Here is a 53,381-nt window from a genome sequence, read left to right as displayed (position 1 = left end):
AGGGACAGATTGTTGAGCAGAATTCACCAGCCGAGTTTTTCGACAATCCGCAGCATGAGCGCACGAAACTGTTCCTAGATCAGATTTTGCATTAGGCTGCGTGGATGAATATGAGCCAATATTCTGCAGCAGCAATATAAATCTTCTGATGAAACTCTTCGCGAGTTGAGTGTATCAAGTAGTACTGTGCAAAAAACTACGACGAGAGCAATAGTGTATCGGTTTTTTCAAAACGTCTTCAAATTATATTTCAATTTTTCACTTCATCTAAGATATATTCCCTTTGGAGGGGGAATTAAGTGAAGAAACTACATAGATAGTTGACTTCAAAGGTACTCCTTTTCCCAAAAGCGTCATTCTGTATGCTATTTTCTTATACGTCCGTTATGCCGCTTCCTATCATGATCTTCAGTAAGTAATGACTAGACGCGGCGTAGAGATTGATCGTGTCGGACAAACACTTGAGTTTATGCTCTCTGAGCACCGCAATCCGGGTGCTGCTTGGCGCTTCCTTAAGAAGGGATCGCTAATAAAGGCATTCGGGGCAATATAATCATTGATGAAAGTGAACTCAATTTTACGAGTGCTCAAACTATGAACAATAGCCTGAAGATCACCGGTACGGGCAAGCCGCTTGAAATCCTGCAGGTCAAATACCTCAACAATATGCTTCAACAGGACCATCTTTTCATCAGGAAGATCAGCAAACCCATATTGGGCTTCAAGGCGTTTCATTCAGCTTTCTCGACAGTTGCAGGCATTGAAGTTGCGCATATGATGCGTACGAAACAGTTTGCGAACAACAACCGGTCGCTATTCGAGGCCTTTGCAGAGCTCGCGGCATAATTGCGTCAACAGATCAGTCCTCCCCCCTTGCCTGTTGAAAAATTAGTGACACAGCCCTACGAGCCCTCTCCCCCCGATCAGCATCACCAAAAACCTGTGGTTCGGAGAATGGCCGACTGTCCTCGTCAATACAAAAATGACCGTCGCTCTGCTCGAACGACTTGCTGATCATGTGAGGTCATTGAAACGAGAAGTAATTCGTGATTAATTCCTGTCCTTCCATCTGAAATCGACACAATTAATAACAAAAATTAAATTACTTCTCTTAATTATTTTTAAAAACATTTCTGTCTTATAAATTACTATATACTATAAATTTAAATGTATTTTCAATTTGTATGTTATAGTATGTTAGCTAAATTAGAAATATATTTTAATTAATAAAGGTAAAATATGATTTCTGAAGCAGATAAAATTATAAGTGTATCTGATATATTTTCTCATGTCAGAATTATAAATGGCATAGGAATTAGTTTATGCTTATCCAGAATACTAATATTTTTATCAAAATTTATTCAACATCCCAACAAAAATATTATATCTTATATACATATGGGTTGGATAGTTGCTGTTTTGTTGTGGATAATAAATTTCTGGTGGGGGTATATTTTAGAGGGTTCAGTTCAAAATTATAATGTATATAATTATTTACTAGACATAATTTATGTGTTTAGCCTTTTTTTCATATGCGTTACGCTAACTCCAGATGATGTCGCAGAATATTATAATTATGAAAATTATTTCTTTTCACGTAAATATTGGCTTATGTCATTACTAATATTTATAAGTTTTGTTGAGATGGTGAGAGATGTTTTTTATGATTTATCTGTAAATGAAAAAAGTGACAATGCATATAATATATTATTTTTTGTTATGGAAGTATTTGTAATAATACTTGCAATGCGAATTAAGAGGAAAATATTTCAGTATTTTCTGGTATTATTTATTATAATCCTGATCTGTACTGAGTTCATCACTCAGTAGAATGGGTAAAATAGAATCTATTTTGAATAGGTTCAAATTTCTTCATATGGGCCTTGCAGTCCATATGCAGGCAATGTGACGAACTCATATCCCGGCAAAGCGACTTTTTGTTCACAAGACGTAATATTGATGAGCCATGTCCGATGTTCTACTGTAAGACCTAGAACCTCGGATGGTCTTGAGGACTGGCATTGCCGCCAGCTTTTGCCTGCAAGCGAAGCCAGCAGCTTCACCGTGTTGAATAAAGGACGTTTGCCACCAGCCGCCGTCGGTTCGCCTTCACCTGCTATCAGTCCAAATGGGCTAGTGAGTGCTGAAAGTGTGAGGCAATCAAGTTCTGCATTCAGCACTGAAATTGCATAACCCATTGCATAGCTTTCTGCGAATTTTCCATTATGCCGCGGATCACGATTGGCCATGGCAATGCGCTTGCCATTCGGGTTTTCCATCGTCTTGCTGCCATAAGGATTCTGGCGCATGGGAATGGTGGATGGACCTATGCGATAGGGCCTGTCTCCATAGATCGCCCGCACCGAACGGGTAATGAAAGGCAGAGCCTCCAATGTCTGCATGACACTCAGGTCATCAGCGGCATGAACAATCGGATTGGTGCAATGGGTGATAAAATCAACAAACTCACCAGGAACGCGCTTGCGATTAAGCTCGGTGAAATAGCTCAACATGCCGCCTCCCAGCCGAATATTAGGGAAAGCTGCCCGTGCGGCTGTATAGACATCTTCGAGCGGTGGGCAGGGTGGCCATTTGCTGCCCGGTGGTGTTGATTGCCGATCTATGGCTGGAGAAATAATGATCGCATCAGGGTTAAAACCAGCCGCTTTCATGTCAGAAGCAATTGCCAACGTTTCATCGATGAGTGCTGTCTGGCACGGTAAAGCTATTTCAAGTGAAACGCGCCCACTATGCTTGGCAGCCAAGGCCGCAAAATCCGCAAATGCTAGACCTTTATGACCTGCCAGCGGGTCATAATGAAATAACAGATTCTGCGGCCTAACCTCCTGCAACAAATCAATTGCAGCCAGGCTTGCTTTGGCTTCTTCCGGGGTGACAATGATGCCGATATCAGGCATTTTACCGCTTGCATCACCAAGTGTAATGCACACCGGATCTGTCTTCCGGCTGGCTTTTGGTACCACTATGCGCGTGTCGGAAATGGTGAGCATAATGCGCTGATGGTGAGGCTGATTTGCTTCGATCTGGTAAGGCCACGGCAAAGCCAGTGGGCGTACATAGGTCTTGTAAGACGCATCGGACCAGTTGCGCTGGTCTTCCATTTCAAAAGTATCGCCTTCCATGCGGCATTCGGCTGAAACGCCAGGCATGACCTTATGGGTGATCGCACGCATATCCTTAAAAGGCTGCCATGGTTCAATCAGATCGGGCAGGCGAGTTTTGTTAAGCGTACCATCGACATGTTCGACGCTCACAGGTGAGCCTGCTACGCCGACGATTGGATGCAGAATGCAGAAACCACAACGGTTTGTTTCAAAGCCTGTTGCTGTATTGGCGACGGCATCGAAAGTAAGTTTTCCGTTCTTGTCCGCCTCGATATTCACATCAATCACAAGTCTCGATGCGTTTGGACCTTCACATATTGACTGATAGGTGAGAGCAAAGCCAGTGTCGTCTTGCTTGATGTTGAGGTCATGAATTTCTGGACTATAGGTCCCCCAGTCACGATCCCGAACCAGATAGGAAATTGCACGTAAAACCTCCACGCCCCCATAGGTGATGGTGCGAAGATTACCATTGCTAAGATCGGCTTCGAGCAAACCTGCCTTGAGGCGCAGAGGAGGTGTTTCAGCCTCACATGTTCCAAAAAGCTGGAAAGGATCAATTTTATTCATTTGAGCAACGTCGCAATATCAATGGAGTTGCCGCTTGCAGCACTGTCATAGGCCGCTTCGACAAGTGCAAAGGTCTTGAGATTGTCCAGGCCCGATGTCGATGTCTCTTCACCAGTTAAAAGCTTATCTATCCAATGTTGCTGAATAGCAAAAACGCTTTCCTGAATATTGTGCCAAGGGCGTGAGGCCCATGAGAGCAGTCTTGGCGAAACATCTGAAACCGTTGTGCTGTTTGGCGTAATCACCTCAAGACGATAACCTTGATAAAGCCGGATTGAGCCTTCCGTACCATCAAGCTCAATCAAAGTTTCAGGGAATGGATCGGTTTCGAGCTTGGTGGCATAGCTTACGTCAACAATCGAGGTCGCACCATTTTCGTGATCCATGAGAATGGTGGCCACATCCTCACCTTTGATCTTTGGGTTGACGCGCTTTGTGCGCGCAACAAGCCCTGTCACATCGCCAAGAATAAAGCGTGCTATATCAAGCGTATGGATGCCAAGGTCTTCGATGATGAAGCGCTCACCTTCTGCCAGATAAGGTTGGCCGGAAAACACGTCGAAGCCCGAGCGAAAGGAAAACCGCCCCCAGAATGGCGAGCCGATGACGCCGCTGTCGAGCGCCTTGCGCACGGCTTGAATAGGTGTCTGCCAGCGAAAGTTTTCATGCACCATAAGTGGAATGCCTGCGTCATCACAGACCTTCACCATAGCCTTTGCATCATCAAGCGTTTTGGCAAAAGGCTTCTGGCAGATTGCTGGCACCTTGTGGGCGGCTGCAAGTTCCACCAGAGCACGGTGGCTTGAAACTGTGGTGGCGATATCGACAAAGTCGATGCCACCATCCGCAAACAGCGCTTGCGCATCCGTGTAGCGGCGTTCTATGCCAAACTGGTCGCCGACAATCTTCAACCGCTCAGGATCACGGTCGCAAATTGCCACGATTTTGGCACCCGAAACGTCATTCCATGCATGCATCTGGTTTATTGCGAAAAAACCGCAACCGACCAGAGCGCCATTCAATTCTGCCATTTACTGAGCCTTTATCCTGCTTTTGCCATTTGCATGAGTGTTACACGCTGTTGAAGGCGGCGCTGTGCCTGATCAACCACCACGGCAATAATGATGACAAGTCCCTTGATGACCATCTGCCAGAAGGACGATACGCCCATCATGACCAGACCATCGGATAGAATACCGATGACAAATGCACCGATAATTGTACCACCAATGGTACCACGTCCGCCCGACATCGAGGTGCCGCCGAGAACTGCTGCTGCAATGGCGTTCAATTCGAACGAATTACCTGTTGCCGGATGCGACGACATCAGTTCGGACGAGATGATAAGCCCTGCAATCGCAGCACAGAAACCTGAAAACATGTAAACAAACATTTTTACACGATCGACACGAATACCTGACATGCGTGCCGCACGTTCATTGCCGCCGACTGCGAAAATCTGCCGACCAAGCGGGGTGTATCGCGCGATATAGGCTGCAGCCAATGCGACAACGATCAAAATCCAGATTGATACCGGAAGGCCGAGAATATTGCCGGAGCCAAGAAATGCAAAGCCGGTTGTGCCAAGGTCTTCACGACCTACAAGGTTCGGGAAAGTCTGGCCATCTGAAGATAAAAGCGCCAGACCACGCGCGACATAAAGCGTTCCAAGTGTCGCAATAAAGGGCGCAACATTCAGTTTGGTTATTAACAGCCCGTTTATGAAACCGACTGCGACCCCAACAGCCAGAGTAATCAGCGATATTTCGATAATATTGAAGTAGATTGTATAGCCAATGCCAAGATCGATACCATAGATCAACAGACCACCGGCAACCATGCCGCAAAGCCCGACAATGGATCCGACGGAAAGGTCGATGCCGCCTGTGATGATGACGAAGGTCATGCCCATTGCAAGGAATGCGTTAAGCGCGACATGTTTTGACATCAGGATCAGGTTGGCAGCTGAAAGAAAGTTCGGTGCTGCGAACGAAAAAAAGATGAACACCGCAAAAAGTGCAATGAAGGTTCTGAGTTTCATAAGGGTCAGCAAAGCTGATCCGCTTGAAAAGCCTGGGTCAGAGGCTGCCGTGCTTTTGGCTGTCATGACGCGAGTTCCCTTGTTTGTTGGTCATGGTCGTGGTCAGGGTCGTGGACATGTCCGTGGCCCTTGGCCGAAGCGGCAACAATGTCGGCTTCTGTCGCTTTATCGCGGTCAAAAATGGCAACCAGTTTGCCATTGCTAAGCACTGCGATGCGATCGGAGAGTGCCATGACTTCTTCAAGATCAGAGGTTGAAAAGAGAATGGAAAGACCTTCTGCGGCTAGCCTGCGCATGGTGCGGAAGACATCGGCTTTCGCGCCCACATCAATACCGCGCGATGGCTCGTCCATCAGAAGGACTTTGGGACTGGTCATCAGCGCTTTGCCGATGACAACCTTCTGCTGGTTGCCACCTGACATTGATGTAACTTCAAATTCAGGGTTTGGCGCCTTGATTGCAAGGTCTTTGATCGCCTGTTGAATAGCCTGCTTTTCACGTCTTGGTGAAATGTGAAAGAAGTGAGCCAGACGATCAAGGCTTGCCAGTGTCAGATTGCTGGCAATTGACAAAATCTGTACCAGACCTTCGCGCTGGCGATCTTCCGGTATGAGGGCAAGGCCGCGTCGGATACGGCGGGTTGTATCGCGTTCCTTCACTTGCTTGCCATCGATATAGATTTGGCCGGTGGCATGCCCATGCTGGCCCATGATACATTCAAAAAACTCGGAACGTCCTGCGCCCATCAGCCCATAAATGCCCAGAACTTCGCCTGCGCGAACACTTAGCGATACATTATCAACAGCAAGTCCGCCGGTTGCACGGGGCAGTGTGATGTTTTCAGCACGAAACCGCTCATCACCGATCTTATGTGTTACAGCTTTTGCGAAATCCTTAGCGTCAGAGCCGATCATCGAACGCACAATCCATTGCGTATCGATATTTTTGATTTCTTCCTGACCCGTGATCTGTCCGTCACGCAGAACCGTAATATAATCGCCAATGCGCATCAGTTCTTCAAGACGATGCGAAATATAGACGATTGCAACGCCCTGGCTTTTCAGGTCTGCAATGACCTTGAACAGAATATCGACTTCAGCAGCTGAAAGCGCGGAAGTCGGCTCGTCCATGATCACAATACGCGCATCAAGCGAAACAGCTTTGGCGATTTCGACAAGCTGTTGTTGACCGATCGGCAAATCGGCGACGAGCGTATTTGCATTGATGCCAGCGTCCAGTCGATCGAGATATTCGTTCGCCTTTGTGACCTGTGCTTTGTGATCAATACCAAACAGGCCACGTGTAATCTCGCGGGTGGCAAAAATATTCTCTGCCACCGTCATGTTTGAAAACAGGTTTAATTCCTGAAAGATCATTGCAATGCCGCGTTTTTGCGCATCGGCGGGGCTGTCAAATGACACTTCTTCGCCGTCTAGAATGATTTTCCCAAGAGTTGGCCGCTCAACACCAGCGATAATTTTCATCAGCGTAGACTTGCCCGCGCCGTTTTCGCCGACAAGCACATTGACTGAACCCCGGCGCAATTCAAGATTGGCACGCTTCACCGCGACAATGCCTGAATAGACCTTGGAAATATCTTCAAGCTTGAGGACAATATCCTCTTTCTCGTTCAATTCCGCCTCCATGAGCTATTTCTCCATCGAGATGGAAATGGGCGTCACAAGAGGAAGCTGACCTTTTGATGGTAGCGGGAAAGCACCTTCGGCTTTCACCTTCATCCCAACAAGATTTTCGCGCGGAAGCTTTGACAGAACATCCTCATTGATGCGGGTGTTGAAAGCCTTGCCAAATTGAGCCCAGTCGATCTGGTTGCGAAACTCGTTAAAGTTTACGAAGGGGAGGCTGTCGCGTATTGCACTGCCACGAACGGTCGGTCCGATTTGCACACGCGCATCAGCTTTGCCATCATTATTGCTGTCGACATCAACATAGGCTGCACGTGATTTTGTTTCAGCGCCGACCACTGTGCCTTCGAGTTTGGCCGCAAAAGTCCAGGGTGCATTGCCCTGCTTTTCGCGATGACCGTATTTTTCTCCGGCGGCGTCCGTATTCGCATTTGCTGCCTGCATCACTTCATCGAGTGTTACAGTTTTCTCAGCAAAAAATGGCTTAACTTTTGAATCCCAGATATCGGCAACCGAACGATCGGGATCGAAATTATCGCCGCGTGCTTCTGCGGCTTCTTCTGCTGTCGGTGTTTTAATGATTTTGCAGCCCGAAAGCGCGACACCGCAGGCCAGCACGATAATGGAAGCTGACTTCAGCACTGACATGATTTTATCCTCGGTATTAGGAACATATCGGGAGCGCTAGCATTTGTTGGCGCTCCCGATATCACAAGCCTTGGGAGTTAGTCCTTCAAAGCGAAGGTTTCGAGCTTGTCAGCATTGTCCGGGTTGATAAGAACGCAGTCCATCAGCTGCTTTTCTTCAGCAGGTCCCTTACCGGTCTTGATATATTCGTCAGCCTGAACGACAGCCATCTGTGCCTGAGCATAGGCTGGCTGAAGAACAGTTGCCTTGATGCCGCCAGCCTTGATCGAATCACGAACATCATTGGAGCCATCGAAGCCAACAACAATAACGTCCTTGCGACCAGCCGCTTCAAGAGCAGCCCATGCGCCCATGGCCATGGTGTCGTTGCCGGAAATCACGCCCTTGATGTCGGGGTTTGCCTGCAAGATACTCTGCATTTTGGAGAAAGCTTCAGTCTGGCTCCAGTTGGCTGATTGCTGGGCAACCATTTTCATATCTGGATATTCGTCGATGACGTCGTGATAGCCCTTGGAACGGGTGCCGGCATTGAGATCGGATTCGCGGCCCAGCAGCTCGACATAATTGCCTTCTTCACCCATCAGCTTGACGAATTCTTCCGCGCCGAGCTGTGCACCCTGATAATTGTTGGATACGATCTGCGAAACTGCAATGCCCGAGGCATTGATTTCACGGTCGATCAGGAATGATGGGACATTGGCGTCTTTAGCTTTTTGAACCGCTGCGATCGATGCTTCCGAACCGGCATTGTCGAGAATAATAGCCTTGGCGCCACGACCAATCGCTGTATCGACAAGCTGTGATTGCTTGGTTGGATCATCGTCGTGTTGAAGGATCAGCGTTTCGTAGCCAAGTTCTTTGGCTTTGGCTTCGGCACCAACCGCTTCAGCCTTGTAGAATGGATTATCATGCGATGGCGTGATGATAGCGATCAGATCAGCGGCCCATGCCGGCATGACTGTGCCGCCTGCCAATGTTGCGGAGACGGCTGCTATCGCAAAACTGCGCGCAATTGTCCTGCGTGTAAACTTCATATCTTCCTCCCAAATCAAGCCCCATTTCCCAAGAGGCGGTAAAAGGAGGGCGCCTCACGCCCTCCCAAAAAAACGTCACGTAATGCGACGGATGCTTTCTGCGATTTCTTCCGGTTCAAAAACGTTTTTCCAGTCGTCGCGCATCAGCGCAGGAATGCCGAATTCGATTGCCTTGTTGCAGGCATCGGAGAATACGCCTTCGACTTCGCCAAAAATGACAGCGCCGAGAACATTCATGTGGCCGAGCAGGAAGTCGCGTGCTGCTTCTTCAGGAACGCCGCGACGGACGGTTTCGTCCATGGCCTGCTTCATGACAACGAGAAGCGACGCTGCAACGGTTTCAGACAGGCCCGGCTCGAGAATTGCGAGCTGCTCAACGGTAACGCGGTGCGAGCGCATTACAGGTGCCCAGATGACCTTGGCAATTTCTTCACCCAGTGCATAGGCTTCTTCCGGTCCCTGCATCAAAGCAGAAACGATGTGCTGCTTTGCTGCAATGCCACCGAAGAAATCGCGCTTTGCTGCCGGATCGGTTTCATCGTTGAAGATTGGCGGATGGCAAGGATGGGTTACGAAATAGGTGAGGTCTGCACGTTCTGGCAGATGACCTGCAAATGGTGCTGCTGCATCAAGCGCAACAACCATTGTGCCTGGCTTCAGCTTGTCGACAATGCCTGCTGCAACCTTGCCGATAATGGTATCTGGAACAGCCAGAATGACGACTTCTGCGCCTTCCAGTCCTGCATCGACATCAACAGTATCGATGCCGAGTTCGTTCTTCAGGCGTGCTTTACCGACTTCGCTGACTTCGATGTGACGTACATCGAAACGCGACCCCTTGAGGTTCTTGGCGAGACGATATCCCATCTTGCCGCCAGCTCCGAACAAAGCAATAGCTGTCATGATTGTATTTCCTTCCCAGGCTTTTGGTAGCTTAACTGGTATAACCAGTCAATGAGTATTCCAGATTCAGGCAGTCAAGCCATCACGAATCTGGCTGAAATATCCGTCAGAACCGACCTGACCGCCTTTGAGGGCAATCTGCAGGCCGTTGGTGGCGGCGTGAGCGCCGTGTGCCGTACAAAGCGGCGACCCCGGTGTTTGTGGCAGCGGCAATAGCGTTGTGAGTGCATCAACATGCAATTCACGCAATGCGTGGCTGGAAGTATCTCCGCCTGCAATGACAGCGCGGCTAAGCTTTTCGCGCTCGACAAGATTGCGCAGGATGAAGCCGAGGCTGCGCGCCAGTTTATGGCGGCTGCCAGCAATCTTATCGATTTCTTTGCCCCGGTCAGCCGAAGGCCCTAGCGCGGTGTTGAGGATAACGCTGTTGCCCTGCTGGAGTGCCTGCTGCGCTTCCGCAATAGCAGTTTCAAGAGCCTGATGAGCGTTCTCTCCAAGCAGATCGAGCGGATTGAGATCGATACCTGTGAAACCAGAAGCCGTTGCATGGCGAATCTGGCGTTCGGTGGTTGGTGACACACTGCCCGAAACAACTGCGATACGATCGGCTTTGCCCGGCAGCGGAAATTCTTTTTTTCCGACAATCAGGCCGGCCTTGTTCCATGCTGCCAAAAGCGCATATTCAATGCCTGAGGAGCCTGCAACGAACCAGCCCGCATCAGGGCGCAAGCGCCAAAGCTGCTCACCTGCCTGCAATTGGCTTTCATGACTATCGACATCGAGGAGCAATATGCCGTCAGTATTTTTGACAATGGCATTTATGCGTTCATTCGCATTGCTGGCTGAAAGGGTTGCGAGGTCTGTAAGCACAGTTTTGAGCGTTGTCTGCTGTGCCAGATGTACGCGCAGATCCGCTTCATGCATCGGTGTTACCGGATGACGGCTCATAACCGGATGACGGTCTATGCGATAGACTTCATTCTGATAAGCCGCAAAAAGATTGCCGAAAGCGGTATAACGCTTCAATTGCGGTGCACCGACAATCACTGGCACATAGGCCTGATCGAAGGTCGCTTTGCCGATTTCTATGGCCTTGCCAATATTGCCGACATGTGGTGCAGAATCAAATGTCGAGCAGACCTTGTAATGGGCAATTGCAGCATTCAGGCTTTTCAGCCAGTTGAATGCAGGTGTCAGATTGTCCTGCATCCATTCCGGCGTTTCGCTGCGACTGGTGCCGGCAAGACCTATGGCTTTGCAACGCGAAAAGCGCGATAGAAGCGCTTCATCGGGCACATTCATGAACAGAACTGTATCAACGCCATTGGAAGCCATGGCTTCCATCACATCGGTGGAACCAGTCAGGTCATCACCATAATAGGACAGCAGCAGGTTTTCAGGGTTATGAGCCATTATTCACCCCCTTTCCCGAATTTGGCAATCGAGGCTGCAAGTTCGGGATGGTCCGTCGCGTAAGTCTCGAGCGGAATGCCAGCAACTGCCGCTTCCCATGCCTGCTGTACGGCACGCACACCGGCGGCTGGCCCACCCGGATGGCTGACAATGCCGCCTCCGCACAGATAAAGCAGATCTGTCGTGCGGCCTGTGCGCTCATAGGTTTCCGGTGCCTGTCCGCCCCACTGCCCGGAGCCGGCAACAGGAAGCGGACAATCGGATGGATCAAACAGTGGTGTGCTGACAGCCTTGAACGAATTGACGAAGCTTTCGTCCGGTTCCCAGTATTTGACGCGGATACCGTTGATCTGGAATTGATCGACGCCAAGTAAGCGCCAGAATTGTTGATAAACGCGAAAATCCATGCCTGCGCCCGGATTCCGGGTCAGAATATCCCAGCCATTGCGATGTGCATGGAGTACAAGGCCGGAGCGTTTGCGCAGAAAGCTCATGCCGCCAAATCCGACCGAATTAATGTTGACTACGGCGCAATTGCCGCCAGCCTCAAGCACCATGTCATGATTGCGCATCATCTCATCTGGATCGGCATGCGAAATGCCAAAAGCATACATGACTTTTTTGCCGGTCTTCTGCTCATGATTAAGAATAAGCGGCATGATTGCTGCAATGCGTTCTTTGAGCGGTGAATAGGCCGGGCTCATCAGCTTTTCGTCGTCCTTGATAAAATCAACGCCCGACTCAATCAGTTCGCCTACAAGCTCCGCTGTTTCATAGGGACGCAAACCAAGCGCTGGTTTGACGATGGTACCAATGATCGGACGTTTTTCCACACCTGTCAGACGGCGGCTTCCAGCGATGCCAAATTGCGGACCGGGATGCGCATGTTTGAAGGCTTCTGGCAGCTTCATGTCAACGACACGGATGCCACTCATGCCTTTGATCGAATAAACACCGCCAACGGCAATGGTCATAAGTGCTGCAAGGTCGGTACCAACAGCGTCCAGTGGAAAGGCTATATCGACATCGGCACGCTTGATCGGTCCATGTCCGGCTTCAAGTTCCGGCCAGGCGGGAACTGAGGCATCTTCAAGCGGGCGAATCTCCAGAACGCGAGCTGCAACGCGGGCTTTGAGTTCTTCTGTCTCTCCGGGAAGGGCGACAAAAGTGCCGGTCGACTGATCGCTGGCGATCTTGGCGGCCATCTGTTCGATGCTGCCGGTTGTCTCAATGCGATAGGTCAGACGGATATTCATCGAATTTTGTCGCTCGCTGCTCGTGTTCCACCCATACCAGAGACGCTTACGCAATATATTCCGCACATTTGCCAGAAAGTATCTCCTCACTTTCCAGGATGCGATTGAAGCGCTTGGCTCTGAATGCAAACTGGTATAATGAGTATTCCAATATCTGCAAGTGGAAAATTGTTAGCCCATTCACGAGAAAGTGGGTAACGACTTTCATCCGGGCACTTGAAGATGCATAAGAGGGAGAGAGCTCATGAACAGTGAGATGCAATGAACAAGCCAGTTGAACCAATCGTTCGCCGAAAATTGTCCGACGAGGTTTTTGACCGACTCGAAAATATGATTACGTCCGGCGAGTTGACACCGGGCGATGAAATGCCGTCCGAACGCGTGCTGATGGAACGCTTTGGTGTTGGTCGTCCTGCGATCCGCGAGGCGATGCAGTCGCTTGCCAAGATGGGTCTGGTCAGCATTTCGCATGGTGAACGTGCCAAAGTTCTCAAACTGACTGCACGTTCAATTTTCCGGCAGGTCGATCCGACAGCCAAGATCATGCTTGCGCAATCAATGGATACGCTGGAGCATCTTAAAAGTGCACGTATTTTTTTCGAGCGAGGCATTGCGCGTGAGGCGGCCTATAAAGCCAATGATCAGGATATCGCCGATCTTCGGGCGATTGTTGGCCGCCAGCGTGAAGCATTGGGTGATGCGGATGCATTCATTTCGGCTGATATGGAATTTCATAGTCGTATTGCAAAGATTTCCGGCAATCCGATCTTTGTTGGTGTGAGTGAGGCTATGCTCGCATGGCTGCGCGAGTATCATACTCATATGCTGATCTGGACGGGTAAGGAAAATTATACGCTGGTTGAGCATGAAGAAATCATAGATATGCTCGCTGCCAAAAATTCAGACGGCGCAGAAGCTGCGATGCTTCATCATCTGGAGCGCTCGCGTGCACTATATACAAAGTAGAATATTTGAAAAAAATGAAATGAATTCCTGTGATACAACCTATTGCTGAGTAATGAATGTTGCATTCGCTGCCATACTTAATCTCTTTATCAAAAACTGAATTTTGAGTGATCATAAAATATTTGGCATGCATGCAATTAGATTGTCCATAGGCACCCAGATGTGCTCTACAAACTTCTGCTCATCTAGGTTGGGACTCATTTGATCCATTCAGCGACGATAGATGCGTTGATCGAGAGGGTATGGTGTCCGCCTTGCAGCGGTAGAGGGGATGGCGGCCTTGATGTTCCTTGCTGTTAGCCAGTTGCGCAAGCTATCAGCGTCATAGGCTTTGTCGGCGAGCATCCGCCTTGGCGGCGCGACGGTTCCAAGGAGCGGTATGGCAATGCTGATGTCTGCGATGTTTCCCGGTGTTAGGGTAATGGCAACTGGTCTACTGCGATCTTCTCGAACAGGCGTTGCCAGATCCTGCTTTGGGACCAGCGATTGTAGCGATTATAGATCGTGGTGGGTGGGGTGGCCCATAGGCGGCTAGAACATCACGCCAACGGCATCCCGTTTTAGCACATGCAGAATGCCCGAGATTACGGGCGGTCATCGACCCTTGGCTTACTCGGCTTGCCTCGCGGCAAATGCGGTTCGATCGCCGCCTATGCATCATCCGAAAGCCCGAAAAGATAGCGTGACATATCTCCTCCTGCATAAACCCATAGAAACACAACATTTATATAGAAATATCAAAGAGCTGTATAAGTTCTCAACATAGCTTGCGGACTCATAATTACGTAGCCTAAATCTAAGATCCGTAGTCAACGACAAGCTTTGCATAGCTTACATTTTTTTCAGCTGGCCATTGAGCGTATCAAACGCCAATTGGAAAACATTATTCTGTACGTTTGGAATGAGTTTGAGATCATCAACTGCACTCGCGCACCAATCTGCAGTCCAAACTGCAAATGTTGTCCGACTATCAGTAACAGGATAAAGACGGGCGCCAGCATGATAATTGAGCCACGGCATTGGGCTTTTCAATATACGATATCGAAAAGAGTGGTCTGTGTCAGACAATTGCGTTAACTGCTCCCATAATTGCCCTTCACCGAATATAAAATCCCGAATTCCTGACACTTTATCAGCGGGTACACCATCAAGCATTTTCATATCGCGAATATCTGGATGCCAGCGATCCATACCCACAAAGTCACGCATTTTTGCCCAGACAAGCTCTAATGGAGCATCAATTGGTGATGAAGTAAAAACTTTAGCGGGGCGCATACCCTGCCACATATCCTCAAGCTCTGCTGAACTGGGCTCCAGATTAATTTTACGTGCCAGTGCTATCAGACCTTGAGAAAAAACAAGCTCGGAGATGATTTCAGTATATTTGCCACTATCTTCCGGTGCCTCATCAAACTCTGCCCACCACTGCACAAAAGTTCCACCTGTTTTACTCACCGGGATTAAATCCATTCCGGCCCGATAGTTTTTAACCGGGAAAGCAGGCTTTTCAAAATTATATGTAAAGCTGTAACGACTGTCATCGAGTGATAACAAGCGTTCGCGTACATGCGTTCCGTCAGCGAGCTTAAAACTACGTACACAACCAACAACATCAGATGGCTTTCCATCTTCTATCTCGCTCTGGAGGATGGCAGGATTCCAGACAGGTAAAGCATTGAAGTCACGCACTTCTGCCCATACGCGCTGAACAGGAGCATTGATGATCGTGCTGGCATAAGCCTTGGCCATATCAGTTCCTCTTTTAAAAATCAGAGTGTCAGGGCCTTGAACCGGCGCGTTTGTTCAACAAGAGCCGTCTCGGTAGGCAGACGCTCCATAGAGCTGGCACCGTAAAAACCGTTAATTTCAGGCGTGTTGTTTAAAACATATTGCGCATCGTCAGGCGATGAGATCGGTCCGCCATGGCAAAGCACCAGCACATCTTTACGCACCTTACGGGCAGCTTCTGACCATTGCGAAATTTCGCGTACACAATCATCGAGTGAGCGTGCTGTTTCTGCACCAATTGAGCCACCGGTGGTAAGCCCCATATGGGCGACAATGATGTCTGCTCCGGCACGGGTCATTTCAACCGCCTCATCCGCCGAGAATACATATGGCGTCGTCAGCATGTCTTTTTCATGCGCGGCGCGGATCATATCAATTTCCAGTGCGAAACTCATACCGGTTTCTTCAAGATTTTGCCGGAAGACACCGTCAATCAAACCAACAGTTGGAAAATTCTGGACGCCCGAAAATCCCAAAGCTTTCAACTTATCCAGATGGTGGTCGAGGATCAGGAAAGGGTCTGTTCCGTTTACCCCTGCCAGTACCGGCGTGCGATGGGTAACAGGCAGGACTTCGCGTGCCATATCAAGGACAATTTCATTCGCATTGCCATATGCCAAAACACCCGCCAGAGAACCGCGCCCTGCCATTCTGTAACGACCGGAATTATAAATGACGATAAGGTCGATGCCACCCTCTTCTTCTGACTTGGCAGAAAGACCTGTGCCTGCCCCACCCCCTATAATCGGTTGACGTCGCGCAGCCATGCTATGGAAACGATCCAAAAGTCCGCTACGGTCGGGAACATTTCTTTGTGTCATTCTGCAATCTCCAGATAATTCGCGGCCAATGCCTCGGCAAAGGCAGGCGCGTTTATGTCATGTTCAATTTCAATAAGGCGACGTTGGGTGGTTGGTTTAAAACTTGTGCCAATGGCTTGAAACAATGCTGCATCCGCTTCAGGGTCATGAAATGGCATGCCCGGCACATCGATCGCAGAAACACCTTTCAGCGGAAGCAGCAAGCGCACCGGCCCATCACATAAATTAAGCCTGTTAGCGATCCAGTGACCAATTTCGGCATTTTCTGCCGCTGTGGTACGCATCAGTGTTACTTGAGAATTATGGACATAAAGATTACGCCCTTCAAACCGGGATGGCACCGTCTCGCGGGCACCAAAATTGACCATGTCGACAGCCCCGACAGAGCCAACCCAAGGACGACGCGTACGCGCTGTCGCGCCATAACGATCTTCGTTACACGGGAAAACACCACCAAAAAGATAATCAGGCACTTCGGTAGCGGTCACATCCAGCAAACCGGTCAACAAACCTGAATCAAGCAGTTTTTCCATGGATTGCCCACCGGTACCGGTCGCATGAAAGATAAAAGGTTCGACTTTTCCTTCCAACAGACGACGCAGCTGATCAACACATGTGGTAGTGACACCAAACATGGACATGCCAACACCGGGAAGTTCTTCCAGCTTCGCAAAGCCGTCGAACTTCATCATGCCAGCAACGGCATGCGCACCATTGGCAATAACCCTGCGACTGATATTATTGAGACCGGCAATATCTGTCACAGAATACATCATCGTGATATCGGTCGGCCCGACATAAGGCGCGACATTGCCCGAAGCCACCGTCGAGATCATCACTTTCGGAATGCCCACAGGCAGCGAGCGCATCGCAGTTGTCACCAGAGCAGTGTTACCGGAACCGCCCAATCCCAGAACTGCGCCGAGATCCGACACGGATGTAATCCAGCGTGTCAAAGCTTCAGCCATTGCATTAACTGCAAGACCGCGATCGTTTAAGTCCAGAACAGCATCCACTCCATCAGGATGGAATTGAGCTATTTCCCGGGCAGTGATATCGGCACCAGAAACAGTTTTTTGCGTGCTCACATCTACAATACGCACCGGAATACCAGCCGCCTGGATCAGATCACGCGCATAGAATAATTCCCCGGATTTTGTGTCCATGGTCCCGATAATATAGGCCGTCTGCATGTCCCCCCCTTTCTTATTTTATGCATTGGCAGTTTCATCCAATGATACTGAGCTCACGCCCAGATAACGCTGTTGTGCCTCACTATCATTTGCAAGCGTTGCGGCAGGCATTGTTGCGGTAATACGACCCGTGACCATGATGGCAACGCGCTCTGCAACACTGGTCGCCACATGGATATTTTGCTCAACCAGCAATATCGCCATTCCTTCGGCGGCAATGGCGCGTAATGTATCAATCAGATGATCGACAATGACCGGCGCAAGCCCCTCAGAAGGCTCATCCATGATCAGTAGTGACGGGTTCATTAACAACGCTCTCGCAATGGCAACCATTTGCTGCTCGCCACCGGACAGTTGCCCACCGCGATTATTGCGCCGCTCAGCCAAACGCGGAAAAGTTTCATAGACACGATCAATATTCCAATTGGCATTCTTACTTTGCGAAACGAGCTGCAAATGCTCATGTACTGTGAGTGAGGGAAACAATCTGCGCCCCTGCGGAACAAGTGCTGCACCGGCTTTAGCAACACGGTTAGGACTAAGTCCGCGAAGCTCACACCCGTTCAATTTGATCTGACCGGCATCAGTGCCGAGCATTCCCATGATGGAATAGCAAAGCGTTGACTTTCCCATACCATTTCGCCCGACAAGTGCTAAAGGCTCCGGTCCACATTGCAGCGAAACACCTTGCAAAATATGCGCTTGCCCAAACCGCACATGAAGATCATTTACTTCCAGTACAGCCATCAATGGGCACTCCCGAGATAGATTTCCCTGACAACCGGATTATTGGTAATCTGGTCAGGTACATCCTGTGCAACGATCTCCCCATCTTTCATGATCGTGACAAAATCAGAATTGCGCAAAGCAACGTCCATATCATGTTCGATCAGGATGAGGGTCAGATTGTGCGGCAGGTCGGCAAGAAGTTTGTTCAGCTCAGGGCGCTCGACGGGCGACAGTCCGGCTGCCGGCTCATCCAGCATCAACAGACGCGGATTGGATGCCAGTGCCATGCCAATTTCAACTTGTCTTCTTTGACCATAAGAAATTTCGGAGACTGTTCGGTCCAGGAGATGCTTGATCCGCATTTTGTCTGCCATTTCAGACGCGCGCATCATCGCTGGATCGTTTTTACGAGGCCGCAAAAAAGACATTCGCCCCGGCATGACACCACGAACGGCCATGAATAGATTATCCAGAACGGTTAAGCCGTCAAACAACAGCGACGTCTGATAGGTGCGCCCGATCCCACGCCTTATCCGCTGATGTGGTGGTGCTTTTGTAATGTCTTCTCCAAACAACAAAATACGACCCGAAGTTGGAGGAAAATCACCCAGAATAGTGTTGAATAATGTCGTTTTCCCTGCGCCGTTCGGCCCAAGGATCGCGCGACGCTCGCCCGGCTTTATAACCATAGTGACGTCTGAAACAGCCTTCAGTTTACCAAAGGATCGCCCTACACTTTCAAGCTCAAGTGCTGGCTGCGATAGCGTATCGCCGGAAGAGTGATTCATATGAGCCATCATGCGCTTATGTCCGTTGCAAATCATTGCTGATCCAGCCCGGCACTGAGACCGGGCTGGATGTTTCAAGCCCTTTAGCTCTTTGGTGAGCAATCAGGATTGTCACGTGATGGTGCACCAAGCGCCAGGAATTCTTCTTCATTCATGCCAAGGGTTTGCGTCACCGCTGGCGTGCTGGAAAAAGCTTCTGTGCGAAGCGTACCGTTGTCATCAACAATCTTTGTCAGGAAAATATCGGAGATCGCCTGCCGGTTCTTATCCAATTTTACTTTCGCACCCGTAGGTGTTGTGAATTCAACTTTAGCCAAAGCTTCCTGGAACGCTTCTTGGTTATTGGAAAGATCACCGGCAACAGCCTCCAGGGCAAGTAATACAGCACGCGTATTGGTGTAATAATTCACCGCATGAATGGATGGTGAATCGAAGCCGTCAGGGAACCTTTCACGATATTTTTTAACAAAGTTCTGCCATTCCGGGCTTGCATTAATGTCGGCAATCGGACCTGCTGCCAGCATACCGTCCATAACACGCTGATGAGGGCCACGAGCGCTGAGAAGTGTCTGATCGGCGGTGATTGAACCGCCGTAAATTGGCAACTCTCCGCCCATCTGTGCATATTGTGTTAAAAATGCCAGCGCATCCGTACCGCCCTGTATCAGCAGGATAGCTTCTGCATTTTCTGGAATCCGGGCGATAATAGAAGAAAAATCAGTCGTATTGAGCGGTGACCATAGTTTGGTTACTTCCCCTCCTGCTGCACAATATTCATGCATGAAACCAAATGCCTGCGCATAAGGGAAAGAATAATCAGCAGCGACCAGAGCCACATGTTTTACGCCCAGATCATCATGCACATGCTTGCCAAGACCTGCCATCCATTGCGTGCCTTCGGTGTTGAAACGGAAGAAATTCGGTGATGGATTGCGCAAAGTTGTATCTGACGATGCAGATGAACCATTGACAAATGTGCGGCCCTCCAATGTGCGCGAGTAATCACGCAAAGCCACCCCTTCGGCCCCTGAAAGCGGACCAATAACAATATCGACATTATCTTGTTCGATGAGTTTGCGGGCACGCGCCAGCGCTACATCTGCATTGGCATTTGACGATTCACGTATCCACTCGATTTTTTTACCGCCGACTTCATAACCGATTTCTTCAAGCGCCATTTCCATTGTGCGATAAGCGTCTTGTCCACCGGTCGCGAAAGGACCTTCAAGTGTGGTAATCGATCCGATACGGATGACATCATCAGCAGCAAACACAACTGTGACCATCGCAAAGCTTGCCGTTAAAGCAGCAACACCAAACTTCAGTCTATGTGCTATTGTTTTCGTGATAGTTTTCATTCCAAGTCCTCCCTTGACTATTACTCTATCGACTTCTCCCAAAGCCGCGTTTGAAATTAGTTTTGACGTCGTCGGAAACTCAACCGATCCATCAATAGTTTTCCCATCCCCAGAACTCCATTGGGGGACAAAACGACAACTGCTAGAAAAACGAACCCAATCAATGTGTTAAAGCGATCTCGGTCGTATAATGATGGGGCGAATGTATCGAGCAACGAAAATAGTAAAGCGCCGATAAAAGCACCCGCAGGGTGAATGAGACCGCCAATGACGCACATAACCAAAACATTGACTGTCGCGCCCATGCCTATCGAGCTTGCAGTGATGCCCATATTGTAAAATGTAACGAGCACTCCTCCGCACCCGGCAATAAAACCGGCGAAACCAAATGCTGCAATACGATGGGCTGTTGCATTATAACCAAGTGCAGAGACACGTCTGCGTGCATCTCTCAACCCTTGAAGAACCAGTCCAAATGGTGACTTTCGCAGATAAACCACCAGGAAATACAGGCTGAGTGCAACAATCAAAGCTGTGTAATAAAATACCTTTGGTGAGCGGATGGACTCGTCAAAGATCTCTGGCCCGACAATATTGCGAATGCCTTCATAGCCGTTGAAAATCTCTGTATTTGATTGTGCAAACAGTCCAAAGCCGACAGCCAGAGCCAATGTAATCATCAAAAGATAAATATCGTTTGTTTTGACTGCGATCAGTCCAACGAGCAAGCCTGCCACAGTGGCTGCGACCAAGGCCAGAATGATAGCTGCACTCCATGGCAATGGATTATTGCCAAGAGGTATCGCCGTTGGGGCATAAATGGCAAGAACATATCCCGCCACCCCTGCCAACATGGTTTGGGCAAGGGATACGAAACCGCCATAAGACGCCAGAAAGGTCAGCGATAATGCAATGACACCATAGGCCAGTGACCGCCCGAATATATTGTTGATCCAAAAGGGCGAAACCAGAAGCGGCAAAACAACAAGTATGGCGACGATTGCAAGATTGCTGAGAATTTTCAAAGATGAAAGGCTACGCATTACTGAGCCCTTCCAAGCAGACCCTGCGGCCGCACAGCTAGAATAACAACCATGATTGCGAAAGTAAGAATAACCGAATAGGTCGGAAATAATGCCTGACCCCATTGTTCAGCCAGACCAATAAGAATAGCACCCAGCGCCGTGCCGCCAACAGAACCCAGACCACCGACGATTACGACAACAAGCGAGGTGAGCAGAAACTTGACATCCATTCCCAATGAGACAGGTTGCGCCGTGGCAGCAATCACGCCACCCAAACCTGCAAGGGCTGCGCCCAAAGCAAAAACCATAATTGAAATCTGCTTAACATTTGCGCCTGATGCCGCCAGCATTTGACGATCATCAACGCCGGCACGGATCATAATGCCCAATTTCGTCTTATTGAGAACGAGCCACAGTGTCAGGCCAACAAATAAGGACAAACCAAGCTGAAACAACCGAAATATTGGATAGCGTCCGACACCCGGAACTGACACAGGGCCAAATAGTGCCTCGGGGGCGAAGAACTGAAATGGATTGCCTCCAAATTGAGCCAGTATTTGATCAGCAATAATAATTGAAATTCCGATTGTAACCAATGCCTGCCTTAACTCTTGCCCCTGCATCCAGCCCAAAAAAGCAACTTGAATAATAACACCGACAAGAGCGGCAGCAGCCATGCCTGTCGCAATAGCGGCATACCATGCGATAGAATAAGTCGCGTCGTTTGCGTAAAGTGGATCGAAAACTGCAAATCCAACATAAGCGCCAATAAGGTAAAGCGATCCATGCGCCATGTTTACCGTGCGCATAAGCCCGAATATTAATGAAAAACCACTTGCAACTATAAAATATAGAGCAGCCAAAGTTAATCCATTAAGCGTCACTGTTAAAATAAAACTTAATGACAATACTCCTCCTCTCTGTTCTTGTAAAAAAGAACAGTATTTACATTGCTTTTATGGTTTATCTCCCATTTTCATTGTTGCGCGTCATCGCTTCATCTTCCAGCGCTAATTTCTCTAAAACTGGGTAATTTTGGGTAATTTTACTTTTTGTTCTATCGTGCAAAACTGCACCGCCATATGCTTTGGAGGTTCTCCAAAAATCGAAACTGTGATGAAATACAACGGAATAAGCAGGCGCCTATGAAACCGCATCATGTAAAATTGCTGACCTCTGTCTCATCTGCACTTATTGCGCCTTATGATGTTATCATTTGTCCTGGATTAGCCGGATTGCCGCGACAAGCCTTGGAGGTTGCAGCACTTTTACCAATTTCCGCTATGAATGAACCAACCTTGGCTTTCCTCAAAAGCGATGCGCAATTGACGCATAACGGATTTCAGGAAAAACAGGATGTTTCAGCAGTGACATTAGCGTTGATGATGGCCGATCCGTTTTTAAGGCCGCAGGCCATTTTTGATTTACTGCGGCGTAAAAGAATTAAACGCGTTACCAATTACCCAACCATTCAATTACATGACGGAGATAGTGCACGCGCTTTCAAGAGCGCATCAATCGGATTAAACCGCGAAATCGAGATGATGACTGCTTTTTGTCAGGCGGGATTTGCTGGCACCGCATTTGTCACAAGTCTGGACGCCGCAAGGCTTATGCTTCAAGCCGGTGCCGATACTCTCGTCTTACACCCTGGTTTATTTTTACTTGATTGGCGAAGCCGCGCAACTGCCGCAAAACGGATCAATCAAACATTGCTCCATTTACGCGCTGATGAAAATGCTAAAGCAAAAATTCTGGTTATGAAACCCGATGGTTACGGCGCAGAACTGGATACGATTTGCCAAATGGCAGATGGAACTGTCACGTTTGAGCTGTAATCAGCGAAGAAGCCCTAAAGAGCGCATACGATTGTATAGCGTTTTTCGTGAAATGCCGAGAAAGTCTGCTGTTTCTCCTCGCCTGAAACGGTTGCGGCGCAATGCATCCAGCAACCATTCAGCCTCCGTCATCGGGTTAAGCACCACACTATCTTCATCAGCAATATTATCTTCGGCCTTTTGAACATTGGACGACCAGCTTAATTCGGAAGCACCTATTAGTCCGCCTTTCGCCCGCATCGTTGCCTGTACAATAACTTTGCGCAGCTCCCTTATATTGCCAGGCCAGTCATGGGCATAAAGTTTGCGGATAGCATCCGGAAGCAATTCTAACTTTGGCCCCATTGGTGCACCGGTTGGAGAAACAGGTGCAAGCTGCGATAAATAGTGACGCGAATAAGCTAAAACATCTTCAGGGCGGTCTCGCAATGGAGGAATTTGAATAATGGCGGCCTGAAAAAGGTGCAAAACTGCCAAATCAAACTCCCGTGCCGGCTGACTGACGAGTATCAATCGCGCACCGGAAACTTGATCATTTTTTCCTGACGGTCTTCGTTCTTCATCCCAGTTCTGGATGATTTTCAATGCTTCAGCGCTGAGCTCTTCGGCATTATCTATTACAACAGTTTCATTATCGCGAAGAAGAACACTTTCATGTCCATAATGCGAGGTCGTTGTTTGTGTTTTGCGCGAATGACTATCATTCGCAGCAGAGCCAAGTGTTCCACCAAGTACTTTTTCCGGTGCGCGGTTAACTTCAGCAGCAAGCAGCTGAATGAAAGAGCCACCTCTTCGACCCAGTACGTGCAAGCTACGCGCAACCGTCATGCGCCCTGTACCCACCTCACCGACAATTAAAATAGGCAGTGGCAGCATTGAAAGCCGGTCAATCTGGCTGATAACCGTCTGCATGGCTGCCGACTGCCCCACTATACCGGTCAAACGACGGATCTCCACATCCGCACGCGTTTGCACTTGATCTACCTGGCGCAAACGTCCAACCGTTTTAAACGCTGAAGTCATTTGATAAATCGCACTTTCAACGGGCACCCGATCGAAGGTGGATCCGCCAACATAGCCATCCGCTTTTGCTTCTTGCCAAACGCGATACATATCATCTGGCGTTACAATTGGCCCGCCTTCGACAAGGCAAATCAGATCGGGATTGGATTGCCTCAATCGGCGGAAAATGCGTCGCGCTCGATCAGATGCTTCATCTAAGGTAAATTCTTGCGCAACATTGCGCATACCTCCGGCATTCCAACCGAAGTTCAAACATAAAATGTCAATATCTGCAGCTTCAAGCTTGGCAACTTCAGAAATGGTTTTTGCATAGCCAAATGCAGCCAATCCGGCATTGCGGGCATGGTGAAGCATTTCAACTTCACGATCAAACCCCATTCCACTTTCTTCTAATGCTTGCCGAAAACGACCACTGTAATGAATTGAGCTTGGAAAATTTGCGATCCCTGCATAGCCGGCAGAGGCAAGATTATCGGCTAACCGCTTCAAATCCAGGCGGGGATCGAAGGACGATGCGCCAAAAAATACGGGGATAGAGACACGTCCGAGGAATTCTCTTTGCGCAAACTCGTCAGTGAACTGATTTGCGTCGGCCAAGGGGAGCATAGATGCTAAGGAAGGTGCTCCCATAACCCGATAGCGACCGGCATTAAGTGCAAGGATGAAATCGGCGCCACCGCGTGCAGCTGGAATAGCAGCCATACCAACGCCAATCGCCACACCCACAATCGGCTCTCCGCCGATTAATTGACTGCGAACCAGTCTCGCGAAGTCCGTCAAGTCAATCTACTCCACTTATTCAAGCCAAACCTCTACATCGCAAATTCTGTCAAATACAAAAATACTAACTTGATGGAATATTTAGCGCATTAAGTTTCATAAGAAGATACTATACAAACTTCATTAAACCGATACTTACCAATATCCAAAGGGTATTTTTGAGTATCCTGCAGCCCACATCACTTAGCCACATAGATATTTTGACATTATCTGTTGATTTACAGCCATAAGTGCACCAGAAAAGTAGTCTACTTCTTCATAAGCAGTCGCGTTGCGAAAATGCGAAAGCTCATGTTCTCATGCGGACCAGAAAACAAATCTCTCTCCACAAAAAATGCGACGCCAGCGGTCAAGTGTTGACTTGCCAATTCCAAGGTCATCGGCAGCCAACGAAATGCTGCGACCACACGTCGTTAACATCCTCACAGCTTCGCATTTGAACTCTTCTGTAAATTCGCGCTGCTTCAATTCAAGCTCTCCTGTCCGCTTTATCGAACAGAAAGCTTCAACTTTTGAAGGAGAAATCCATTTTGACTTAGTTAGAGGTAATAGACACCGATACGCTTGCCATCAATAATTTCGACGGTAATTTCCATGTCGTAAATCTCACTTAAAATGTCAGGATGAATAAGGTTTTCAGGTGCACCCTGATATGCGACTTTTCCATCCACCATTGCGACGATATGGTCCGAATAACAGGATGCGAAATTGATGTCGTGCAGCACCAGCACGACTGTCTTGCCAAGATCATCTGCCGCACGGCGCAACAGCTTCATCATTGCCGCCGCATGCTTCATGTCGAGATTGTTAAGTGGTTCATCAAGAAGCACATAATCAGTATCCTGACATAGCACCATCGCAACAAATGCCCTTTGTCGCTGCCCACCTGAAAGTTCATCAAGAAAACGTTCGCTGAGTGTTTCCAAACCGAGATATTGGATTGACTGTTCGACATGTTTGAGATCATCACTGTTCGGACGACCCTTTGAATAGGGATAACGTCCAAAAGTCACGAGATCGCGCACTGTCAGGCGTGAGTTGATAGCATTTTCCTGACGCAGGATTGATAGCCGTTTTGCCAATACATCGCCCGGTGTCGTGCTGATATCAAGGCCATCGACGGTAACGCGGCCTTTGTCCATAGGCAAAAGGCGGCTTATCATTGAAAGCAGAGTCGATTTTCCAGCACCATTTGGGCCGATAATCGAGGTAATGCCGCCCGCAGGCAGGCACAAGCTCACATCATCGACGACAACACTATCATTATAGGTTTTGCTGATCTTGGTGATTTCGATCAACGTGAATGCCCCCTGAGAAGAAGAAGAATGAAGACAAGGCCGCCCACGAATTCAATAATGACACTGAGCGCCGTATTGAAAGCAAAGACACGCTCCAGAACGGTTTGTCCGCCAACAATGCAGATGATCGCAAGCAGCACAGCCACAGGCAACACAATGCGATGCTTCGCCGAACCAGTAACAATATAGGCAAGATTGGCAACGAGAAGACCAAAGAAGGTAATCGGTCCAACGAGTGCCGTTGAAACGGCTACCAGCACCGTGACCAGAAACAGGATACGCCGTACAATACGATTATGATCGACCCCCAGATTAATAGCCTGTTCGCGCCCAAGTGTCAGCACGTCGAAAACATGCATCATCCGCAGGCCATAAAGCGTTACAAGCACCACAATAATGGCGGAGATCAGCAGGATATCAGAATTGATCGTATTGAAACTGGCAAAAAACCTGTCCTGCAACACGGCAAAGAGATTTGGATCAAGCATTCGCTGCATAAAACTGGAAATACTGCGAAAGAAAATACCGCAGACGATGCCGACTAACATGACAAGATGCAAACTGCGCAATGCACCCGAAAAAAGCCAGTGGTATAGTGATCCCGCAAAAAGCACCATAACGGAGGCCTCGGCCAGAAATCGCACATTTGGCCCCAGCCATGCGACATGAAGGCTGCCGAAGATGAATACCGCAATCGTCTGGATCAGAATGTAGATCGCATCGAAACCCATGATTGAAGGCGTGAGGATACGATTATTGGTGACAGTCTGGAAGAGCACAGTCGATACAGCAATCGAATAGGCAACCAGTACCATCGCGGCAAGTTTTGTACCACGAAAAGGCAGAATGAAAGCCCAGCTTCCCTTTGCACCAAGTGTCATGAAGGCGATAGCCGACACGAGCGCAATCAGAGCTAATCCTACAATAATAACAGCGTTGTATTTACGCAAGGCGTGTCCCCTTGCGCAGAAGGAGATAAAGGAAAATCCCACTGCCAACCACACCCATCATGGTGCCAATAGGAATTTCATAGGGAAAGCGGATCACTCGCCCGGCTATATCGCAGGCCAGCACCAGCCCTGCCCCTGATATCGCAACCCACGGCACTGCCCGACGCATATTATCGCCCAGAAACTGGCTCACTATATTCGGTACAATCAGGCCGAGAAAAGGAATTGCCCCCACTGTTACAATAACAGATGCGCTCACCATGGAAACGATAACAAGACCAAGCATCATCACACGGTTGTAATTGAGGCCAAGATTGGTGGTGAAATCTTCACCCAAACCCGCAACCGTAAAACGGTCTGCTGCGATATAGGCGGTAATTGTGAGAGCAAAAGCCAGCCATAGCAATTCGTATCGCCCCCGCAATACGCCAGAAAAATCGCCGGTGGTCCAAGCGTTCAATGATTGAAGGAGGTCAAATCTATAGGCAATGAAAGTTGTAATGGCACTGACAACACCGCCAAGCATGATACCGACCAGCGGCACGACCAGAACCGAACGCAAGGGGATCCGGCGCAGGATCAAAAGAAAAAGCGTTGTTCCCGCAAGCGCGGTTAGCGATGCTATCAGCATTTTGCCGAAAACCGAGGTTTCCGGGGCGAATAAAATGACAAGCAAAATGCCAAGCCCCGCAGATTCCACCGTCCCCGCAGTCGACGGTTCGACAAAGCGATTGCGCGTCAGCATCTGCATGATCATGCCGGCAACACCCATCGACATGCCGGCCAGAATGATAGCGATAGTGCGCGGTATACGGCTGACGACCAGCAGTTCCCACGCATTATCTGCTTCATCAGGATTAAAAAGCATGGAAGGCGACACATCGCCCACACCGATAAACAGGCTGGTGACAGCCAGCACGGCAACAATGACAACAGCCAGGGCCATAGCTGCAGTTGGGGCGATTATTGGTCGCTTCACGCTTTTTCCTGTTGGTCTGCCTTGTCGCACAAACGGACTGCCTTCATAGAAAGGCAGTCCACTGCAACTGGGTGAAAGATTTACTTTGCTTTGTCAAAAGCTTCTGAAAGCTGATCTATGGTTTCATGCAACGCATTGAGTCCGCCGCCGATCAGATACCAGTTCTGCGGCTTCAAATAAACCACCTGATCCTTCTTCCACGCTGTCGTCTGGCGCACAAGTTCATTGTCGAGAACCTGCTGCGCAGAACTGCCTTCACGTCCGATCGCAGCATCACGGTCAATCACAAATAACCAGTCGGGATTGGTCTTGAGAATAAACTCAGCACTGACAGGCTGACCATGGTTTCCAATGGAAAGATTTGCGTCCGCGGGCTTCACACCAAACGCATCATGCAGCACGCCAAAACGAGACCCTGGGCCATAAGCGCTGATCTTGCCACCGGTGGTAAGAATAAGCAGGCCATTGCCTTTATCAGAAGCCTTTTCTTTTAAAGCGGCGACATCAGCATTGAGCTTGTCAATTTCCGTCTTTGCGTCTTTTTCCTTACCAAATATCTGACCGAGCTTTTCGATATTGTCATTGCTCCCCTCAATCAGATTTTTTCCCGCAATGGTCAGATCGATTGTCGGTGCAATTTTTTCCAGCTCGCCATATTTGGCCGCAGAACGTCCGCCAACAATGATAAGATCCGGTTGAGCAGCGTTGATGGCTTCATAATCAGGCTCAAACAACGTACCCACTTTTGCATAATCATCAGACTGGTATTTTTTAAGATAATCCGGGTAGTATGCGAGTTTCGGTACACCAGATACCTTGACACCAAAACGATCAAGATTATCCAGCATCGCCAGATCAAGGACGATAACCTTTTGCGGCGATGCAGGAAGTACGGTTTCGCCCTGAGCGTGTTTAATGGTGATATCAGCGGCAACAGCTGCCGAAGACAGAGTAGCCGCCATGATCGCAACGCCACAAAAACGGGCTAGGCATTGGCCGACGTTCAACATGGTTTCGATCCTTTTCCTGATATTAGAAGTTAAATGGGCAATAAATCAAAACGAGCATTTTGCTAAAAATGCCCGTTTTGTTTGCAGATCAGAATTTCGATGTCAGCGAGACGAAATAACTTCTGCCATTTTCGGCATAATTAGACTCAGTTCTTGGCTGCTTATCGAAAATATTGTTGACACCGGCACGCAAGGTAAAATTGTCCGTCGGGTCATATTTGAAGGAAAAGTTCGTAATATTGTAGGCTGACACATTTTGTGCAACCAGGGTTTCAGGATTTGCGGTGTAATCAACCTGCTTACCGTAGAAATCCATAGATGCGATAAGATTCAGGTTCTCCCGCACCCGCCAGCTCAACTCGGTATGTACCGAATATTCAGGATCAGCGGAAAGCGGCATGCCTGTTTCAAGATTCTTGGATTCAAACAGATAGGTAAATGTGTTGTTCCAGGTCCAATCTGGGTGTGGATAGATCGTAAGACCACCTTCAAGTCCCTGAGTGCGTGCCTTGTCGATATTGACTTGCTGAACATATTTCGTGCCATCAGGCAAAATCAGCGAGGCAACGCGAGCAGATGTGATCTTGTCGTCAATCTCATTATAGAAATAGGTCAGTCCAGCTTCCCATAGATCATCAGTATATTGTGCCCCCACTTCAAAGCTGTTGCTTGTTTCGGGTTTCAGGTCAGGATTACCAACCATTTCGCAAGGACCACCCACAGCCCCACAACCACGACCACGGGACACCTGAACCCAGTTAGGGTTCAATTGACGAAGATTAGGAGCCTTGAACGCCTGTGCCCAGCCAGCCCGCAGCGTCAGCTTTTCCGTAAGATCATAGTTCAGATAAACACGCGGGCTCGCATGCGTACCAAACTCCTGATGCTGATCAAGACGCAGACCTGCCGTCAATTTCAGATCTTCGCGCAGCTTGATCTGGTCTTCAAGGAAAACAGCAGCCGTCCACATGCTGGTTTCAGGCGAACCTGTTGTGCCGGTGAGCGTGTTATCCTTGCCCAGATTCTCCGGGTCCTTCATATTTTCGTAGCGATATTCGGCACCCACTGTCAGATCCTGCTCGAACCAGAAGTCGAGCGGCATGGAAAGCTTGCCATCCAATATATAGGTATTCACTGAAATCGCGGTGTCACCGGTGATAGCAGTTCCGGTACGATCCGTTGTATCATGCTTGTTTACAGCATGCTCAATCTGACCGGTAATGGTTGATGTACCAAAATCCCATTCGCCAATATGTCTGAACGAGCCGGTCGTCCGACGTATCTCAGTATTGGTATCAATCTGACCTTCAGAAAGATAAGGCTTGTATTTTTCAAGACCAGTCCCGCCCTCAATCTCAAATGTCTGATTGGTTGTAGGGGTCCAGGTAAACTTGGTGTTTATTTCATAGTCATCAATACCGCGTGCGACCTCGATCCCATTCTGATCGTTAGGGTCTGCCGGCTTTTGACGGCCAAGGCTGCCATAAGCCGTGAATGTAAGCTCGTTGGGAACAATTGGGCCACTGATATAGCCGCTGAGTTTTTTCTGCAGGCCTGTACCATTATTGTCAGGCTGGTTCCACTCCGCCGTGAGAGATCCTGTCCAGTGCTGATCTGCTTTCTTTGTAATAATATTCACGACGCCGCCCATGGCATCAGAACCATATAATGTAGACATCGGACCACGAACGACCTCAATGCGTTCGATCGCATCAATCGGAATCCAGTTATAATCACCGTTGTAATGACGCATTGTGGTCAATCCGGCATTCACACGCTTGCCGTCAATCAAAATAAGCGTATAGCCACTTCCCATACCGCGCATGCTTATGCCGCGCGTACCATCGCTGCCAAAACCGATATTCACGCCGGGCACGGTCCGCAAAGCCTCGGTGATATCTGCACTGCCCCTTTGCTGAAGCTTATCCTGATCAACAACAGAAATACTTGCAGGTGCGTCTTTCAGTTCAGTCGCGACAGAGGACGCACTGACCACGATCTGCTTGAGGATAATGCTGCCATCCGCTGCCGTAGCGTCTTCATTCACGCCAGCCTGATTGACTGCTTGCGCAAAAGATGCGCTTCCACCCATAAAGACAGCCGTAGTCAGGAAAGTTCCTGCCAGAAATGCCCGGGCAAAAAATGCCTTCTTATATGAATGGCTGACATAAGGGTCACGTGCCAACGGTACCAGAAACAAGCTGCTCATTTTCAACACCATCCAAAGTTGAGTTTTGAGCTCTTCTTATGTATGGCAATAATATGAAATCAACTCTCATGTTTTATAAGCTTTCTAAGTTTCAAAAAACGCAACTCAATGGGCAGAATAGAGCGTGATTAAAAAACATCCCACGCAAACAGATATTCATGAAAAAGATAGCTCAGAACCTGAAACTCAGCGTCTTGGGCAATTGCGTCTACTGATAGCATTGGATGCCTTGCTTGTGGAAGGAAGTGTTGGCGGCGCTGCCATTCAGATGGGATTGAGCACGGCTGCGATGAGCAGGCTGCTTGGCCAGATCCGTAAAAAATTCGACGATCCCATTCTGGTACGTTCTGGACGTGGAATGGTCGCGACGCCAAAGGCAGAGTCCCTTCGCGGTCGCTTGCGCCGCCTTGCCAATGAAGCCGATTCCCTGATGAAAGTGGATGAGGATGACGCGGAAGAAACGCCATCTGATAAGCATGAAGGGTGGGTTCACAGCTCAACTGTTTCACCAGCGCCGCTTGCCATTCGTAAAATCGTCGATCTGGCAAATCATCCGACACCAGAGCAACTGGCAGTCCAGCTGGCCGATATCTGGAGTGACAATAGCCCTGCACGCAGACTTGCAAAATATATTGCCATTATCGGGCGCAAGGTAGGGCATACGCGTCCTTTGGACCTGCGTGAAACAGAAGATGCATTTACGACAATTTTTGCCGGCAAGGCCGATCCAATGCAAATCAGTGCTTTGTTGCGGCTTATCCATTATCGTGGTGAGACGGCCCCGGAACTCGCAGGCATGGTGCTTGCCGCACGGCATTTTTATGCAAGCGATTGCCCAATTGGCGACCACGCGCTTGACTGGCCAGCCTATCTTTCTCCGAATTCCACGCAGTCTCCGTGGTTTATGCTGGCTGCACGTCTGGTTGCCTGTGCAGGCTATCCTGTAGTGTTACATGGCCGTTGCGGAGATGGCGAGCTGGCGGGAAAGCTGGAAATGGCGGCTAAAGCGTTAAATATACCAATCGCGCTTTCCCATGATATGGCAAAGGAAGCTCTCAGGAATCACGGCATATGTTTTATGCCCGTTGCCAGTTTCGCGCCTCAAGTGAATGCATTACTTTCACTTTATCATCTTTTCGAGTCGCGTTCTTCCATCAATAGCCTTGTTCATCTCCTTAATCCGTTAAGTCTCAAGGCATCTTTTCTTGGTGTCTCACAACCCGCCTACCGAGAACTTCATCGTGATACAGGCGCTATTCTCGGCATGAAATCGCTGTCGATCGTCTCAACAAGCCGTGATGTTGCGGAACTGCTACCGCAATATAAGCACACTATATATCGTTACATAAACGGACAGCCGAGTGATCTCGTTTTGCCAACTCTCTCAAAGGAAAATGGCGAAAAACATTCGAGTTTAAGTTCTTTTGAATATTGGTATGGAGTGTGGACAGGTTCAGCGATAGACAAGCGCGCTGAAAACACTGTCATTGCAACCGCAGCAATGGCCATGATGACAGCCACCTCTGCAAAGAATGACAGCTACGCTACTTTTCATCACAAAGCTGAAGAACTCTGGCACCAACGTCACAAAATGAAATCATGACTGAAATCTGACACAAGTCTGCACTCATAATGCAGACACTGCCCCTTAAATACCGGGCTGGCACTCATAAAACGAAGATTGCTCATATTAAACATTATCTTCTCACAAACAGACATTGCCCTACTTAAATAAATTGCCTAGCTGTATGACAGACTGTAGCCAAATGGGAGAATGTGGTGGTAAGCGATTGGTTGGTCAATACAAGTCCGATAAACCGGAAAAGTGCTGCAGAAATCGTCTTTGAAGACATTCGTTCAGCAATTGCCAATGAGCAACTGACCGTCGGAACACGCCTGCCCTCAGAAGCCCAACTCGCTGAAAAATATAGTGTCAGCCGTCCCATCATACGTGAAGCACTGCGCTCCCTGCAAACACTTGGCCTCACCCACACACGCACCGGCAGCGGCACTTATGTCCTGAAAACCACGCCCGGTACAGAACTGAGCTATGGTGTCTATTCGGCACGCGATCTCATTGAGGCCCGCCCTTTTATAGAAGTTCCTGCAGCCGGATGGGCTGCAATCCGCCACACGGAAGCACAGATGGCAAAGCTCTTTGATCTTTGCAACCGGATGGAAAAGCAAACAGATACCCATAAATGGGTGCTACTCGATACACAGTTTCATAGTATGATTGCTCTGGCTTCAGGCAATGCCATGTTTGCCAAAATTGTAGCCGACGCCCGCAACGCCCTCTCCCGCCAATCAGAGCTTGTAAATCTGATGGCTGACCGTCGTGAGGCATCCAATATAGAACATCGACAAATCGCTGACGCCATAAAAAGCCATTCCGAAGAACAGGCCCGTCTTGCAATGCAGAACCATCTCGGACAAGTGAAGCTGGCCATTACCACAATAATAACCAAAGAAAGCTAGAAGATTTCTGGCTTGATTGCCTGTTGTAAAGCTCGCCCCTGATGTGCTCTTTGAAAGCGCAAGCTGCCCGATTGCTGTGGCGCCCAAACTGATTTCATCACCCTATTATACAAATTTATCCGGTAACGGATCACCCATGGTGAATGTCAATACACTTGCACGGTCAGGACTCTAAACTTGACTCATCATTTCTGATATGCGTTAAAGCCACATTTTAATCTGTCAGGCAGCCTTACAGAAAATACCACGGGAACAAATTGAGATGGGTTTGGAAAACGGCTCTCCCACGGGTGGCGAAGTTTCTTTTCTCGACAATATTTTCAATTGAAAACAAGATGCATTGCCAGATCGTGCGCGAACTTCATGTATCTGATTGTTTCAAAAATACCGTTCTTCGTTGTGGGTACTGTGTAAGGGCTACAGGCTTTATTCAATATTGAGCTCTCAGGGAGGAGCGATGACAACAGTATTTAACAAGGCAACACCAGCCGAGCGCGAAGTCTTTACTGAAGAAGATCGAGGCTATCATAAAGCACTGAAGCCGCGTCAGATCCAGATGATTGCCATTGGGGGAGCAATCGGCACAGGTCTGTTTCTTGGTGCTGGCGGGCGTCTGGTGCAAGCTGGCCCGTCACTTGTGTTCATTTATGCCGTGTGTGGCTTTTTCGCATTTCTGGTGCTGCGGGCGCTTGGCGAACTGATTATGCATCGTCCGAGTTCCGGCTCGTTTGTTTCTTATGCTCGCGAATTTTACGGCGAGAAAATGGCATTTGCAGCAGGCTGGATGTACTGGCTCAACTGGGCCATGACATCGATTGCAGACGTTACTGCGGTGGCCCTCTACATGAATTTCTTCAAGCATTATGTGCCCTGGCTCGAAGGGATCGATCAGTGGGTGTTTGCGATGATCGCTCTTATCCTCGTGCTGTCGATGAATCTCCTTTCAGTCAAGGTCTTCGGCGAACTGGAATTCTGGTTCAGCCTCGTTAAAGTTCTCTCACTGGTAATCTTTCTGGCTGTCGGAATTTATTTTGTTATATCCGGCACTCCCATTGACGGCCATCAGCCGGGTTTCCATCTCATCAGCGAAAGCGGTGGCTTCCTTCCGAACGGTATATTGCCTGCATTAGTGATCATTCAGGGCGTTGTCTTCGCCTATGCGTCAATCGAATTGATCGGTACAACGGCTGGTGAAACCGAAGATCCCCGCAAGATTATGCCGGGTGCGATTAAAACAGTCGTGTTCCGTCTGTTGGTCTTTTATGTCGGCTCGGTTCTGCTGCTAACCCTTCTTCTGCCCCATACGCTTTATTCGGCTGGAGAAAGCCCCTTCGTCACTTTCTTTAGCAAAATTGGCGTGCAAGGTGCGGATATCATCATGAATCTCGTTGTGCTGACTGCGGTATTGTCATCATTGAATGCTGGTCTTTATTCAACTGGACGCATTTTGCACTCAATGGCTGTTTCGGGTTCTGCACCTGCGGCACTTGCCAAAATGAACAAAAACGGCGTTCCCTATGGTGGCATTGCTGTAACCGCAGTCGTCACCGCAATCGGTGTCGCACTCAATGCGGTCGTGCCTGCCGCAGCCTTTGAAATTGCGCTCAACCTTGCATCGCTGGGCATTATCACCGCCTGGGGAGTGATCATCCTCTGTCAGCTTAAGCTCTGGCATCTTGCACAAAGGGGCGAGATTGCCCGTCCAGATTTCCGCATGTTTGGCGCACCATATACCGGTATTCTGACGTTGTTGTTCCTTGTTGGTGTTCTGGTGCTGATGGCAGCAGATTATCCGGTCGGCTCTTATACGATCGGTTCACTGATTATCATTATACCCGCACTGGTTGTTGGCTGGTATGTTCTGCGTGAGAGAATCTATCGTCTGGCGGCAGAACGTGCAGCTGAGACACAAAAAACAGTTGATTGAGGGGCAGTGTGAATAATTCGCAATTCAAACCATTGGTGGCAGTCATTGCCACCGGTGGAACTATTGCAAGCAAACGTGGCGAAGACGGTGCAAGTACGCCGACGCTCAATAGCGACGATCTGCTTGTCACTCTTGGCGCTGTCGGGGCACAGCTGCGTCCCATCGATCTGATGGCAAAAGATTCTTCCAGTCTGACATTAATCGATATGCAGACCATTTCTGAAGCAGTTGCAGCACAGATTGCAGACCCGGAAATCTGTGGCGTTGTCGTGCTGCATGGCACAGATGCCATGGAAGAAACGGCCCTGCTCGTTCATTTGCAGAACCATCTTTCCAAGCCAGTGATTTTCACCGGTGCGCAATTCACCGCCGATCATCCCGATGCGGACGGTCCATCCAACCTGACAAAAGCAATCAATCTCGCAACAGATAAAGCCAATGCGCAAAAAGGTGTACTAGTTGCATTTGGCGGCAGGATTGTGCCTGCGTGGGGGGCCTTCAAATTCAGTAGTGATCATGCTGATGCATTCAGATCTGTGCGTGATCTTGATGCACCGGATACAATCCACCTACCCGCGTCAGTCAATGCAATTAAGGTTGATATTATCGCCATCTATCCCGGTTGCGACGATGTGCATATTCAGGCGAGCATTGAGGCTGGAAATCAGGGAATTGTGCTTGCGGCTCTGGGTTCCGGCAATGCCAATATAATTATTGTTGAAGCTGTCAAACAATGCACAAAACATAATATTCCGGTGGTGGTTTCGAGCCGCGTTCCAACGGGTATTTTGCTACCCGGTTATGGCGGTGGTGGCGGCGGATATGATCTTTGTGCAGCCGGTGCAATTCATTCACAAACCCTACGTCCCGGTCAGGCCCGTATTCTCTTGGCATGTCTGATTGCTAATAAAAGTTCAAAAGAAACAATGATAAAAGCTTTTGATGATTTAAATGTCTGATCTGCTTTTTCTGGGGTCTGTCAAAATTTTTCATTTTCCGCTTGAAACTGAACAAACGGTTCTTAACTAAACCTCTGTGGACCGGGCCCCTCTGGCGGCTTCTTGGAAGCCGTGATGTCGGACCACTTCGAGTAAGCTCGAGGTCAGCCCGGACAAATCCTTGCCGACCTTGTTAATTGAAACAGAGGTCGGAAATGGAAATTTTCACTACAGTTTTTATGGGAACGCCAGTCTGGATGTGGCTGGTGTTTATAGGTATTGTTCTGACACTTTTGGTGCTGGATCTTGGTGTCTTCAATAAAGAAGATCATGAGATTGGGATTGCTGAAAGCTTGAAAATGTCGGCATTTTATATAATGCTGGGATTGGCCTTTTCGGGCTTTGTCTGGTGGCAATTGTCCAGCGAAGCAATGGCCCAATATCTGACCGCTTTTGTGGTCGAAAAGACTTTGGCGCTGGATAATATCTTTGTCATTGCATTGATTTTCAGCTTCTTTGCAATCCCCAGGAAATATCAACATCGTGTACTGTTTTGGGGAATTCTTGGCGTTATCGTCTTACGCGGTATTATGATTGGCCTGGGCGCTACCATTGTCGCGAATTATCACTGGGTTCTTTACCTCTTTGCAATTTTCTTAATTGTAACAGGTATCAAAATGCTGTTCTCAGGTGATGAGGAAGAGCCTGATTTAAGTGGTAATCCATTCTTACGCTTTGCTCGCAAATATATGCGTGTCACAGATGAGTTGCATGGGAATTCGTTCTTTGTGCGTATCAAGGATGGCAAAACAGGTAAGATGGTTCGTTTTGCAACACCACTTTTCCTGGCATTGGTGATGATCGAATTTGCCGATCTGATCTTTGCAGTAGATTCGGTGCCTGCGGTCTTTACGATCACAACCGATCCTTTCATCGTTTATACCTCTAACATTTTTGCGATCCTTGGCCTCAGAGCTTTATTCTTTGCCTTGTCTGCGGTTCTGCATCGTTTTGCCTATCTTAAATATGCATTATCCATTCTGCTCATCTTTATTGGATCGAAGATGTTCATTGCTGATCTTATGGACTGGGAAAAGTTTCCACCAGTTTGGTCATTGGCTATAACATTTGCAATTCTTGGTGCAGGTATTGTTTTTTCATTGCTCAAGACAAAAAATGATGCGAAAATAATAAGCAAATTACATTTGTAAAAGCTTGTTCAATCAATCAATATCAAGGCGTCAGATGAAAATTCTGACGTCTTTTATATGATCTTCTGCCATCCAAATGCATTATTGAAGATTTCCAGATAATTGCCGATTTTTGCAATGGAGAGCACTGTTCATAAGCGCTTTCACCGCAAATTTATCCTCAGCAGCCTTTTCTATCAAAATTCGCATATAGCCACTGACAGATCGTATTTCACCATATCTTTGTAAAAGATAAGCGATAACAATAGCCGTATTTTCCTGTCCGAGAATTTTCAATGCAAATTGATGAAGCTTGCTATCAATCCCGATAAAGGTGCGAACCTTGTCTGTCGTATTAATCAAATGTTGCCAATGTGCGATCGGTTGGGATGCATAGGAGGCAATTTCTGGACAAGCTCTTAGAACAAAATCAAGAGAGAGCGTGTTTTCATATTGTTTGGTAGATTGTTCTGAATTTAGTGTCGGATGATTGCTTGTTTCCGGTTTTGTAACGTTATTATCAATATTAGAATCTGGTTTTGATTCATAATAGTGCCGCTCATTTTGAGATTCATTGCCGCTCACTTTTTTGATTTTTTCTTTATTTTTCAAAGCATTGTCAATTGTTGTGTAGATGTGCTCAAGCTTTTCTATCAAAGCTTTTATTTCGTCTGTTCCAGCACGGCGTGGAATTGTGTCGATGACAGTTCTGAAAACTGTACTGATATGCTCCCATGGTCCTTCCAAGCGCTGGTCGAGAACATATTCAAGAGTTTTCGTAATATCCCTACGGAGCAATGTGAGTTGTTCTCGCAATTCTCGGAGCATAGCTTTGTCGTTTTTTATCTGTTCGGCAGCTTTCTCAATTTCATCTTTGCGTGCGAGAAGCGGCGCAAGAGAGAAACCAAAAGCAATTCTTACATCGCCGGATTTTGTGCGACGGACATAACGTTTTCCATTTGGGCTGTCTTGTCGTGCAATGAATCCTGCATCGACCAGCGCAGCCAGGTGTCTGCGTAGTGTTGCATCTGCCATACCATGGGCACGCAATGAAAGTTGTTTGTTGGAAGGAAATACAACAAGTCCGTTCGTCTCGCACAGTGTATTTTCAGGATAAAAGGACAATAAAGCAGATAAGACAGAGAGCGTACGATCATTAAGATCAAAAACTCTCTTTCCCTCGCAAAGCCAGCGATGAAGCTGCCACTTGTCTACAGACAGTCCTGCTGGTATTTCCCGCGCCTTTTTTTGTGCTGACAGCAAGGCATGAGTCATCCGTTGACGGCCAAAAGGCGTCAATCCGATTTGAGGCTCCATTTTCTTCCACCTTCCACAAGGCAAAAGAAATCTAACCGCCAAAATGACGCTAATAACACTTGACAGTGATTCGTAGATTTGCGATTCTCTAGCTGCTAAACCAATGAGAAGGGCTTCCACGCGGCGACGTTTGGGGGCCTTTTTCTTTTGCTTCGGTTTCCTCTTTCTGTTCGAACAGGTGTCCATCACCTGCAGTCGATTGAATTTCGGGCTTTCGTTCACATTTAAATATACAATCGGTCTCAGACTTCTGTTGCGACTGATTGCAATATATTAAATGCAGTTTGATAACTCAGAATACGCTTACTCATTCACTTCTCTTCATCCCGGAATGACGCATAAAGCGTGTCGAGATTACGAGATATCCAATCTGCAAAACGCTTACCATTTGCTGCGCCTAGCGCCATTGTGGCTGTTTTGCCTGTCTGTTTGATCGTGACATTGACACTTTTGTCTTCAGGTGCCCACGACATCCCTGCCCTTGCCGCGGCTTTCGTGACCGGCTTTTTGTGACCTGTGCCTTTGAGATAGCCATAAAGCTGCTCAAAGCGTGTTGCTGACTGTGCATTTTTGAAAGCATCGGTGGCAATCAATTCATATGCAGCATCAGCCTTGCCTGGCATTTCGATGAGTTTGCGCAGTTCTAGCCAGCGATCACGACCGATCCCTTTTGCCGGGCCTATTGCCAGAAGGATTTCTTCTGGAATGGCACGTGGGATTGTCAGCATTTTGGACAGAGTCTGATAATCGACTGAAAGGGCTGCTTGAATTGCTTCACGGCTGAAACTCATTTCTTCAAGACGAGCAGCGAATAGAACGCGTTCGATGAAACTTAGATTGGCCCGTGCCGAGTTTTCCTGTCCCTGGCTTATAATATGTTCCAGATCTTCCAGGGGCTTGATGACGGCTTTGACCTTAATGCCGAGCTCATGAGCAACCTTTGCACGGCGATGACCAAATACTATCATATAGCGTCCGCTGGTCTGCGGATGTGGGCGAACCAGAATAGGGCTGTCCTGGCCGCGCTCACGGATAGCATCAAGCAGTTCTGCATATTCCTGATCATTAACTTCCGGCAGACGATCTGCTATGAAAGAAACATCAAGAAGAGCAGGATCAAGCTCGACGATTGTTTCCCCATCAAGCTTTTGGGCAGCTTGTTTTGCCAGTTCATCAATGGACGCAGAAAGAGACTTTGCGGCACCGAAACGTCGTGTAATGCTTTCAACCGGAGTTGCGGTCTGTTCTTCCGCTGTCTCCGGTCGCATCACACTTTCAAAAATATTCTTTCGTGCCATTTATCTATCCTCAAACCAGGCATAAGACTGATTTTACTTTATAATTTTTAAATTAGACCGCAGTCTAACGACCCCAGGCCTCATGAATGAGACCTCGAATTTCAGAATTCACCATCTCCATGGATTCCATTGCCCTATCATATGTAGCTCGGTTCATGGATGAGCGTTCGACCTCATAAAGGGTCTGTTTGGTAAGGCCGGCATCCGAGATTGCTGTTGATTTCAGCATTTGATGCTTGAGCATATGTGATGCCAACATGCTCTGCATAAAGCCGACCATTTGTGCTTGCGGCACATCTGTTGGTTCATAGCGGGTGATGAGATATCGGAACCAGTCAAGATGTACCGCTCCACCTGCTTGACGGACAGTTTTAAGAATGTCGCCAAGCATGAGCAGAAACTGTGACATGGACATCAGATCAAGCATTTGCGGATGCACGGTAATCAGCACAGATGTTGCCGCGGATAAGGCTGTCAGTGTCAGATAGCCGAGCTGTGGCGGACAGTCGATTACGACGATGTCGTAATCCTTTTCGACTTCGTCCAGCGCTATAGCTATACGGCTGAAGAAAGTTTTGCCTTCACCGCCATTCTGCATGGCAAGTGGTGTATCATATTCATATTCCTGCAGCTCCAGCATTGCAGGAATAATATCGAGACCCGGAAAGTTTGTCTTGCGGATGACATCGCGGATTGGCTTGCGCTGATCATCATAACGGATAGCTTCGTAAAGCGATGGAAACTCATCAAGTTCGGGTTGGATGCCATGCAAGGCAGACATTGAAGCCTGCGGATCGAGGTCGATCGCGAGAACACGGTGGCCTGTTAACGCCAGATGCTGTGCAAGATGCGCCGCAGTGGTTGTTTTTCCTGAGCCACCCTTGAAGTTTACGACACCAATGACCTGAAGCTTTTCATTGCCACGGCGATGCGGTACATAACGTTTAACTTCGGCACGGCCATTGCGATCGAGCCACTGACGCAATTCCTGAATCTGTTCGATAGAATAAGCGCGGCGACCACCAGAAAGAATGGTTGGTTCAACTCCCTTGCCTTCAAGGTGAAGCTTCTTCAGGTTGCTTGGAGAGACGCCGAGAAAATAGGCAGCTTCAGCCATAGAAAATTGCCGCAAAGATTTACGGGCATCTGGCGGAAAATTTTCATGGCGCAGCAGATTGAGCTTGTGCGATATTTCTCGCCCTTGCATCAATATCATGTCATCAAACGACAGAGGTTCTGCTGGATTTGCGATATTCATTGCCTTGACATCCCTAGTGACGGCACTGAAACTGATACCGTCTAAATATCGTCATTATGTCCGATTCTCATTTTGCTGCAAGAGGTCTCTATTAACAAAGCGTTGCCAGACTTTTTCAATATGCGGATATTTGAGATTTATGCGAATCGATATCTATCTAACTAAATGATATACAATGCTTATTTTAAAAATAGACGGCAGTCTATTTATGTTGCATTTATTCCGTCACCTTGCTGAAAGTAGAAAAATGTAAAATCAAGGGTGCTAGGCTTGCTTTTTTATAGCAAAATCATCGCCGATCCATGATCGACTATATATGGGAGAAAAGAGATATTATTTCGATGGGCCATTCCGCTGCATGCGATCGCTGCTGGTATAAGGGCAATAGCTACAAGATAATTTACAGGCAGTCTCTCGTAATGCGTTGCGATACGCTGCCAGTTCTTGAGTTGGTAGATAAGGTGTTCGATACGTGCCGACATCATAGGCTTTGTCAGCGAGCAGCCGTTTTATAGAGCGCATGACTTTCAGCAACTGCTTTGGCCGTTTTGATGCCCCCAAAATTGCCGGGCGTTAAGCTGAAGACGACCGGCCTGCCGCAATCATCGATCAGATAATGCACTTACTGAGGATTTTGCTTGTTCTTCCACCATGGGGCCGGCTGCAGCCATTTTCTCGAAAATACGCTGCCAGATACGCCTCAGAAACCAATGATAGTAACGCTTATAGACAACCTTTGCCGGACCGTAATTGGCAATAACAGCACACTAGCGCCAATCGACCTTCAACACATGAAGAATGCCGGAGATCGTGTCTATCATCAACACGCCGCGCACCGGTCTGGTTTTTAGGCAGATGAAACTCAAGAGCCGACCAGGTAGCATCAGAACGCCAGAAAAGTTCAGCGCCTATTATCTCCTTCATGCGTGTAACTCAGCCACATATAATGAAACACTCAATTATGATAACACCCGGCTTGGTAGGCTCCCATTATAAAGATACTTGATTATTGGCGACGGTTAGTTGCGCGAGGGTGGTGATTAATTGGTGATATTCGTTTCTTTGTCGCTTAGGATAAAAAACTCTATGGTAAGCTAATCGCGGTTGGATTAATGAACATATGCAGAGTGATGAACGAAATCCGGGAATGAAATTGTTTTGAAGCTAGACAATTTTAACCAAATCATTTTATATTAACTACACTAGCAGTGCCTTTGAAGGTGGCTTTGATACGTGACTTTCCAGTGAGTAATGTTTTCTTTCTTAGACTCTGGCTGGTGAAACAAAAAATCCAATTAAGTTTCATTGTTTTATGTACGCCCTTTTTTTTCAAAAGGGTGCAGGAAATGCATTTTGCATTATAACAGATGGTCTGAGGGATGCGCGGGATAGGTTTAATGCAGCGCCATTTGACTGAGTAATTGTTCACTTAATGGTTATCTATCATATTTTTTACAGGCGCATTATAAAGAAGACGCTGATGCTTGGAGTCGATATTAATGGTCTGGATGGGGAAATGTTGGCGGCTATTGCAGCTTTTGTCGAATGATAGGAATGAAATCTGTCATTGATGCTCCATTGAGCCTAGTATCAAGTATTCCTCTACATCACGTAGACTCATATTGAATCTGAGGTAGAGCAAAACTGCGTGTCAAATTATTTGTGACACAAAGTGGTGGCGCTGGAAGTTGATTTACGATGTTTACATTACCAAAGATTACGTTCATCCAGACACGAAAGCAGCTACAGATCTGTTGACGTGCGAGCACGCTATTTCGAGTGTATTTAGTATATATAGATCAGTAGGCTAGCCGTTGAGTAGTGTTTCCGCCTGCCTTAAGCTAATTGTTAATGCGGCTTCCTTTCTAATGGGCATTGTTAAAAAACTCATCTCTCCATAAATCAATTTTAGGTATCTGTATTACTACCAGAACTACCTTTTTCCCAGGGCTCTATGTGATCGTGGCCATAGAAAATGGCTGCGTCCTTATTCGTTATAAGATGATTAATAATGGTTAAAGCGTTCTTCCATTAGCAAAAGTGTCATCCAGCAATAAAAGGCACAGTGTTTACATGGCGGCATATTTAGCCATTTTACTCTTGTAATTTAAATTATACAAATGTATGCAAGGTATGAGTTCGCTATTACGTGGGAGACAGAGGAATTTCCCAAGGCGATCTTTCAATGATCAGGCGGGAGTATGTTTCGTCTGATTTCCAAGGGAGGAATTTATGAAAAAGCTTGCTTTGTTGGCGGCTGTTGCTGCCTTTTCGCTTCCTGTTTCCGTGATGGCGCAGGGCGCACCAGGTACTGTAAAAAAAGACAGCTATCGCTTCGTTATTGTGCCAAAGGTTGTTCACCCTTGGTTTGATAAGGTGAACGAAGGCGCGCAGCAGGCTGCTGCAGCGATTAAGGCGCAGACCGGCGCCAATGTTGAAGTCGTCTATTCAGCTCCACAGAGCGCAGACGTTGTTCAGCAGAACCAGATTATCGATAGTGCGCTTGCAACCCGCCCGGATGGTCTCGCACTCGATCTGCTCGATCCTTCAGGCAATCGCGCATCGCTGGAAGAAGCACAGAATCAGAAAGTTCCGCTGGTCCTGTTCGATTCCGTGCCGCCTGAAGGCATGAGCATCACGCACATCGGCTCAGATTTCTGTGAGCAGGCCAAGATTGCTGCCCGTCGTCTGGTCGAAGTGCTGGGCGGTGAAGGTGAAGTCGCGATCATGATGGGCGTGCCAACTGCACCAAACCATTCGATTCGTGCGGATTGTCATCGCGAAGTGTTCAAGGAACATCCGGGCATCAAAGTTGTTGCTGAAGGAATCGACAATGACAGCATCGAAATCGCTCAACAGCAGGCTGCAGCTATCATGCAGGCCAACCCTAACCTGAAGGGCTGGGTTGCTTCGGATGCGGCTGGCCCGATCGGTATCGGTCAGGCTATTGTTGAAGCTGGCAAGCAGGGTAAGGTTACGCTGGTCGGTCTTGATAATCTGCCAGAAATGCTCGACATGATCCGCAATGGCGTGGCTGACAGCTCGTCTGCTTCGCAGCCTGAATTACAGGGTTATTGGTCGGTTATGACGCTCTGGGCGCAGGCAACTGGTGCTCCGGTTCCGGGTTATATAGACACCGGCAATGCCTTCCTCACGAAGGAAAATGTCGACAACTGATCCATTTCGATCATGTGTAGGAGCACGGGTTTTCCCGTGCTCCATCCTTTCCTGTCCTATTGGCTTTAACCTGCAGCTTGCCGGACGAAGCAATAGTTTTCCAAGGTGTCCATTATGGCTTATCTTGAAACAAGTGGATTAGGTCGGGACTTTCCGGGCGTAACTGCGCTGGATGGTGTTGAACTGAAAATCGAACTGGGCCGCACGCATATACTTGCTGGAGAAAACGGTGCTGGCAAATCCACGCTTGTAAAAATTCTGACCGGAACCGACAGCGCTTCGCGAGGGCAGGTGCTGATTGATGGTCGCGATCCGGTTGCTGATCCTGCGCTTTATAATAACGTCGCTTATGTTCCGCAAGAACTCACACTTTTCCCGCAGATGAGTGTCGCAGAAAACCTGTTCATGCCATTCAACCGAACCGGTCATGGCGGTTTCACCGTCAACCGCAAGGCATTACAGGAAGAGGCAAAATCTTATCTCGATCGCTTCGCTATTGAAGCGCAGCCGGACGATCTGGTTGCCAATATTTCAGTCTCCGACCAGCAGCTTTTGCAGATTGCACGCGCCTGCACCAATGAGCAGATGAAGGTACTCATCCTTGATGAGCCCACATCTTCCCTGACGCGTGTTGAAGTCGAGCGTGTCTTTAAGGTTATCCGTGGTCTTCTCGATCATGATCATGCAATTGTTTTCATCAGCCACAAGATGGAAGAGGTCTTCCAGATTGGCGATGATTATACCGTTCTTCGCAATGGTACGAAGATCGAAAGCGGGCACATCAAGGACGTCACTGAAGCCGATCTGATCCGCGCCATGTCTGGCCGTGATCTTTCTTTTGATGAACACTTCCGTCCTTCCAAATCGACAACTGAAACCATTATGGAAGTACGGGGCCTTTCGGGGTTGCGTTTTGAAGACATCAGCTTTGATCTACGCAAGGGCGAGATTCTGGGCTTTGCCGGTTTGGTTGGAGCAGGGCGCTCCGAGGTCATGCAGACGATCTTCGGCTTTCTGAAAGCCAAAGCAGGTCAAGTGCAGGTCGAGGGCGAAAGTTGGATGCTTAACGATACCTCGCGCTCGGTTGCAGGTGGCATGCTCTATCTGTCCGAAGAGCGCAAACATCACGGCATTCTGCCACTTTTATCGCTACGCGAAAATATAGGGATTTCGGTCTTGCAACTCACCAGCGGCACGTTCGGGATCTCCGACCGGCGCGAACGCAATATCGTGCAGAAGATCATTGATGATTACGGTATCCGCACATCTGGAATGGGTAAGCGCATTTCGCAGCTTTCGGGTGGAAATCAGCAGAAGGCTATTATTGGCCGCGCTATGGCGACACGTCCGCGTGTGCTGATCTTTGATGAGCCGACGAAGGGTATCGATATTCGCACCAAATCTGAAATTTATCGCATCATGAAAAATCTCGCCGAAGAAGGCGTGGGAGTCATTCTCGTTTCTTCCGAACTCAACGAATTGCAGAAATGCGCGAGCCGTATCATCACCATGCATAACGGCCATATCACCGGTGAGTTCTTCACCGCTGATACCAATAATGAAACACTCGTGGGCGCGATCTTTGGAACAGAGGTAAAAGCCGATGCAAACTAATCCCCTTTCCAATCTCATTCGCACGCCGCTGGCCGGTGTTTTTGTAGCGCTTTTGGTGATCTTTGGCCTTTCGGCAATCATGTCGCCATATTTTCTCACGCCTTACAATCTGTCGGTTGTTGCGCGTGGTCTGGCCTTCGTCGGCCTTATTACTATCGCACAGTCGATGCTGATGGTGCTGGGTGAGCTTGATTTGTCGCTTGGTGTTATTGGTGGATTGAGCGGCGTCGTGTCCGGCATATTGATGATGCGGATGGGCTTCGAGCCTTATTCGGCAATGCTGCTGGCTATCCTGCTCGGGCTTTGCCTTGGCCTGTTCAACGGATTCCTCGTCACCTTTTTGCGACTGCATTCACTGGTGCTGACCATCGGTACGGCAGGCATCTTTGGTGGTGCCAATCTGGTGCTGACGCGAGGTGTTGCTATCACTGGTATCCCGCGTGAAATTCATTTCCTTGGTCGCGGCGACCTCTTTGGAATCCCTGTGCCGTTCCTAATCATGTTTGTGATACTGTTGATTGCTACTTTCGTAATGCTGAAAACCCCGTTCGGACGCTACATGTATGCCATTGGCAACAACCGCGACGGCGCACGTATGCTTGGTATTCGTGTGGATCGCGTACGTCTGATGGTGTTTGGCGTTGCAGGGGCCATTTCTGGGCTTGCGGGTGTACTGATGGTGGCGCGGCTTGGCACTGCTCAGCCGTCAATCGGTGATAGCTGGGTGCTGGCTCCGATTGCTGCTTCCGTCATCGGTGGCGTTGCCACAACAGGCGGTATCGGTAGCCCGATTGGTGCGATCTTCGGTGCAGGCATTATTGCTATTATTGAAAACATTATCGTTCTGTTCGGTGTTTCTCCATATTGGCAGGGCATTGTTTCGGGTGCAATCGTCGTGCTGGCTATCTCGTTTGATGCTATATCGCGTCGTTATCTGCGCCGGGATGCGCACTGATCAGGCAATACGTTTAAGAAAGCTGTTATTATGAGTGAACAAGTCAAAACCAAAAAGCTGATCAACGCGCCTGATAATATCATCGTAGAAATGATCGAAGGCATGGTTGGTGCGCATCCTGACATTCTGCGTGTTGAAGGCGAAACAGGCCGTGCTGTTGTGGCAGTTGATGGCCCACGCGAAGGCAAGGTCGGGATTGTTGTGGGCGGAGGCTCTGGACACGAGCCAGCTTTTGCAGGCTATGTCGGTCGCGGTCTGGCAGATGCTGCGGCGGTAGGCAATGTGTTTGCATCGCCATCGCCTGCACATATTGCAGAAGCGGCACGGGCTGCGGATGGTGGCGCTGGCGTGCTGATGCTCTATGGCAATTACACCGGAGACGTTCTCAATTTCACGATGGCTGCGGAAGAACTTGCACAAGACGGCATGGATGTGCGTCATGTTGCGGTGGCGGATGACGTGGCCTCGGCTCCTCTTGATCGTAAGTCGGAGCGCCGCGGTATTGCCGGTGATTTCTTTGTGTTCAAGGTTGCTGGTGCTGCGGCTGATCTGGGTGAATCCCTGCCGCGCGTTGAAGCGCTGGCGCAGGCAGCCAATGAAGCGACCCGTTCGATGGGCGTGGCATTGAGTCCTTGCTCGCTTCCCCAGACTGGCAAGCCGAATTTCTCTATCGGCGACGATGAGATGGAAATCGGCATGGGCCTGCATGGAGAGCCGGGCATCCGTCGCCAGAAGCTGGCACCTGCCGATGAAGTCACCGATGAATTGGTGGCCGCGGTTGTTGAGGAACTAGAACTCAAGGCGGGTGATCGAGTTGCGGTTCTGGTCAATGGATTGGGTGCGACTACGCATATCGAACTATACTTGATTTTCCGGCGCGTGAAACAGATTCTTGATGTTCATGAAATTCAGATCCACGCTTCTTGGGTCGGGGAATATGCTACGTCTCTCGAAATGGCCGGTGCATCGGTTACACTGATGAAGCTGGACACAACTTTGCAGACGCTGCTTGACCATCCATGCCATACGCTAGCGCTAACTATTGGTGCTGTGCAGGCAGACGACCGCGAACCGGTGTCATATCGCAAGGCGGTGCGCGTTGTTGAACGTAAAGAAACAATGTCAGATGCACCGCGCAAACTTATTATTGATGGTGATGTAACACCAGCGCTGTTCAAAGCGATGATGATGAATGTCGGTAATCAGATCATTGCTGAGAAGAACTGGCTTTCGGAACTCGACGGCGTGATTGGCGATGGCGATCATGGCATCACTATGGAAATCGGCTGGAAGGCCGTTCAGCATGCGCTTGAAGACGAACAGGGCGATGAAACCATTGAAGCTATTTGTAAGCGTATGGCTAAAGCATTTCTTGATGCGGTTGGTGCTTCCTCTGGCCCGCTATATGCGACAGCATTCTTGCGCGCAGGAACTGCTGTCAGCAATCGTCTAAATCTTGATGGCAATGGTATTGCCGAATGGCTTGCAGCTGCATCGCAGGGTATTCAGGATCGGGGCCGTGCCGCGCCGGGTGATAAGACGATGATTGATGCATGGGTTCCAGCGGTTGAAGCTGCAAATGAAGCCGCAAAGGCTGGCAAGTCTACGCTTGATGTGCTGATTGCGGCACGTGATGGTGCTAAAAAGGGTATGAAGGCAACGGCTGAGATGGAAGCACGTCGTGGACGTTCGGCCAAGCTTGGCGAACGTTCTCTTGGCCATATTGATCCAGGTGCGGCTTCTACATTCGTAATCTTGGGCGCCATGGCTGAAGCACTTCAAGCTAAGGCTTAATCAATAGGTAGTGCTGGCCGAATCTTCTGTTTTGAAGCCAAGTATAGATCGTATCTGTTGATTGCGGCTGAGAAGTGCCCAGGGATTTTCACCGAGAATTGACCCACCTTTTAATCACGGTCAAGTTTCGTGTTTTCCTTTGGTCGTTTCCGGTTTCAAGGATGTGGCAGTGAAGAGTGAGCTTGTCGAGCAATGCAGTCGTCATTTTGGCGACACCAAACCCATTTGCCCATTCACGGAAGCTAAGATTGGTGGTGATTATGACTCTCGTGCGTTCATAAAGTTTGTTGTGCAGATGGAATAAAAATGCACCATCTGATGCTCAGAATGGCAGATGTCCGAGCTCATCAAGAATGACGAGATCGGAATAAATGAGCCGGTTTGGGATCTGCCCCGATTGAACCGCTCCAGCAGTTTTTGGCTGAAGCAGGTGGCCCAGCGATGCACTGTTAAATGATCCAGATCAATGCATTGACGAAAAATTTGCGCAGAGTCTTATGTAGTTGTAAGTCTATCTTGCGATTGTATAAATAGAGAGAAAGCTAAAATTGATTTCAGATCAGGCTCCTGCGTTAAAAAGATGATCATATTCTTCGACATATAAGCGTGCACGTTCTTTCACGGTCTCGGCTGTATCTCCTTGTGAGTAAATATTTGACCCAAGACCAAACGTACGAATTCCTATACCGGCAAAATCTTTCAGAGATTTAGTGCTAACGCCTCCGACAACACCGACTCTGGTATCGTTAGGTAGGATGGTGAGGATTGCTTTGATACCTGCAAGGTCGAGAATGTTGGCGGGGAAAAATTTTAATGCAGAGGCACCCGCGTTGATGGCGGCATAGGCTTCCGTCGGGGTGAGAACGCCCGGCATCGATACCAGCCCATGGGTGTTTGCAAGCGCAATGACGCCACGGTTAACATTTGGGCTAACAATTAATTTTCCGCCAGCATCTATCACTCGCTGGCAATCGGCAACATTTGTCACCGTCCCGGCTCCGGTTATAATGGTTTCGTCGAATAAGTTTGATATTTTTTCAATGGAATTAAGTGGATCGGGAGAGTTAAGAGGTATTTCGATAGCCTGAAAACCTACTTCAACGAGAACATTTGCAATGCCCTCGACTTCATTGGGCCTTACACCGCGTAGAATAGCGACAAGGTCTCTTTTCATTCTGGGCCATTGGACTTGGCTCATTGTATAATCCTTTTCAGAAGTTCCAGATACGACGGGCAGCAATCAGTAAACCTTTTTTTACAGCCTCGTCGGCATCTACATTATCGACTTCCAGTCCAAACTGCCTCAGCCCAGCTTGATAGAGTTTTGCTTGCAAACCAGAAGCAATCAACACAACACGACTTAGGTTGGGAAAGCGCTGGGCAATCTCAGCAAGTTCTGTTCCGATCAGCAAGCCGGAGAGTTGTTCTGAGCCATCTTGTTTGGGGTGTGTCTGCAATAAATCGGAGGACCGTATCTGGAAAAGCGATGACATGAAGCACATCGGGTTTTTCTTTGATGAGTTCAAAGCATTTTCGAAAGCTTCTAAGCTAAATCCTGTAGTCTTTTCTCCCGCCATCGAGTGTCTCAAAATTGAATGCTTCGTCAGAACTGAGTAGAGTTCGCCCGTCATGAATGTAAGAAAATTTGTGAGTCTCCCGTTTTCAAACCGAACCCATTTACTGTGTGTTCCTGGCTGGCAAACGAAACCTGTAAAGTCAGTAGGTATTGCGCCAATCAGTTGCGTCTCTTCTCCGCGCATGACATTCGGCTGCCGAGGGTCAGCATTAGCAATTCCTGGTAGTATACGGACGTCGCGCGTTGAAGAAGGAACAGTTACCGCTGATTGGGAGACTTCCACCAGTAATGTAGGAATATTCGTGTATCCTGCATCTACCCAGCCCTGTTTTGATCCAGCCATCCCACAAATGAGTACCGGGATGTCCTCAGGAATCTTGAGCGCTGAAAGATGCTGATCCAAAACTCCTTTAAACGCGGTTGCATCTGTAGCGGACATACCCTCAGCGCTCCGCCTCTCAGCGAGGATAGCACCATCAACGGACATAACCCACAGTCGGAAACTGCTGGTGCCCCAGTCGACACCAACGAACTGGGGAGTTAATAAATCTGTCATCGTGAAGTCACTTCGTTTCAAGTTGCAGGCTTTATCGTTTAAAGCGGGATAAAAGCCATCATCATGTGATTACTCCAAGTTGCCAGGGAACAAACTCGTCCTGTCCGTATCCGTGAGTTTCACTCTTAGTTGGCTGGCCTGAAGCAGTATCGAGTATCATATGGAAAATTCGGTGTCCGACTTCCTCAAGCGTCGCGGAGCCATCGACGATCTCGCCGCAATTTATATCCATGTCTTCTTCTTGGCGATGCCAGGTAGCCGAATTGGTAGATAATTTTATAGAGGGGGAGGGCATGCAGCCGAATGCGGAACCACGACCTGTCGTAAAACAGATGAGATTAGCACCCGATGCGACCTGTCCAGTTGCGGAGATTGGATCAAAGCCGGGAGAGTCCATGAAAACGAAGCCATGTTCAGAAACAGGCTCAGCATATTCATAAACTGCATTCAGATTCGTTGTTCCCGCCTTTGCAATAGCACCAAGCGATTTCTCCAGAATCGTTGTCAGGCCACCCGCTTTATTGCCAGCTGACGGGTTGTTGTTCATTTCAGCACCATTTTTTTCGCAATACTCTTCCCACCAGCGAATGCGATCAATAAGCTTTTTCCCGACTTTTGCGTCTTTAGCTCGCCGGGTGAGCAAATGTTCGGCACCGTAAACTTCAGGGGTTTCGGAAAGGATTGCTGTTCCGCCATTCTTAACCAGCAGATCAACAGCAAATCCAAGAGCCGGATTTGCGGTAATGCCAGAATAACCATCGGAACCGCCGCATTGCAGGCCTACGGTTATGTGCGATGCAGGTAATGGTTCTCTTTGCACATTGTTCACAGCAGGAAGCATGGATTTGATCTGATCAATCCCATGAGCGATGGTTTTAACAGTCCCGCCTTGCTCCTGAATGGTAAAAGCTTGTAGAGTGGGGTTCGCTTCCAAGCCTCTAGAAGCCATAATGTCGTTGATTTGATTGGCTTCACAGCCAAGTCCTACAAATATGACAGCCCCAAAATTTGGGTGGGAGGCAAAGCCGGCCAAAGTTCTACGTATGATGGTCATTGCGTCACTGCAAACATCAATTCCGCATCCAACACCGTGTGTAAGTGCTACGATCCCATCGATGTTTGGAAAGTCGCGGAGTGCATCCGGGTTAAGATCCCGACGAAAGTGCTCAGCGATTGATCGGGCAACACGCGCGGAGCAATTCACGCTGGTAATGATTCCAATATAATTGCGCGTGGCAACGCGGCCGTCTTTACGACGAATACCCATAAAGCTTGCTGGGGTGTCTACTGTCCTGGTTAGTTTAGCATCTTTACTAATGGCATAATCATGCGTTACTTCCGTCATCATCAGATTGTGCACATGAACGTGTTGTCCTTTGAGGATATCTATCGATGCCGCACCTATGACTTGATTGTAGCGGCGCACCAGACTGCCCTTTGGCAGGTCATGAACAGCAATTTTGTGCCCGGATGGAATTGCATTGCGCGCAACAATTTTCTCCGATCCGATCAGGATACCCTCATCGATATTTTCTGCAGCGATAACAACGTCATCTGCTGAATGCAGACGAATTACGCGTGGAGAGACCATTACTTATTCCATTCTAACAGGCAAACTTTATCAAATGATGGGGGCGGCTCTAGTTCTGCTTTTACAGACCGTTGCCAACGAACTGACGCAGTTCAGGTGTACAAGGGTTATCGAGCATTGATCCTGAACCGCTTTCCCACACCTTGCCCTGATGCATGAAGATCACATTATCTGCGACCCGTTTTGCAAAACTCATTTCGTGTGTGACGAGGATCATTGTCATGCCATCTTGAGCCAGTTGTTCTGAATAGCCCCGAGTTTATTAGACACTCTTCGTCTTCATTTTGTGGTTCTGTTCAAAGTGTACTGGTGACAGCATAC

General features: G+C 48.5%; 40 protein-coding genes and 7 pseudogenes. 13 read left to right on the top strand and 34 right to left on the bottom strand.

Annotated elements, in window-relative coordinates; translation table 11 throughout:
- Both FHY56_RS16015 and FHY56_RS16010 read left to right on the top strand, forming a co-directional pair.
- Positions 1–95 (top strand): annotated as a pseudogene (locus tag FHY56_RS16015) (amino acid ABC transporter ATP-binding protein); the annotation flags it as partial.
- Between the two features lie 221 nt (positions 96–316).
- Positions 317–846: pseudogene (locus FHY56_RS16010) on the top strand (DDE-type integrase/transposase/recombinase).
- A 1,016-nt stretch (positions 847–1,862) separates the two neighbouring features.
- On the opposite strand, the gene apnL reads toward FHY56_RS16010, so the two are convergent.
- From apnL to oiaX, 9 genes are all read right to left on the bottom strand, one after another.
- Positions 1,863–3,695 (bottom strand): D-apionate lactonase, encoded by a 1,833-nt coding sequence (gene apnL, locus FHY56_RS16005; RefSeq protein WP_140906149.1) that lies wholly within the window; start codon positions 3,693–3,695, stop codon positions 1,863–1,865.
- Positions 3,692–4,726, bottom strand: a complete 1,035-nt coding sequence (locus FHY56_RS16000; protein WP_140906148.1) for a Gfo/Idh/MocA family protein — start codon at positions 4,724–4,726, stop codon at positions 3,692–3,694. The genes apnL and FHY56_RS16000 overlap by 4 nt, the downstream gene beginning before the upstream one ends.
- An 11-nt stretch (positions 4,727–4,737) precedes the next feature.
- The gene (locus tag FHY56_RS15995) at positions 4,738–5,802 is read right to left on the bottom strand and encodes an ABC transporter permease (protein ID WP_140906147.1); all 1,065 of its coding nucleotides are present in this window, start codon (positions 5,800–5,802) and stop codon (positions 4,738–4,740) included.
- Positions 5,799–7,382: a sugar ABC transporter ATP-binding protein gene (locus FHY56_RS15990; RefSeq protein ID WP_140906146.1), complete on the bottom strand. Its 1,584-nt coding sequence runs from the start codon at positions 7,380–7,382 to the stop codon at positions 5,799–5,801. The genes FHY56_RS15995 and FHY56_RS15990 overlap by 4 nt, the downstream gene beginning before the upstream one ends.
- 3 nt (positions 7,383–7,385) lie before the next feature.
- Positions 7,386–8,030, bottom strand: coding sequence for a DUF2291 family protein (locus tag FHY56_RS15985; protein ID WP_140906145.1), 645 nt, complete (start codon positions 8,028–8,030; stop codon positions 7,386–7,388).
- 77 nt (positions 8,031–8,107) lie between these two features.
- Positions 8,108–9,064, bottom strand: coding sequence for a D-ribose ABC transporter substrate-binding protein (locus FHY56_RS15980; RefSeq protein ID WP_140906144.1), 957 nt, complete (start codon positions 9,062–9,064; stop codon positions 8,108–8,110).
- 75 nt (positions 9,065–9,139) lie between these two features.
- A complete protein-coding gene (locus FHY56_RS15975) occupies positions 9,140–9,967 on the bottom strand; it encodes a phosphogluconate dehydrogenase C-terminal domain-containing protein (protein WP_140906143.1) in 828 nt (275 codons plus the stop codon).
- 66 nt (positions 9,968–10,033) lie between these two features.
- Positions 10,034–11,380 carry a four-carbon acid sugar kinase family protein gene (locus FHY56_RS15970; protein ID WP_140906142.1) on the bottom strand — a complete coding sequence of 449 codons (1,347 nt, stop codon included), beginning with the start codon at positions 11,378–11,380 and terminating at the stop codon, positions 10,034–10,036.
- Positions 11,380–12,636 (bottom strand): 3-oxo-isoapionate-4-phosphate decarboxylase OiaX, encoded by a 1,257-nt coding sequence (oiaX, locus tag FHY56_RS15965; protein WP_140906141.1) that lies wholly within the window; start codon positions 12,634–12,636, stop codon positions 11,380–11,382. Before oiaX ends, FHY56_RS15970 begins: the two co-directional genes overlap by 1 nt.
- A 261-nt stretch (positions 12,637–12,897) precedes the next feature.
- Here oiaX and FHY56_RS15960 point away from each other — a divergent pair, with 261 nt between their 5' ends.
- Positions 12,898–13,602 carry a transcriptional regulator NanR gene (locus tag FHY56_RS15960; RefSeq protein ID WP_140906140.1) on the top strand — a complete coding sequence of 235 codons (705 nt, stop codon included), beginning with the start codon at positions 12,898–12,900 and terminating at the stop codon, positions 13,600–13,602.
- A 213-nt stretch (positions 13,603–13,815) separates the two neighbouring features.
- On the opposite strand, the pseudogene FHY56_RS18220 reads toward FHY56_RS15960, so the two are convergent.
- From FHY56_RS18220 to FHY56_RS15915, 9 genes and pseudogenes are all read right to left on the bottom strand, one after another.
- A pseudogene (locus FHY56_RS18220) lies at positions 13,816–14,246 on the bottom strand (transposase); the annotation flags it as partial.
- A gap of 187 nt (positions 14,247–14,433) precedes the next feature.
- Positions 14,434–15,351 (bottom strand): SRPBCC family protein, encoded by a 918-nt coding sequence (locus tag FHY56_RS15950; RefSeq protein ID WP_140906139.1) that lies wholly within the window; start codon positions 15,349–15,351, stop codon positions 14,434–14,436.
- 20 nt (positions 15,352–15,371) lie between these two features.
- Positions 15,372–16,211, bottom strand: a complete 840-nt coding sequence (locus FHY56_RS15945) for a phosphoenolpyruvate hydrolase family protein (protein WP_140906138.1) — start codon at positions 16,209–16,211, stop codon at positions 15,372–15,374.
- Positions 16,208–17,404 (bottom strand): Tm-1-like ATP-binding domain-containing protein, encoded by a 1,197-nt coding sequence (locus tag FHY56_RS15940; RefSeq protein ID WP_140906137.1) that lies wholly within the window; start codon positions 17,402–17,404, stop codon positions 16,208–16,210. Before FHY56_RS15940 ends, FHY56_RS15945 begins: the two co-directional genes overlap by 4 nt.
- An 18-nt stretch (positions 17,405–17,422) precedes the next feature.
- Positions 17,423–18,151 carry an ABC transporter ATP-binding protein gene (locus tag FHY56_RS15935; protein ID WP_140906136.1) on the bottom strand — a complete coding sequence of 243 codons (729 nt, stop codon included), beginning with the start codon at positions 18,149–18,151 and terminating at the stop codon, positions 17,423–17,425.
- The gene (locus FHY56_RS15930) at positions 18,151–18,933 is read right to left on the bottom strand and encodes an ABC transporter ATP-binding protein (protein ID WP_235889521.1); all 783 of its coding nucleotides are present in this window, start codon (positions 18,931–18,933) and stop codon (positions 18,151–18,153) included. The genes FHY56_RS15935 and FHY56_RS15930 overlap by 1 nt, the downstream gene beginning before the upstream one ends.
- Before the next feature lie 71 nt (positions 18,934–19,004).
- Entirely contained in the window at positions 19,005–20,279 is a 1,275-nt protein-coding gene (locus FHY56_RS15925; protein ID WP_168927617.1) for an ABC transporter substrate-binding protein, read from the bottom strand.
- A 56-nt stretch (positions 20,280–20,335) separates the two neighbouring features.
- On the bottom strand, positions 20,336–21,322 hold the full coding sequence (locus tag FHY56_RS15920; protein ID WP_140906135.1) for a branched-chain amino acid ABC transporter permease: 987 nt from the start codon (positions 21,320–21,322) through the stop codon (positions 20,336–20,338).
- Positions 21,322–22,188 (bottom strand): branched-chain amino acid ABC transporter permease, encoded by an 867-nt coding sequence (locus FHY56_RS15915; protein ID WP_235889523.1) that lies wholly within the window; start codon positions 22,186–22,188, stop codon positions 21,322–21,324. The genes FHY56_RS15920 and FHY56_RS15915 overlap by 1 nt, the downstream gene beginning before the upstream one ends.
- 261 nt (positions 22,189–22,449) lie before the next feature.
- Here FHY56_RS15915 and FHY56_RS15910 point away from each other — a divergent pair, with 261 nt between their 5' ends.
- Entirely contained in the window at positions 22,450–23,142 is a 693-nt protein-coding gene (locus FHY56_RS15910) for a phosphoenolpyruvate hydrolase family protein (RefSeq protein WP_158447776.1), read from the top strand.
- Here the strand turns inward: FHY56_RS15910 and FHY56_RS15905 are convergent, their stop codons facing one another.
- The 7 genes and pseudogenes from FHY56_RS15905 to FHY56_RS15875 form a co-directional block, all read right to left on the bottom strand.
- Positions 23,143–24,945 carry a phosphoenolpyruvate hydrolase family protein gene (locus FHY56_RS15905; RefSeq protein WP_140906132.1) on the bottom strand — a complete coding sequence of 601 codons (1,803 nt, stop codon included), beginning with the start codon at positions 24,943–24,945 and terminating at the stop codon, positions 23,143–23,145.
- A gap of 290 nt (positions 24,946–25,235) precedes the next feature.
- Positions 25,236–25,437 (bottom strand): annotated as a pseudogene (locus FHY56_RS15900) (transposase); the annotation flags it as partial.
- A gap of 47 nt (positions 25,438–25,484) precedes the next feature.
- Positions 25,485–26,243, bottom strand: a complete 759-nt coding sequence (locus tag FHY56_RS15895) for an iron ABC transporter ATP-binding protein (protein WP_140906131.1) — start codon at positions 26,241–26,243, stop codon at positions 25,485–25,487.
- Positions 26,240–27,193: an iron chelate uptake ABC transporter family permease subunit gene (locus FHY56_RS15890; protein ID WP_140906130.1), complete on the bottom strand. Its 954-nt coding sequence runs from the start codon at positions 27,191–27,193 to the stop codon at positions 26,240–26,242. Before FHY56_RS15890 ends, FHY56_RS15895 begins: the two co-directional genes overlap by 4 nt.
- Positions 27,186–28,139, bottom strand: a complete 954-nt coding sequence (locus tag FHY56_RS15885; protein WP_140906151.1) for an ABC transporter permease — start codon at positions 28,137–28,139, stop codon at positions 27,186–27,188. Before FHY56_RS15885 ends, FHY56_RS15890 begins: the two co-directional genes overlap by 8 nt.
- Positions 28,140–28,252: 113 nt before the next feature.
- Positions 28,253–29,182 carry a siderophore ABC transporter substrate-binding protein gene (locus FHY56_RS15880; protein ID WP_140906129.1) on the bottom strand — a complete coding sequence of 310 codons (930 nt, stop codon included), beginning with the start codon at positions 29,180–29,182 and terminating at the stop codon, positions 28,253–28,255.
- An 88-nt stretch (positions 29,183–29,270) separates the two neighbouring features.
- Positions 29,271–31,391 carry a TonB-dependent receptor domain-containing protein gene (locus FHY56_RS15875; protein WP_235889520.1) on the bottom strand — a complete coding sequence of 707 codons (2,121 nt, stop codon included), beginning with the start codon at positions 31,389–31,391 and terminating at the stop codon, positions 29,271–29,273.
- Between the two features lie 124 nt (positions 31,392–31,515).
- Here FHY56_RS15875 and FHY56_RS15870 point away from each other — a divergent pair, with 124 nt between their 5' ends.
- From FHY56_RS15870 to FHY56_RS15850, 5 genes are all read left to right on the top strand, one after another.
- Positions 31,516–32,994 carry a glycosyl transferase family protein gene (locus FHY56_RS15870; RefSeq protein WP_235889519.1) on the top strand — a complete coding sequence of 493 codons (1,479 nt, stop codon included), beginning with the start codon at positions 31,516–31,518 and terminating at the stop codon, positions 32,992–32,994.
- A gap of 176 nt (positions 32,995–33,170) precedes the next feature.
- Positions 33,171–33,869 carry a FadR/GntR family transcriptional regulator gene (locus tag FHY56_RS15865; protein WP_140906127.1) on the top strand — a complete coding sequence of 233 codons (699 nt, stop codon included), beginning with the start codon at positions 33,171–33,173 and terminating at the stop codon, positions 33,867–33,869.
- 457 nt (positions 33,870–34,326) lie between these two features.
- Entirely contained in the window at positions 34,327–35,796 is a 1,470-nt protein-coding gene (locus FHY56_RS15860; protein ID WP_140906126.1) for an amino acid permease, read from the top strand.
- An 8-nt stretch (positions 35,797–35,804) separates the two neighbouring features.
- Entirely contained in the window at positions 35,805–36,755 is a 951-nt protein-coding gene (locus FHY56_RS15855) for an asparaginase (protein ID WP_140906125.1), read from the top strand.
- A 194-nt stretch (positions 36,756–36,949) separates the two neighbouring features.
- Positions 36,950–37,945 carry a TerC family protein gene (locus FHY56_RS15850; protein WP_140906124.1) on the top strand — a complete coding sequence of 332 codons (996 nt, stop codon included), beginning with the start codon at positions 36,950–36,952 and terminating at the stop codon, positions 37,943–37,945.
- 81 nt (positions 37,946–38,026) lie between these two features.
- Here the strand turns inward: FHY56_RS15850 and repC are convergent, their stop codons facing one another.
- The 4 genes and pseudogenes from repC to FHY56_RS18000 form a co-directional block, all read right to left on the bottom strand.
- A complete protein-coding gene (repC, locus tag FHY56_RS15845) occupies positions 38,027–39,241 on the bottom strand; it encodes a plasmid replication protein RepC (protein WP_140906150.1) in 1,215 nt (404 codons plus the stop codon).
- A gap of 311 nt (positions 39,242–39,552) precedes the next feature.
- A complete protein-coding gene (gene repB / locus FHY56_RS15840) occupies positions 39,553–40,539 on the bottom strand; it encodes a plasmid partitioning protein RepB (protein ID WP_140906123.1) in 987 nt (328 codons plus the stop codon).
- A gap of 64 nt (positions 40,540–40,603) precedes the next feature.
- Positions 40,604–41,797, bottom strand: coding sequence for a plasmid partitioning protein RepA (gene repA, locus FHY56_RS15835; RefSeq protein WP_140906122.1), 1,194 nt, complete (start codon positions 41,795–41,797; stop codon positions 40,604–40,606).
- 407 nt (positions 41,798–42,204) lie between these two features.
- Positions 42,205–42,721: pseudogene (locus tag FHY56_RS18000) on the bottom strand (transposase); the annotation flags it as partial.
- Between the two features lie 1,308 nt (positions 42,722–44,029).
- On the opposite strand from FHY56_RS18000, the gene FHY56_RS15825 reads away from it, so the two are divergent.
- The 4 genes from FHY56_RS15825 (at position 44,030) to dhaL (ending at position 49,337) form a co-directional block, all read left to right on the top strand.
- Positions 44,030–44,974 carry a substrate-binding domain-containing protein gene (locus tag FHY56_RS15825; protein WP_140906121.1) on the top strand — a complete coding sequence of 315 codons (945 nt, stop codon included), beginning with the start codon at positions 44,030–44,032 and terminating at the stop codon, positions 44,972–44,974.
- A gap of 114 nt (positions 44,975–45,088) precedes the next feature.
- A complete protein-coding gene (locus FHY56_RS15820; RefSeq protein ID WP_140906120.1) occupies positions 45,089–46,588 on the top strand; it encodes a sugar ABC transporter ATP-binding protein in 1,500 nt (499 codons plus the stop codon).
- A complete protein-coding gene (locus FHY56_RS15815; RefSeq protein ID WP_140906119.1) occupies positions 46,578–47,543 on the top strand; it encodes an ABC transporter permease in 966 nt (321 codons plus the stop codon). The genes FHY56_RS15820 and FHY56_RS15815 overlap by 11 nt, the downstream gene beginning before the upstream one ends.
- Before the next feature lie 30 nt (positions 47,544–47,573).
- Entirely contained in the window at positions 47,574–49,337 is a 1,764-nt protein-coding gene (gene dhaL / locus FHY56_RS15810; protein WP_140906118.1) for a dihydroxyacetone kinase subunit DhaL, read from the top strand.
- Between the two features lie 88 nt (positions 49,338–49,425).
- On the opposite strand, the pseudogene FHY56_RS15805 reads toward dhaL, so the two are convergent.
- From FHY56_RS15805 to FHY56_RS15785, 5 genes and pseudogenes are all read right to left on the bottom strand, one after another.
- Positions 49,426–49,767: pseudogene (locus FHY56_RS15805) on the bottom strand (ATP-binding protein); the annotation flags it as partial.
- A gap of 129 nt (positions 49,768–49,896) precedes the next feature.
- Positions 49,897–50,535: a 2-dehydro-3-deoxy-6-phosphogalactonate aldolase gene (locus FHY56_RS15800; RefSeq protein WP_140906117.1), complete on the bottom strand. Its 639-nt coding sequence runs from the start codon at positions 50,533–50,535 to the stop codon at positions 49,897–49,899.
- Positions 50,536–50,548: 13 nt separating this feature from the next.
- The gene (locus FHY56_RS15795; protein WP_140906116.1) at positions 50,549–51,469 is read right to left on the bottom strand and encodes a 2-dehydro-3-deoxygalactonokinase; all 921 of its coding nucleotides are present in this window, start codon (positions 51,467–51,469) and stop codon (positions 50,549–50,551) included.
- 61 nt (positions 51,470–51,530) lie between these two features.
- Positions 51,531–53,060 carry a UxaA family hydrolase gene (locus tag FHY56_RS15790; protein WP_140906115.1) on the bottom strand — a complete coding sequence of 510 codons (1,530 nt, stop codon included), beginning with the start codon at positions 53,058–53,060 and terminating at the stop codon, positions 51,531–51,533.
- Between the two features lie 61 nt (positions 53,061–53,121).
- Positions 53,122–53,304: pseudogene (locus FHY56_RS15785) on the bottom strand (amino acid ABC transporter ATP-binding protein); the annotation flags it as partial.
- Positions 53,305–53,381: the final 77 nt, after the last annotated feature.

Source organism: Brucella gallinifaecis, from assembly GCF_006476605.1.
Classification (GTDB): Bacteria; Pseudomonadota; Alphaproteobacteria; order Rhizobiales; family Rhizobiaceae; genus Brucella; species Brucella gallinifaecis.
Note: the sequence above shows the minus strand (reverse complement) of the source record. Positions and strands in the feature narration are given on the sequence as shown.

What these genes read in the sequence shown, in the direction of transcription:
- FHY56_RS15985 (WP_140906145.1), bottom strand. Translation starts at nt 8,030, where the DNA reads ATGTCAGTGCTGAAGTCAGCTTCCATTATCGTGCTGGCCTGCGGTGTC.
- FHY56_RS15940 (WP_140906137.1), bottom strand. Translation starts at nt 17,404, where the DNA reads ATGCAGACGGCCTATATTATCGGGACCATGGACACAAAATCCGGGGAA.
- FHY56_RS15860 (WP_140906126.1), top strand. Translation starts at nt 34,327, where the DNA reads ATGACAACAGTATTTAACAAGGCAACACCAGCCGAGCGCGAAGTCTTT.
- FHY56_RS15980 (WP_140906144.1), bottom strand. Translation starts at nt 9,064, where the DNA reads ATGAAGTTTACACGCAGGACAATTGCGCGCAGTTTTGCGATAGCAGCC.
- FHY56_RS15885 (WP_140906151.1), bottom strand. Translation starts at nt 28,139, where the DNA reads ATGGCCCTGGCTGTTGTCATTGTTGCCGTGCTGGCTGTCACCAGCCTG.
- FHY56_RS15850 (WP_140906124.1), top strand. Translation starts at nt 36,950, where the DNA reads ATGGAAATTTTCACTACAGTTTTTATGGGAACGCCAGTCTGGATGTGG.
- FHY56_RS15920 (WP_140906135.1), bottom strand. Translation starts at nt 21,322, where the DNA reads ATGCGTAGCCTTTCATCTTTGAAAATTCTCAGCAATCTTGCAATCGTC.
- dhaL (WP_140906118.1), top strand. Translation starts at nt 47,574, where the DNA reads ATGAGTGAACAAGTCAAAACCAAAAAGCTGATCAACGCGCCTGATAAT.
- FHY56_RS15795 (WP_140906116.1), bottom strand. Translation starts at nt 51,469, where the DNA reads ATGACAGATTTATTAACTCCCCAGTTCGTTGGTGTCGACTGGGGCACC.
- FHY56_RS15975 (WP_140906143.1), bottom strand. Translation starts at nt 9,967, where the DNA reads ATGACAGCTATTGCTTTGTTCGGAGCTGGCGGCAAGATGGGATATCGT.
- FHY56_RS16000 (WP_140906148.1), bottom strand. Translation starts at nt 4,726, where the DNA reads ATGGCAGAATTGAATGGCGCTCTGGTCGGTTGCGGTTTTTTCGCAATA.
- repC (WP_140906150.1), bottom strand. Translation starts at nt 39,241, where the DNA reads ATGGAGCCTCAAATCGGATTGACGCCTTTTGGCCGTCAACGGATGACT.
- oiaX (WP_140906141.1), bottom strand. Translation starts at nt 12,636, where the DNA reads ATGAATATCCGTCTGACCTATCGCATTGAGACAACCGGCAGCATCGAA.
- FHY56_RS15875 (WP_235889520.1), bottom strand. Translation starts at nt 31,391, where the DNA reads ATGAGCAGCTTGTTTCTGGTACCGTTGGCACGTGACCCTTATGTCAGC.
- FHY56_RS15790 (WP_140906115.1), bottom strand. Translation starts at nt 53,060, where the DNA reads ATGGTCTCTCCACGCGTAATTCGTCTGCATTCAGCAGATGACGTTGTT.
- FHY56_RS15950 (WP_140906139.1), bottom strand. Translation starts at nt 15,351, where the DNA reads ATGGCCAAGGCTTATGCCAGCACGATCATCAATGCTCCTGTTCAGCGC.
- FHY56_RS15990 (WP_140906146.1), bottom strand. Translation starts at nt 7,382, where the DNA reads ATGGAGGCGGAATTGAACGAGAAAGAGGATATTGTCCTCAAGCTTGAA.
- FHY56_RS15880 (WP_140906129.1), bottom strand. Translation starts at nt 29,182, where the DNA reads ATGTTGAACGTCGGCCAATGCCTAGCCCGTTTTTGTGGCGTTGCGATC.
- FHY56_RS15910 (WP_158447776.1), top strand. Translation starts at nt 22,450, where the DNA reads ATGAAACCGCATCATGTAAAATTGCTGACCTCTGTCTCATCTGCACTT.
- FHY56_RS15995 (WP_140906147.1), bottom strand. Translation starts at nt 5,802, where the DNA reads ATGACAGCCAAAAGCACGGCAGCCTCTGACCCAGGCTTTTCAAGCGGA.
- FHY56_RS15815 (WP_140906119.1), top strand. Translation starts at nt 46,578, where the DNA reads ATGCAAACTAATCCCCTTTCCAATCTCATTCGCACGCCGCTGGCCGGT.
- FHY56_RS15825 (WP_140906121.1), top strand. Translation starts at nt 44,030, where the DNA reads ATGAAAAAGCTTGCTTTGTTGGCGGCTGTTGCTGCCTTTTCGCTTCCT.
- FHY56_RS15800 (WP_140906117.1), bottom strand. Translation starts at nt 50,535, where the DNA reads ATGAGCCAAGTCCAATGGCCCAGAATGAAAAGAGACCTTGTCGCTATT.
- FHY56_RS15925 (WP_168927617.1), bottom strand. Translation starts at nt 20,279, where the DNA reads ATGAAAACTATCACGAAAACAATAGCACATAGACTGAAGTTTGGTGTT.
- FHY56_RS15930 (WP_235889521.1), bottom strand. Translation starts at nt 18,933, where the DNA reads ATGATGGCTCATATGAATCACTCTTCCGGCGATACGCTATCGCAGCCA.
- repB (WP_140906123.1), bottom strand. Translation starts at nt 40,539, where the DNA reads ATGGCACGAAAGAATATTTTTGAAAGTGTGATGCGACCGGAGACAGCG.
- FHY56_RS15820 (WP_140906120.1), top strand. Translation starts at nt 45,089, where the DNA reads ATGGCTTATCTTGAAACAAGTGGATTAGGTCGGGACTTTCCGGGCGTA.
- FHY56_RS15960 (WP_140906140.1), top strand. Translation starts at nt 12,898, where the DNA reads ATGAACAAGCCAGTTGAACCAATCGTTCGCCGAAAATTGTCCGACGAG.
- FHY56_RS15935 (WP_140906136.1), bottom strand. Translation starts at nt 18,151, where the DNA reads ATGGCTGTACTGGAAGTAAATGATCTTCATGTGCGGTTTGGGCAAGCG.
- apnL (WP_140906149.1), bottom strand. Translation starts at nt 3,695, where the DNA reads ATGAATAAAATTGATCCTTTCCAGCTTTTTGGAACATGTGAGGCTGAA.
- repA (WP_140906122.1), bottom strand. Translation starts at nt 41,797, where the DNA reads ATGAATATCGCAAATCCAGCAGAACCTCTGTCGTTTGATGACATGATA.
- FHY56_RS15970 (WP_140906142.1), bottom strand. Translation starts at nt 11,380, where the DNA reads ATGGCTCATAACCCTGAAAACCTGCTGCTGTCCTATTATGGTGATGAC.
- FHY56_RS15945 (WP_140906138.1), bottom strand. Translation starts at nt 16,211, where the DNA reads ATGACACAAAGAAATGTTCCCGACCGTAGCGGACTTTTGGATCGTTTC.